Source organism: Azonexus sp. GW821-FHT04F04 (assembly GCF_059420025.1).
Map to the genome: position 1 here is coordinate 173,015 of NZ_JBWKSX010000006.1, position 57,671 is coordinate 230,685.

Below are 57,671 nucleotides of genomic sequence, written 5' to 3' on the forward strand. Positions count from 1 at the left end.
TTCAGAATGACCAGTACATGATCGTCATGAACGCACAGGTCCATTGCCACCACCTTCTGGCCGAACCAGTAACGATATATGCGCCCACGCCCTTGGGAACAGTAATTTTCAAGCATATGTCGGTAAAAACGCCCCTGGTGGTTATCCGAGGTAATGGCCGTACCATCGGCACCCTTCCAGCCAGAGCCTTCAAGCAAGCCGTAGTCTTCGATAGACTTGGCGACCAACTCTGGCTCAGTGATGCACTCGATCCTGGTTTCAATTCCGTCAGCCTGTAACTTATTACGTTGCTTGCGCGTGTTCTGCTTGAGATTCTTGCCGCGTGCCTCCCAATAGGCGTCAAAGTCGCCTTCAATATCAACCCACGCGGTCGCAATATAATCTTGGGTGCGAAATCGCTCGGTGTCTTCGGGCCGTTGCTGCAAGCGCGGATCCACTTGGCTCGCACCAAGTGCCAGCGTAACGCCGGGCAACTTTTGCATCAGGCGATAGCTTGCCGCCACCAAATCAAGGTTGCCATCTGCAATCCACGCGCCAAGAGGTAACTGCGATGGCTGGAAGGTCTGCCAAATCGCCTTGCGCCCCCGCTCCATGATGGCGGCAGCGCGCAGTTGGCCGCTCTCTTGGAGCAAGCAAAGACACTCGCCGCCGGTGCCAAAAACTTCAAGCAGAGGGAGAAGGAAGGCCGATTCAAGAAAGGGCGTTCCGGGCCGTGAGCGTGCCAGCGCATCCCACTGACGTGATTTTTCAGCGAATTCCTTGATGGGAAGTATGGTCCAATCCATGATTTTTTCTCTTTGGGCATTGAGGGTATGAGCATGATCGTTAGTGACCAGGTTCTGGGAAGACATCATTGCTCGAATTGATTTTTGTGTATGCAACAGCGCTGCACCAAACCTCTGTCCGCTCGACTTGGCAACTCGGCCTGCCACTTCCTTGATCATCAGAGCACAGCCGACAATCGTTCGGGGGTTAAAGGCGATGATGCCCCAGCGTTCGCGACGGTGACTCATCCAGATTTTCTTGTATTCGTCGTCGCCAATCAGGAAATCAACCTCCTGAACTCGGTCTTCCTCAATGACATGGCGCATGAGGTAGCTGGTTAAAACAGTTCCAGGAGATAGCGAAGCATAGGCATGGTGATAGGCCACCTTATAAATGCTGGCCTTACCCCGCCCAACGATCCATAGCTGCGCAGCAATTGGCAGCCCCTGCAGGCGTGCGATGCCAAGTCGGAGCATGCCGTTGGTCGCCAGCATGCGGACAAGAGACGGGACGAAGTCCGGATATGGCTCAGGTTTCTTCCAACTTGCCGAATACACCTCTTGAAAAACAGCGATTGCCGACTCAACATGCTCTGGGCCTGTCACGATTTCGAGCGTTCCACCCTCGGACAAGAATTCCCTATTACGCCGCTTGATGCTGCTACGCAGGTTAGCGCTCCGCTTACGCAGATAATCGTCCCAACCGCCTTCGACTTTCAAAAACCAGTTGCCGAAACAGAAGAAAGGCAACGGGATCCAGCCAGTTGCGCGCAGTTCGTTGAACAGCGAAGCATAATCTGGCGAATCCGGATCCATCGGTGCAAAGCGCATCAGATGGGTGCCACGACATTCCCGCGTTGCTTCCGACAATAGACTCCGAAGAGCCAGAAGATGGCCACCGTTGTTAACGAGTGGTGCGTAGAGCGATGTGTAGTAGTTGCTCAGTGACTCCAGTGCGCGGACCCCTCTCTGGAGCGTCCTCCGCAACGGCAGGATTACTGTCGGTCGAGCATAATCGGCGACAAAATAGTAGCGAATGTTTGGATCCTCTGGATATACCTGCTTCTGGAGCAGGCCAAACCATTCGATCGAGTCCTCAATGCTGTTCCGCGGGGCAAACTCATTAAGCTGGAAATTGCCCTCAATAAATTCTTCAATTCCCTCAAAAGCTCTAACCTCAACCTCTTTTGTCGAATCATCGACATTAGCGTGCGCGCGATTCGTACCGACGAGCCAACGTTTCAGCGCCTTGATTAGTTGATAAACAACGCTCATGCCCTCGTTCCTGAACAACTGGATATGCTGAAGGGTGCATTTATCTGGTGCCAACTCGGCGTTATTACCAGTCGAATCGCTCTGAGGCTCGATACTTTTCGTTGTAACGAACGAAGAAATAACTGTCGCTGTCTTGATGCAGGGAAAGACCGGAGCGTAGCGCGGGTCGACTGCATGGAACTCAATACTCCAGGAAAACCAGGGAAGAGCCTCCAGCAACTCCTCAAGCAAAGCAACATCAGCAATCAGGATAGGCATGATCTGAGACTGCTCCGGCAGGAATGTCGCCCAGCGCCCCAATCCACATGGCTGCAGGATCAGCGCTCCGACGACGACACCCTGCTCACGGAACAGGCAAAGGCGCTCACTACCACTAGAGAGGCGTTGGAGCAGAGGTCCGATGACACTACTGTCGAAATAAGGGGGACCTCCATAAAACTCACCGTTGAGACGATCCCAGTCCGCTGCATAGTGCGCAAAGAGAGCCTTGGCTGGGTAAAACTCCCAACTCACCGGCACACTCCAACCACCGACTTACGCAGCACCATGCTCAGTGCGGCAACGAGCCAATTCATTTCATCGTCACTCAATGACTGGTGGCAAGGAAGATGTAGCAAGTGCAGGCGATAGTCTTGTGCCACGGAACAGGTTGAAATCGCCATTTCGTCCCAGCGCCAGACTGGCACGGCGAGTTGCTTCAACCAGTAGAAACAGGGCATTGGATGCTCTATGTAAAGCGGAAACATGTAGGGAACGACGTGCTCAGGCAGTTCTGGATAGAGAGCCCGACAACTGGGCAAACCGGCAACTGCCTCTAGCCAACGCCGATAGTTTGCCTGGCGCCGCTCGATGGTGACGCAGAGCGACGAATGATTGATCAACCAACGTGAACTACGCAACGCAGCCGTGCAGGCCGAATCAGACAGATACTGCGACGAGTGCGCGGAACGCAGGCGACGCTCGTCTTTGCCTGTTTGGGGGGCTTGATCGGCGAGAGCGCTTAGCTGACCTTCGAGGTTGGCAATGTCGCCGAAAACAAGCCGCGGCTGACGTGCGCCATCTAGGCATTGCTTCATTCCTCGTAACTCAGCGAGCCAACCCGCTGGCTGTGTTTCAGCCACGGGATGAGAAGTTGAGTTCCGCGTGTACAACCAGCCGCCATCTGCGCTGGGGAAGAATTTGTAAGGACTGGATGCAATGAACTCCCCATACTGTCCTGCTCCCTTAGCCTGATAACGATCAAAAAACAGCGTATGCGAGCAATCCTCCACAAAGGCTATTCCGCGCACATCACACCATTGTTTCAGTCGCGAAAAATCTTGGACAAAACCAAAAAAGTGAGTCGCCAGCAGTGCCTTGATCGACTTCACCGAACAACTGACCAGTGCGTCTAGCTCCACCAGATTGGGCGCTAGGTCCGCAGTTAGCGGATAGAGCAGGACTTCTGCCCCCAATGCCAGCGCCGGGTCGAGCATGGTGACGCAATGATAGGACGGAGCCAGCAAGGCACCATCGCAACCAACGCCGGCGCGCCGATAAGCTTCACCGAGCGCATAACGGCCGCGGCTATAGTGCGAGCCCACTCCCGTCAGCGGGGAAATGCTCTGCTGCAAACTTGCATCGTCAGCCTTGCTCAAATCAAGACCGCGTGGCAGCACCGGCACCCGTGGCCGTGGAAAACGACATTGAGATGGATCGAAAACCTGATATTCAAGAGGCATGACCGGCATTTCGATAGTTAGGGTGCTACCGACTTCTCAAGCCAGTCAAGCGTCGCCATCTCAACTGTCCTTCGCATCACCCCGGATGAGAAAGTGTGATCTGCCTCAGGAATATCCACACGCGTAATTCGCGATTTTGCCAATGCCCGGATTGCTTGTGCATCGGTTTGGCAAGCTTCGAGAAACTCCTTGGCTGTGTAGTCGTCGCCGCTGAGAATAAGAAGTGATGATTCTGGATACTCATCGAGCGCCTGCATCATCCGCTTCTGGAAGGGTTGCGTTACATCTGCAGAATTGGCACTGGGTTTCAACGTATGTCTTGCTCGCAGCCAACTCGAGGAAAACCCCAGCAATGCGCGCCCGATACCCAGTTTTCCACTTAGCAACTTGCGCCAGAATTCGCCCTGCAGCAACCGTTGAGCATAGTAGTGCTTGATGTGAGTCCGCGCCAATGTTGATTCCGAGCGAGCCCAAGGATTTAGCAGAACTAAACCATTTATTCGGGTATCCCGCGTTCGCAACCAATAGAGAAGGTTCGCCGTAGCAGCATCGCACAAGCCCCAAAGTACGATGCGTTCAAGCTTCGGACAATGTTGGAAAAAAGCTTCAATGGCTCGTTCGATATCGTCGTTGACTGTTTCAAAACCACGCAGATCACCCGAGCCATCCCCCATTCCGCGATAGTCAAAACGCATAGTCGAATAACCCGCTTCGGCCAAGGCACGGGAAAGCAATAGAAACTGGCGATGACTGCCAACTCGGTACTGAGGGCCGCCAACCACTACGAGAACTCCGGTCGCCTTGGCTAACTCGGGCACGGCAACAATACCAATTACCTGATCGCCAGCAACCTCGAAAGTGAAAGTACGTTCGGCATAGCTCACTAGAATGCCTCCAACGCTGCCATTGTCGCCACAATCAATTCAGGTGCGTCCTCGATTTCAGTCGTTTGCCAAAAGGCAGGGCCTTGGATTGTTTCAGCCTGAACGCGGTAACCGCAAGATTGCCATTGCTCAATCCGCTTTTGTGATGCTGGAGCAAGCGTTGCGTTTTCTCTTGTCGAGAGTTCGAACCAAGCGACTGCTGGCTTTTTAGCTTCAGATATTTGCAAAATATCCGGTTGCGCAGTGATTGGAGAATTCGACAGGGATGGTGGGAGTAGTTCAGACGCTTCAATCCCTCCGGCCAACTCCGGCACAACCTCATAACCAACAATCTCAACAGACTGCCCTGAGGCAAGTCTTTGCTTCAATTGAGCGGTGACGCCTTTGGCCTGGCCGCTTGCCAACTCGCCAGCCATTTTTAGACGCATGAATTGCTGCCAGTGCAAATTGCCAGAAACAACAGGCTGCCAAAGAATAAAATTAGTCGGCTCAGGTAGATTGACTGCGACAGTCCCTGCCAATAGACAGCCCGCACGTAACCCCCATAGGGTCAGCGCGGCATCGGTTTGCGTTCGCAGCCAGCGGTATGCGAGAAGCACGTCATCCTGCCAAGCCTGCCAACTGGCATCCGAAAAGTCACCACTGCTGTCACCGCAACCCAACAAATCGATCTGCAGCACAGAAAACCCCGCAGCTGCCATCGCTCTCGCCTGTATAGCAGCCATACGACGAGATTTATTCATCTCCTCTGCAAATGGATGCAGATAAATGATTGCCCCTCGTGTCAATCCATTCGCTGGGTGATATAGGCAAAAACGCTGCCCGCCTTCGCCGGGTATAAAGAAGGGCAGCATCAAGCGTAGTAGCCTTAATTCGCCAACTTACCTTCGACAAAATCAATCAAGGAGCCAAGTGTGGCAAAAGTGCTTCCCTCGATTTCGTCATCATCAACAGCAAAACCCAACCGTTCTTCCATACCGGTGATCAGAGCAACAACAGCAATCGAATCTAGCTCTGGAATAGCCCCCAGCAGCGGCGTATTCCGTGAAAAGTCAGATGATCGACCATTCAGACAAAGAATTTCATCCAGAAGGGATAGGATTTCTTTTTCAGTATTCAAGTCTTGCTCCAGAATCGTCATATTCAAGACGCCGCATTATAGACACAGAATGGGAATTCGACTGTGAGATACTCCTCATTGATTCACACCAATTTATGCCAAAGTCCCATCCCATGTACGACTCCACTCTATTACCAGACCTAGTTTCCCACGCGGCTGATCTGACCCCTACCGCTCCCGCATTAACCTATGGCAAGACCACGCTAAGTTACGGGGAATTGCAAAGCGCAATCACCTGCTTGGTCAGTGGTTTGGTGAACTTAGGTCTTCAGCGTGGCGAGCGCGTCGGCATCTATCTCGAAAAACGCTTCGAAACTGTCATCTCCAGCTTTGCCCCTCCCGCAGCTGGCGGAGTTTTCGTGCCAATGAATCCTCTGCTCAAGCCAGAGCAAGTGGGATACATCCTCCGCGATTGCAATGTCCGCGTTTTGGTTACTTCCCAGGAACGGTTGGCTCAATTGCAAGAGTCGCTTGCCGCCTGTCACGATCTGCGACACGTCATCGTGCTTGACTCTGCGGAGTCACTTCCCCAAATCAAGGGACTGAATACGGTTCGCTGGAGCGATGTGCTCGCTAGCCATCCAGCAAGCGGCCACCGTTTAATCGACACTGATGTCTTAGGTATCTTGTACACGTCGGGCAGCACAGGAAAACCCAAAGGGGTTGTTCTCTCTCATCGCAACATGGTGGCAGGCGCGAAAAGCGTTGCCAGCTATCTGGAAAATCGTGCTGACGACACGTTACTGGCAGCCCTCCCCCTCTCCTTCGATGCTGGCTTTAGCCAGCTAACCACTGCATTCTATGCTGGCGCGCGGGTGGTACTTCTCAATTACCTCTTGCCGCGTGATGTACTCAAGGCAATCGAGCGCGAAAAGGTCACCGGACTTACAGCTGTGCCTCCGCTGTATATTCAGCTGGCTCAACTCGATTGGCCTGAATCGATCACCGATCACCTGCGGTACTTTGCCAACACCGGGGGGCGTATGCCGCGCGAAATCCTGGATGCCTTGCGGCGAAGCCTTCCCAAGGCAAAACCGTTTCTGATGTATGGGCTGACTGAGGCGTTCCGCTCCACATATTTGCCGCCAAGTGAAGTCGACAAACGACCAGACTCCATCGGCAAGGCAATCCCCAATGCCGAAATTCTGGTTTTGCGTGAAGATGGCACTCAATGTGGGCCAAACGAACCGGGGGAACTGGTGCATCGTGGCGCCCTGGTCGGCATGGGTTACTGGAACGATATAGAAAAGACTGCCGAACGCTACAAACCGCTGCCCGTCCATGCTCCCGGCCGCGAGTCTGGCCTTGTGTTGCCAGAAATCGCCGTATTTTCCGGCGACACAGTACGTATGGACGACGAGGGATTCCTGTACTTTGTCGGCCGTCGTGACGAGATGATGAAAACCTCTGGTTACCGCGTCAGCCCAACCGAGGTGGAGGAAATTCTCTACGCGACAAAGATGGTTGGAGAATGCGTTGCCTTTGGCGTAGATAACGATCGACTCGGCCAAGCCATTCAGGTTATTGCCACCGCCCCGGCCAATGGCGAACTTGATGTTATGGCTCTTCTCGCCGAATGCCGAGTTCGCATGCCAGCCTACATGGTGCCTAGCGGCATTGAGGTTATCAAGGGCCCCCTGCCCCGCAACCCGAATGGGAAAATTGACCGAAAAACGCTGTCGACCATGTGGATCGAGCAAAACAACCTCTAAGCTAGCCGATAAGAATGACTATGCCAACCGCTCCGGTCCATACGACCATGAACCAGTTTTCTACTGCCGGTAATCAATTACTGGTAGGCGGATTACCCCTAAGACATCTGGCCGAACGCGTTGGGCAGACACCCTTCTATGCCTATGATCGCAACCTGTTGCGATCCCGAATGGCTGAATTGCGCTTGGCATTACCGGAAAACATAAAACTGCATTTTGCGATGAAAGCAAACCCAATGCCGGCGGTTGTTGGATTTATGGCCGATATGGTTGATGGTATCGATGTCGCCTCAGCCGGGGAACTAAAAGTCGCGCTCGATGCCGGCGCCGATCCGCATGAAATCAGTTTTGCAGGCCCAGGAAAAAGAAACACCGAACTGCGCCAAGCAGTTGCCGCGGGCGTTCTGATCAACATCGAATCGTTTCGTGAAGTGGACCTGCTGGCGAATATTTCGCTAGAGCTAGAGCTTCCGGCCAGGGTCGCCGTGCGCGTCAATCCAGACTTTGAACTCAAAGGCTCCGGCATGAAGATGGGAGGAGGCCCCAAGCAGTTCGGCGTCGATGCGGAACTGGTGCCGGAGTTGCTTGCCAAAATTGGCGACCACAAACTGGCTTTCGAGGGCTTTCACCTGTTTGCCGGATCTCAAAATCTAAAGGCCGAATCCATTTGCGAGGCACAGCAGAAATCCTACGATCTGGCGCTTGCGCTCTCCCGTTACGCTCCTTCACCAATCAGCTTCCTGAATCTCGGCGGAGGATTTGGCATTCCCTACTTCCCGGGTGAAATACGACTTGACTTAAAAAGCATTGGTCGGAATTTAGAGCAACTCGCAAATCGCGCCAAGGCAGACTTTCCCGCAGCATCGTTGGTCATTGAACTTGGCCGTTACCTCGTCGGCGAGGCTGGAATATATGTTTCCCGGGTAATAGACCGCAAGGTCTCACGCGGGCAAACTTTTCTTGTTGTCGATGGCGGCCTGAACCATCATTTATCCGCATCAGGAAACTTCGGGCAAGTCATTCGAAAAAACTATCCAGTCGCCATTGGTACTCGTATGAATGCCATTCAAACCGAAATAGCTTCCGTTGTCGGTCCGCTATGCACACCATTGGACATTCTGGCAGATCGCATGACGTTGGCGATTGCAGAGCCGGGGGATTTAGTGGTGGTTTTCCAGTCCGGGGCTTACGGAGCCAGTGCCAGCCCACAGCGCTTTTTGGGGCATTCTGATGTTATTGAAGTACTAGTGTAGCGCCAACCAGCGCTCTTCCCCGTCAAACGACCAGATCTGTTGAGCGGTGGACATATCGTGCAGATTACTCCCGCCCTTCGCTCCTTAAATTCGATACAATGTTTGGATGCATTTGGTCTAAATCCGCTCAAATACTAGGGATCATTGCTCCTTACACTGTTCGATCACAACCAAGAACATTAGCAACAGTCCATTTTTATACTCTCTAACACTTTTGGAACAAATCTCGTGTATTTCGGTTTTTTGCATTAACGGTGCCCATCCCAGATGAAACTTGTTGCAATGATTCGTAGTCTCTGTGAAATAGTGCACAAGCAAAATATGCCAGTGTCCATATCATTATTTTTGTGCAATGGAAGATTCCGTTGTATTCCAAGCGGGCACGAACTATTTGGCTGGACAGGAATATTTCTGGGGGACGCAGGGGCATCATGATCAGGCTGTTCAATCACTGGTTTACTTGGCGCAGTATCGCCGGAGTTTTGTTCGACTTTTCGTTCCTGATTGTCAGCCTCGTTATTACGCTGATGTGGATCAACAGTGGGCTTCCGGTCAACCCAGTACAAATTGTGGTTTATGCCATCCTCTTCGGACTTGTGATGCTTGCCATCAATGCTCTGCTGGGCCTCTATCAACGCGCCTCGATTCGCCCAATTACCGAAACCAGGGCCCGCGCGGTACTTTCCATTTACCTCTCTATCCCAATCGCCTACGCTCTATATGCACTGCTTCCGATTGCTGCGGTGAATCGTGACTTAATCCACCTTTCCGCGATGTCCGCTGTTTTCGGCATGCTGGTAACCCGCGTGGGTGCGGCTCATGCACCGGCTACGAAAATGCTACGCAGGCGCATTTTAGTATTCGGTACGGGGCAGCAAGCACTGGCCGTCAAGCGCGCGCTGGATCGCTCCGATCCAGCTGCCGAAATCATTGGCTTCTTGCCTGGCAGCAATGAAGATCAGCCTCTGGTTTCTTCAAGTATGATTCTCAGCCGAGACAGATCGTTGACCGATACGGCCTGCTATCTCAAAGCTGATGAAATCGTAGTTGCCCTTAGCGAACGACGGGGCGGATCTATGCCTATGCGCGAATTGCTTGACTGCAAGTTGCAAGGAGTCAAAGTCCTTGATCTCGCGAGCCATTTTGAACAGACTTTAGGGCAAATTCGTCTCGACTCCCTCTATGCGGGGTGGCTCATTTTTGGTGATGGGTTTTGCCAAGGCACTTTCCGCACCGTCGTCAAACGTTTGTTCGACATAGTCTGTGCCATCATACTGATCATTTTGGCATTACCCATTATGCTATTGGCTGCCATCCTGATCGTCATGGAGGATGGGTTTCCGCTGCTTTACCGGCAAGAACGGGTTGGAGTTAACGGACGCCTTTTCAACGTCATCAAGTTCCGCAGCATGCGACGTGATGCGGAAAAGGATGGGAAGCCGATTTGGGCACAAGCCAAGGATAACCGGGCTACCCGCGTCGGCCAGATCATCCGCAAACTTCGCATCGATGAACTCCCACAGCTATTCAGCGTCTTGAAAGGCGACATGAGTTTGGTCGGTCCTCGCCCGGAGCGCCCATTTTTTGTCGATCAGCTAACCAAGGAAATTCCTTTCTACGCTGTTCGGCACAGCGTCAAACCCGGCGTAACAGGCTGGGCACAAGTGCGATATCACTATGGCGCGACAGTTGAAGATTCTGCAGAAAAGCTCCAGTACGATTTATATTACGTCAAGAACCACTCGCTGTTTCTAGATATGGTGGTGCTCTTCGAAACGGTAGGCGTCGTACTGACCGGCAAGGGCGCCCACTAATCTTTCATCACGCTCATCTGTGATCTGAAAAGTCCGAGTTGTATGGAAATCACAAGCGCAGCCCTGTTTACCTCGAGCTTTGGACTTGCCGTTTTCGGCTATCTGGCGCTTTGGATCTACCTAATCTCATTTGGCAAGAATTGGCGATCCAGTATCCACACGAGACGGATGGTTTGGGTTGCCATTTTGTCGGCCTTGTGGGCCTCTGCCGGACTGTTCTATTCCTTTAGTGGACATGCGCTGGCACTTGTTACCGCTTTACTGGCTGATGTCGCCAAATACGGTGCCTGGTACGTTTTCCTGGTGACACTGCTTGCCCCAGGCAGCCACCCTGATACCAAACCTATTCTCCCATCCTGGCTACCTGCCACCTGCTGGGTTTTGGTCATAACCGGTATCGGTCTCCAATTTTCAGTAGTGCTTCGCTTGATATCGACCGAAGAATGGCTACGTGCGGTGATTTTTCACGGTCTGGCAGAAGCCGTAATCGGACTGGTTCTTGTCGAGCAACTGTTTCGCACCGTCTCCGAGGATTCGCGCTGGAATGTCAAGCCGCTATGCCTTGCCCTGCTCTTCCAGTTTTCATTTGACGTCTATCTGTTTTCCGACGCGATGATGTTCAGCCGCATCGATGGAGATGCACTGATTGTCAGAGGTTTTGTGCACGCTATCACTATCCCTTTGCTTATGTTGGCGACCGATCGAGCCAGGGACTGGACATCAAAGATTCACCTTTCACAGAAGGCAGCCTTCCATTCGGCCACACTCCTTCTTGCTGGACTCTACCTGCTTTTTACAGCAGCCGTCGGCTATTACGTCCGCTATTTCGGAGGAGAATGGGGACGCGCATTCCAGTTGGCCCTGATTTTTGCCGGACTGCTTCTTTTGGGCGTACTGCTGGTTTCCGGATCGATGCGCGCCAGAATGAAAGTTCTGGTTGGCAAACATTTTTTCCGCTACCGCTACGACTATCGTGAAGAGTGGCTACGGTTTACGCACGCGCTTACCGTACAGGACTCACCGCAGACCATGGGACAACAGGTTATTCGCGGTCTGGCCAACATGGTTGAAAGCCCTGCCGGCACGTTATGGCTTCGAGAAACAAGCCATCTGACTTTCAGACAAAGTGCTCGCTGGAATCTCCCGGAGTGCCTCGCCGAAGAGCGGCAAGACTCATCTCTCTGCCGATTCCTCCTCGCCAGCGGCTGGGTCATTAATCTCGAAGAATATCGATGCTACCCGGCTCGCTACGGCGATCTTGATATTCCAGAATGGCTTTCCGACCAGATGAACGCCTGGCTGATAATCCCTTTGATGACCGGTAGCGATATGCAGGGCTTCGTCATTTTGTCCAGTTCTCGCACACCAATTAATGTTAATTGGGAAGTCAACGATCTGTTACGCGCCGCAGGCTGCCAGGCTGCAAGCTTTCTGACCCGCATGCAGGCAACCGAGGCTTTGCTTGAGGTCCGCAAGTTTGACGCATTTAACAAGATGTCCGCCTTTGTTGTTCATGACCTGAAAAACATTGTGACGCAACTTTCACTGATGCTTAAAAACGCAGAACGCCACAGCGACAATCCAGAATTCCAAAAGGATATGCTGATGACAGTAAATCATGCCGTCGAGCGCATGCGTCAATTGATGATGCAGTTGCGTGAAGGTGCTACTCCCCCTGGAGGCATCTGCGGTGTTAATCTTGCTGATGTCATTCAGCGTATTCAAAAGGACAAAATGAGTCAGGGAAGATCGATCGAAGTTCACGTTCAGGATCGATTAATAGCACGTGGACACGAAGAACGCCTGGAAAGGGTCATTGGCCATCTTGTCCAAAACGCCATTGATGCATCACTCCCCGGCGATCGCGTCTGGACATCGCTCGAACGCCGCAACGACAAGGCTGCAATTCTGGTAGGCGATAACGGACATGGCATGACGCAGGAATTTATCCGGGACAGACTATTCAAGCCATTCCAAAGCACCAAAGATGCCGGAATGGGAATTGGCGCCTACGAAAGCGCCCAATACGTTCGTGAATTGGGTGGCGACATGCAAGTTGACAGCGAACCTGGCAAGGGTACGCGGATTACCGTGACACTTCCGCTATTCGTCATTCGTACCGAATCCGATCTGCGCGCGCAGGAAGCCGCATGAGTACAGAAAAACCCCGCGCCCTGCTGATTGTCGAAGACGATCTCGCACTGCAAAAGCAACTTCGGTGGTCCTTTGACCAATTTGAGACGTTGACCGCTGCTGACCGTGAAAGCGCCCTTGCGCAAATACACCGTCACTGCCCAGCAGTTGTAACGATGGATCTTGGCCTTCCTCCCGATGCTGACTCAGTTTCCGAGGGATTCAGATTGTTGGAGCAAATCCTGGCATCGGCCCCCGACACAAAGGTAATCGTTCTCACAGGTCAGAATGACAGAGCCAACGCACTACGGGCGATTGCCCTCGGCGCTTATGATTTTTTTGCCAAGCCGTTCGAGCCGGAAATGCTTGCGCTGACGATTGATCGAGCTTTTCGACTCCATGACCTGCAGCAGGAAAATCGTCGACTTCTGGCATCCCAACATCCGCCAGCACTTGCTGGCCTGCTGACGCGTGATGCAGGCATGCAAAAAATATGTCGGACCATAGAAAAAGTTGCCAGCAGCAGCGCGACAGTACTTCTCTTGGGAGAGAGCGGAACAGGCAAGGAATTGCTGGCACGTGGCCTGCACGAATCATCGCCCCGCTGTAACGAGCGCTTCGTGGCCATCAATTGCGCAGCCATTCCGGAGAACCTGCTGGAAAGTGAATTGTTTGGCTATGAGAAGGGTGCGTTTACCGGTGCCGTAAAAACGACCCCCGGGAAAATCGAAACTGCCAACGGTGGCACGTTAATGCTTGATGAAATCGGCGATCTGCCCCTTCCTCTGCAGGCGAAATTACTGCGCTTTCTTCAGGAACGCGTCATTGAGCGCCTAGGGGGACGTTCGGAAATTCCTGTGGATGTTCGTATCGTCTGTGCCACACATCAGGACTTAAAAACAAATATCAGCAATGGCAGCTTTCGCGAGGACTTGTATTATCGACTTGCCGAAATTGTGGTCCAGATCCCTCCATTGCGTGAACGTAGGGGGGACCCTGCATTGATGGCCCACGCTTTTGTGCACCGATTCGCAAACGAGCAGAAGCGTGGCAGTATGACCCTTTGCGAAGAAGCTATTCGAGCAATAGAGGCAAATCGATGGCCCGGCAATGTCCGGGAACTGGAAAACTGCATCAAGCGCGCAGTAATCATGGCCGACGGTTCCCGTATTACCCGTGAAGATATTGGTTTGGAGAACGAAGCCTCAAGCGAGATCGAATTCATCGATCTACGTAAAGTACGTGACGAGGCTGAACGGCAAGCTATTGTTACCGCATTGGGACGTGCCAATGGCAATCTTTTGCGTACATCCGAAATATTAGGTATCAGCCGGCCGACGTTGTACGACCTGATGCATCGCCTTGGCCTGAAGTAACCCCTCTCCTGTGAAGAAGACAATCATGAAAATGTCGCGTTCGCTTGTACCGACCGTAATCTCTACGGCCCTTCTGACGATGATGCTGGGCGCCTGTGGTGGCGACTCGCCAGAAAGCCTCATCTTGTCCAGCAAGGACTATCTAGCCAAAAACGATGCCAAGGCCGCCGTTATCCAGTTGAAAAATGCGCTGCAGAAAAACCCCAACCTTGCCGAAGCCCGCTTCCTGCTCGGTTCGGCGCTACTTGAAAGCGGTGACGTTGCGGGCGCAGAGGTTGAACTGCGCAAGGCGCTGGAACTCAAACACTCTCCGGATGCCACTATCCCTCTGCTGGCTCGCGCCATGTTGGCAGGCGGCAAGGCAAAAAAATTGGCCGATGAGTTTGGCCAGACCAGATTAACTAACGGGGAACCTTTAGCATCCCTAAACACGACCCTAAGCGCGGCGTATGCATCTCTAGGCAAGCGCGACGTTGCCAGAGCGCTTCTTGCCGAAGCCCTTTCCTCAAGCCCAAATTATGTTCCTGCGCGATTAGCTGACATTTTGGAAACTGCCGCAAACAATGACCTCGCTGGGGCTCGCTCAAAGCTTGATGCACTATTGAACCAAAATCCGAACAATCCCGAAGCGCTTCTGATCAAGGGCAACCTTCTCGACTTTGATGGTGACACGGCTGGAGCTCTGGCCCACTATCAGAAAGCCATAGACGCAAAACCCAGCTTTCTGAATGCTCATTCAGCAGCCATTGGAACTCTCCTCAAGGCAGGCAAGATCGATGAAGCGGCCAAGAAACTCGATGTCTTGAAGAAAATTTCCCCCAAACACCCGCAAGTCTACTTACTTGATGCTCAAATCAACTATCAACGTAAAGACTACAAAACTGCTCGTGAGTCCGTCCAGCAACTGCTGAAGATATCTCCCAACAACCCGGGCAACCTCCAGATTGCTGGTGCCATAGAATACCAATTGGGCTCCTACATACAGGCAGAAGCCTATCTGGCCAAGGCTCTGCAGTTAGCACCGGGGCTCCCGCTGGCCAGGCGCATTCTGGTAGCCAGTCACTTGCGTACAGGCCAATCGGGCAAGGCACTGGAAGCCCTTCAACCTGTGCTGGGTCGCATTGATCAAGACTCCGCTCTACTCGCTCTTGCCGGCGAAGCCTATTTGCAACAGGGAGACCCCAATAGGGCTGCCGAATACTTTGCCAAAGCCAGCAAATTGGAACCGGAGAATGCTGCAAACAAGACATCCCTCGCCTTGGCACATATGGCCCAAGGCAGCTCCGAAATCGCATTTCAGGAGCTGGAACAAATATCTGTTTCTGACAAAGGCATATCTGCCGATCTGGCGTTGATCGCCGCCCTCCTACGCAGTAATCAACTGGACAAAGCCTTAAAGGCTCTTGATGGCCTAGAGAAGAAACAGCCGAATAATCCGGCAACATATAACCTGCGTGCCCGCACTATGCTGGCCAAGAAGGACACGGCGGGAGCCCGCCAAAGCTTCGAAAAAGCCCTTTCGATCGACCCAATGTTTTTCCCTGCTGTAGCCAGTCTGGCCACGCTGGATTTGCTCGACAAGAAGCCGGAAGATGCTCGCAGGCGCTTTGAGGCAGTGATCAGTGCCGACCCCAAGAATATGCAGGCACTACTCGCTTTGGCTGAACTCAAGGCAGCCAACGGCGGCATGCCAGACGAAGTCTCCTCGCTGATCAGCAAAGCAATCAGCGCAGCCCCCAGCGAACCGGCTCCCCGACTCGCGCTAATTCAATACTATCTCAAGCTCAAGGAAAACAAGAAGGCGTTGACCGCTGCCAATGAAGCTACTAGCGCCATCCTGGACAAACCGGAACTGCTTGATGCACTGGGTCGTACCCAACAACTTGCTGGTGATTTCAATCAGGCACAGACCACCTACGGAAAACTTGCTTCCCTTCAACCAGCCTCACCATTGCCATTGCTACGCATGGCAGAAATCCAGTTCGCAAATAAAAACAAGGAAGAAGGCATCAAGAACCTCAAGAAAGCCCTTGAAATCAAGCCAGATATCGTGGAAGCACAGCGCTCACTGATCTTGCTAGCCATGGAAGGCAAGAATACGAAAAGCGCAATCGACATCGCCCGGATGGTACAAAAGCAGCGACCAAAGGAACCCGTCGGCTATGTGCTGGAAGGCGACATTCACGCATTTGGCAAAGCTTGGCCCGAGGCGATCACTGTTTTTCGAAGTGGTCTGAAAGTGGTTGCAGCCCCGGAACTCGCCATCAAGCTTCACGGCTCCTTGCTTGCTTCTGGAAACACAGCAGAGGCAGATAAGACAGCTGGCGCGTGGCTAAAAGACCATCCAAAAGATGTCGCCTTCCGGATGTATTTGGGTGACCGTGCTTCAGCACAAACGAATTTTGCCCAAGCCGTGAATCATTACCAGGCAGCATTGGAACTCCAGCCAGATAATGCACTGATACTTAACAATATCGCTTGGGCATCAGGCCGAGTGAAGTCTCCAAAAGCGCTCGAATATGCAGAAAAGGCCAATCAGCTTGCCCCCAATCAACCTGCATTCATGGACACTCTGGCCATGTTGCTCGCCGACAAGGGAGAAACAGCCAAAGCTGTTGAGCTACTCCGCAAAGCGCTAGCATCAGCACCTCAGGCTAGTGCGATTCAGCTAAATCTGGCCAAAGTCCTGATTGCATCAGGCAAGAAGGATGAAGCGCGCAAGGAGCTGGATGCGCTGGCAACAATGGGCGAAAAATTCCCGAACCAGACCGAAGTCAGCCAGTTGCTCAAATCCCTTTGATATTGATTTTCGGAATTTTTTTAGATAGATACAGGATTCATCATGACAACAATTGCTGTAGTAGGTCTGGGATATGTCGGGTTGCCGCTGGCAGTGGAATTCGGTAAGAAATTCCGGACGATCGGCTTTGACCTCTCACAAGCAAAAATTGACAGCTACAAACACTACATCGACCCAACGGGCGAAGTTAGCACCGAAGACCTCAAGTCGGCGACTCAGCTAACAGTCTCCACCGATGCAAGCACCCTGCGCGAGGCAGATTTCGTCATCGTAGCTGTACCTACGCCGGTAGACGATGCACATCAGCCAGATTTCAGCCCGCTCGTCGGCTCTTCAACGACAGTTGGCCGCAACCTTAAACAGGGTGCCATCGTGGTGTATGAATCGACAGTCTACCCTGGAGCAACCGAAGAGGTCTGCATCCCGATTCTCGAAAGAGAGTCCGGCAAGACCTGGAAAACTGATTTCTTCGTCGGCTATTCGCCCGAACGTATCAATCCGGGTGACAAGGAGCGCACTGTCACCAAGATCGTCAAGGTGGTGTCTGGAGACACGCCAGCCACGCTTGATAAGGTCAAAGAGATCTACGGTAGCGTAATCACAGCGGGGGTCTACGCAGCGTCCAATATCAAGGTTGCTGAAGCAGCCAAAGTCATCGAAAATACCCAGCGAGACCTCAACATTGCACTGATGAACGAACTGGCGATCATTTTCGACAAGATCGGCATCGACACGCTTGAAGTGCTCCAAGCAGCCGGCACCAAGTGGAATTTTCTACCGTTCCGTCCTGGCCTGGTTGGTGGCCATTGCATAGGCGTAGACCCCTACTATCTGACGCACAAGGCCCAGAAGCTTGGTTATCATCCGGAAGTCATCCTGGCCGGGCGGCGCATCAATGATGGCATGGGCAAGTTCGTCGCCGAGCAGACTATCAAGATGCTTGTCGGTGCCGGCCACCCGATCAAGGATCAGCCGATCATCGTGCTAGGCCTGACCTTCAAGGAAGACTGTCCCGACCTTCGCAATTCCCGAGTTATCGATGTAATTCGAGAACTTCAATCCTACGGTGCCACGGTAGTAGTACATGACCCGGTTGCTGATACTGCTGAGGCCCATCATGAATATGGCGTTGACCTTGTCAATTGGGAAAGTCTGCCCAAGGCTTCCGCTATTGTTGTTGCGGTCAATCACAAACAGTACAAGGCCCTTACAACCAGTCAATTCACAGCTAAACTGAAACCGAATGGCGTGATTACCGACGTCAAGAGTATGTTGGACTACAACGCTTTCGTGGGTACCGGTGTAACGGTCTGGCGTTTGTAAGGGGAAGTTGATGAAGCACTCAAGGATTACTACTGCTGCACCTTTCCCTTGGGCGCTTTGCGCACTGATTGTTGCCAGCATGTTTTACAAGCCAGCTATCGCCGACACCAAAGCAATCAAAGAACAGGCGATGGCGTTGCGCAATGAAGCGAAATTATTTGAACATGGTGATGGCACCCCGCGAAACCCTGCAAAGGCAGTCGAGCTTTATTGTGAGGCAGCACGACTCGGCGACGTTGAGGCGCAGTACAACCTTGGTTGGATGTACGCTATGGGTCGTGGCATAGAACGTGACGATGCAACAGCGGCTCTCTTCTTCACGATGGCGGCCCAACAAGGCGATATGCTCGCTGAGCGTATGCTTCGCCAGGTCGGCACACCGATCACCAAAGCTCCAGCCTGCCTCTCGGATCCAGAGCTGAACGACACCGACGGTGATGACATCGTCGCCAAGGCAACACCGGAACATCGCAAGGTGATGGATCTTGTTCAGAAGTTAGCTCCCGAATACGGTGTTTATCCGCGCTTGGCCATGGCCATCATTCGCGCTGAGTCGAATTTCAACCCAGAAGCCATCTCGCCCAAGAATGCCCAGGGCCTGATGCAATTGATTCCCGAAACCGCAGAACGCTTCAACGTCAAAAAGCCCTTTGATCCCGAGCAAAATATTCGCGGAGGACTCGCCTATCTGCGATGGCTGCTGGCCTATTTCGAGGGCAATATCCCATTGGTAGCCGCAGCCTATAATGCAGGTGAGGGCGCAGTAAACCGCTACGCTGGTGTTCCACCCTACGCAGAGACCAAAGGCTACGTGAAGCGCATCCGCGAGATATTCAAACGCGAGGATCATCCATTTGATCCTGGCGTGACGAGCCCCTCACCAGAATTACCCAAAATTATCTCACGCAGGTTGATGTGAGGTGGTTGGCCGGAATTTGCCGATGTTTATTGGCCGGTCAGGCTATTCTTGGGACAATCGCATCTGCAGCCGATCTTACCGACACCATTGAGCGGATCAAACCGTCAATCGTCGTCGTGGGTACCTACAAAAATACTAGCAGTCCCCAGTTTGTCATGCGTGGTACCGGATTCGTGGTTGGCTACGGAAATCTGGTAGCTACCAACGCACATGTGCTAACAGAAATCAATGACCCAGACGCGCCCGCCTTGGTAATCCGGGCGCGGACCGCGAATGGTGAGCCGCAGATTCGGCGAGCTTTGCTGGCTAGTCTGGACAAAGAGCACGATCTCGCTGTTTTACGCATAGAAGGATCTGCCTTGCCGGCAATGAAACTCGGAAACTCTGATCAGGTGCGCGAGGGGCAGTCCATTGCTTTTACTGGCTTTCCACTTGGAGGTGCCCTAGGCTTTTCTCCTGTTACCAACCGCGGCATTGTGTCGTCAGTAACCCCAATTGCACTGCCCGGTGGAAATGCCCAGCAGATCAACGAAAAGCTGATCCGCAAGATCAGAAGCGGAACGTTCAACATCTTGCAGCTTGATGCTACAGCCTATCCAGGCAATAGTGGTAGCCCAGTCTACGATACCGAGACAGGCGAAACTCTCGGTGTCATTAACATGGTATTCATAAAAGGCACGCGCGAGGCGGCGTTGAATCAGCCATCGGGAATCAGCTATGCAATCCCGGTGAACTACCTCCTGGAGTTGCTAAAACAATAAGGTATCCGTAGCCCAATCAGACCTACAACCGTCCCTCCTGTTTTGCACACCAAAGGCTGGCTTTCTGAGAAGTATTTCCTCACCGCTATTGCATATGCACTTTAGACTTCAAACAATACAGTCGTTTATTCCTACGTAACTTATGTGTCGGAAAATTTTACACGCCCACTGACGAGAGGCTGTTCTATCCTGTAAATATTCGTAGAATACCGCGCCAATACTGGGTCCATAGCCAAAACATAAAAGCCGGCTTGAATTTTGCTTTTTAGTTATGCATATAAACCTATGACCCAGAACACCTAGGTCATCAGCAAAAGTAATATGGAGCAAAAAATGCTGCAAGATAAAAATACCGGGTCACACGAGCCCAATATGCAAAACGATTCAGACAGCGCCTCCAGCGTAGAGGCCGTTAGGTCACGTCGGAAATTCGTTGTTAGTGCAACAGCAGCCCCCGTCCTCATGACGGTTGCGGGAAGGTCCGCATTGGCGTGCCAAACGGTCCCCAAAGGGCTTTCATTTGCCGCTTGGTGCTCGGTAAACCCAAAAGGGAAGAGCACTCAGAGCACATGCGTTTCCCATACCGTTTCTGGTCACACACCATGCAAACCGCCATACGCTTGGACCCCAAAGAAAACGGGAACGTGCTTTGAAGTGGCTTGGCCGGACCATCCGGAATGCAAGCCCTTTACATCTTGCAAGCAACGCTATACCGATAGAAGAGGCAAAACCGCCTATCGGGATAAATCATGGGCAGGACCTAGCGGAACCTACCAAGACATGTGCCATCACTTCACCGAAACTTCGCTCACAGATGCCGGTTGGAATACAGGAACAAAGCTCTCTTGGCTTGATGGCAGTCGCTCGATTGCCAAGATTTTGATTGACGAATCACGGGTTCCTGGAAGCACTGGTAATAAAGCCGAGTTTTGTGCGGCTTGGCTCAATGCTCACAAATACCCCGGAACCTATGCACTCAAGCCAGAACATGTCCGAGAGTTGTGCGCCACTGGGAAAATCGGAACAGGTGGTTATGTTTTAACCCCTGAGGAATGCAAAGCGTTCTTGGAACAGACCCGCGCCTAAATTGAGCCAAGAGCAGTTGGCCCCCAGGCTTTCGGGACGAGCAGACTGCTTAGCCGTCACGTTTGACAGCGAGGCCGAGACAGTTCTCCTTCTGCCAAACTCAGGAGAGGTATTGCTTTGTGCCACTCAAGCCTGGGAGGAGGTAGTCGACTCCGGTATTTTTTCAAATAGCTCAGCAGAAGGGTTGGAGTTATCTGCTGATGCCGAAAATCTGCTGGCTACGCTTGATCGCTTAGGTATTGATCTCGGGTAATTCTTTTCGAGACCGCGTTTTCTGGTCACAATGCACTCATGCCATCTAATTTACTGAGTGCATTCACACTCGATTCGATCACCGACGCTCTATCTCAAGAAGGCTTGGTGCTAGACGTCACTTCATATCGCTGCCGAATCCGTTCAGATCTCGCAGCAGCCTTAGCTAAACCGCTCCTATTGCTTTACCAGGACTACCCCGCCTACCTCGAGCATTCGGGGTTCATTGACTTTGACATCGAACTCAATAGCAAGCGTACAGGGTGGCTTGAGAAAAATGTCGAGTTTAGTTGGGACGGACAGACCCCTTTTCCGGCCCTGCCCTTGAATCAGGTTCATCCCCTCTTTGAGTGGGGATTGAATTGGTGCATATCGACACTCGCCGGTGAAGATATCGTCATTCACGCGGCCGTTCTGGAGCGAAACGGAGGAGCTCTAGTGCTCCCGGGCGACCCAGGCTCCGGAAAAAGCACGCTAAGCGCTGAACTCTGTCTTTCCGGATGGCGCCTGCTCTCAGATGAACTAACGATCATTTCACCAATAACTGGCCAGGTCCGGCCCATGCCTCGCCCAATCAGCCTCAAGGACGCATCAATTGGCATTATTCAATCGCGTTTTCCGGATGCGACGATCACTACACCAATTGGCGACACACGCAAGGGTGACATCGCTTACGTGCGCCCGCCAGTAGCGGCTATCCACCGGTGGTCGGATGAAGTTCCCATTCGACACGTCATTTTTCCGCGATATTCTGCCGCGTCCCCTCTCGACTCTTTCGTACTTACGAAGGCCAGAATGCTTTCAAAACTTCTGGACAATACATTCAATATCGGAGTTTTCGGAACATCCGGTTTTGCCGCACTTGCTGAAGCTGTCGTCGACTCGATAGGTTACGAGGTCAAATATGGCGACTTGTCGGAAGTCGCAGGATGGATAGATACGACATGCCGGTAAGCCGCTTGCCAACCATATTGGGAAACCCAACTGGGATTAGCCGCATCAGTGGAGAGCAATGGAACGCAATCCTTCTACATTCAAGAAAAACTCAAAGTTTGGGACAACTGGCCTCGCGACTAGACTCAGCGGGTTTTCTCAACGAGGTTCCGCCAGCAGTACTCAGGCACCTTAATCTGGCGAGAACGACAGCCCAACGTCGTGCTGATGCAGCCCGTTGGGAAATTGATGTCATTCGCCGAGCGATACACCCTGGCACGCCGGTCATACTTCTTAAAGGCTGCGCCTATCTGGTGGCCAATGACCCGAATGCAGACGGACGTCTTTTTTCTGACATTGACATTCTTGTGCCTCGCGCATCTCTGGGAAAAGCAGAGGCTGCCCTGACTGCTGCAGGCTGGATGCCCAGTACCGTCGATGCCTACGACCAACACTACTATCGCGATTGGTCACACGAGGTTCCACCCATGGAGCATGTCCGTAGACATACCGTTGTAGACCTTCACCACGCGATTAATCCCCCCATATCGCGCTATAGCATCCCCACTGAGTCACTACTGGAGCACCTGGAAGAGATTGCCCCTGGAATACACATTCTGGGCTCAGCAGATCGCGTAATTCACTGTGCGATCCACTTGCTTCAGGAAGGGGAAGCAAGCAAGGTTTTCAGAGATCTCTATGACCTCTTCCTTCTTATTGAAACCAACTACCCCAAGGGGACCAAACGAGATGAATTGTATGCTCGCGCCGAATCGCTTGGACTTCGTCGACTAGTTTCCGCGGCTATCAACGCAGCTGAAGTAGTTTTCCAAACGGAGACTACTTCTTCCCCCTCCACGTGGCTTGCGAAGATACTCATTGCGGTAGCATCCGGGAGCTCACCACAAACGGGGAACTCTTACTCTATTCAAATCAGCCGTTTTGCCCTGCTCGCTCAATCGCACTGGATGAAAATGCCGCTGGGCATACTAATTCCGCATCTGTTAAGAAAAACACTTCTGGCGTTCATTCCGAATCGTGACCCCAGTTAGGTAAAAGAAAGAACTTGGGCACATGCCAACGAAACGGAGTGATTTCCGCTCACCGAATTCCTTGTCGACCAGGTAGTGCACCTGCTCACGTCGTGATGGTGCACTCACCACATTTTTCGCAAGACCGAAAAATTGACCAAGGACTTGGTATTTATCATTTTCACATTCCTTTTTCGAATGTTACTGCTCAATAAAGTCGATTGAGCTGCAAAAGAACCCAACGTAACGTAATTCCTCAGTCCGGCAACTCCTACCCTCCGGGATATCAGCCGAATTTTGGGGAATATCATGATCATCCAGTGTGAACATCTCCGCGTTACATTGAAGCGTGGTTCGACGTTTGAATTCGCCGGCGCTTGCGGAAATAAACTGATCTGTGTGACCGGCACGATCTGGGTCACTCAGCATCACCTAAGTAACGACTGGGTGCTGCAGTCCGGTGAGTTTCTGACCATCGAAAACCCCGGCAAAGTTGTCATATCAGCATGCAGCAATGACAGCGCCACATTTTCCGCGCGGCAACGCTTGAATGAGCACGGAAAGAGTTGCATCAATCAAGTCCGAAACCCCGGAAGCAGCTTCCCGTCGAGAAACACAAGGGCGGACGCATGAGCACTCATTTTGATGAGCCGCAAAAATTTCTTGTCTCTGCTGTCGACGGGTACCCCCTAGATGCGTCTGCATGGATTAGCCAATCAGAGACATTTTTCACCAAGCGACCCGTGGTAATTATCAACCCGGCGACATCTGTTCATAGTCGCTATTACAACCATTTTGCTAACTATCTGTACGCTAACGGATTCGATGTCGTTACCTATGACTACCGTGGCATCGGAAATTCGCGCCCCAACACCTTGCGCGGGTTCGACGCGAGCTGGATTGACTGGGGGACTCAAGACTTTGAAGGCATTCTGCGATTTGTTGCCACGAAATTTTGCGGACAACCCATACATGTAGTCGCGCATAGCGTGGGTGGCTTTCTTGTTGGTCTCGCCGAATCGAATCACCTAGTCAGCCGTGTATTTACCATGGGGGCTCAGTTTGCATACTGGAAGGACTATGCGCGCCCTAGACGCCTGGCGATGTTTTGGCGCTGGCATGTCGTTATGCCGATATTGGCTGCAATCTTTGGGTATTTCCCCGGCAGCCGCCTAGGCTGGCTCGAAGATACCCCTCTGGGTGTTGTTCGTGATTGGACGGCACGTCATCCTCGCTTTGAGGACGCCTATCAAAATGGACGTCGAGCCATGCCATTGGAACGTCGACAACAGCTTGTCGAACGCTTTTCACAAATGAAAGGCGAGACGCTCGCACTTTCAATTACGGATGATGACTTCGGCACCATTCCAGCCATTCATCGTCTTTTAGATTATTTCATCAATAGTCCTGCCACCCATTTGCGTGTTGCCCCGAGCATGCTTGGGCTCAAGCAAATTGGGCATTTTGCATTCTTCAACAACCGCTTCAAGGAGTCGCTATGGCGCATCCCCCTGTGTTGGTTGCGTGATGGTCAAATACCCAAAGACGCACCCGGTCAATTGATCACAACAGATGATGCAACACGAGCTCTCTGATTAATAGCTGACATTCCCTCAGGTAATGCCAGGCGACCGCGAATTCGTTTGAACGGGAACCGGGATGCCTTTCTAATCGACCTCAGTCGCATACGCCCCGAAAAAAACAGGTACCACCAGAGAACATGAGCAACAAAACCGAATCGTCATATATGGCAAATGGCTGGCACCGTCAGCCGTGGGTATTCGTCGTTGCAGGTGGCTTGATCATGGGGCTGGCCCTCGGCATTCGCCACGCGACCGGAATTTTTCAGGTTCCAATAACAATGGACAACGCCTGGACGCGCGAAGTCTTCGGCTTTTCCATCGCAATACAGAACCTGATCTGGGGTTTGGCTCAGCCATTTACCGGCATGTTGGCAGATCGCTTTGGCTCAATGCGCGTCATTATCGCCGGCCTTGTTTTTTACGCTGTTGGCCTCGCCCTTATGAGTATTGCTATCACCCCATTGGCCTTCACACTCACTGCAGGCTTGTGCATAGGTATTGCACTTTCCGGTACGTCGTTTGGCGTGATTTATGGCGCACTCAGTCGCATGGTGACGCCTGACCGGCAAAGTTGGGCACTCGGCTTGGCCGGCGCGGTTGGCGGGTTCGGCCAATTTGCCATGGTGCCACTAGCCCAGGGGCTGATCAATTCATTGTCATGGTCAGGGGCTTTAGTAGCGTTGGCAGTAGTTTGCGCAATGGTTCTACCGTTGGCCTTGCCGTTCCGCGAAAGTGCGTCGCCCGCACCAGTTCTTGGCGCTGATCAGACAATGCGCGAAGCACTGACTGAAGCATTCCAGCATCGTGGATTCTGGCTACTGAATCTGGGCTTTTTGGCCTGTGGCTTCCAATTAGCCTTCATTGCCTCACATTTACCGGCCTACCTGTTGGACAAAGGAATGTCGGGCAACGTAGCCGTAGCTGGATTAGCGATCATTGCCCTAAGCAACGTGGCGGGTACATATTGCTGTGGTGTGCTCGGTGGTCTATTTCGGCGCAAATTCCTGCTCTCCGGAATTTATCTGGTGCGCTCCCTGGTAATGGCTCTATTCGTCCTGATGCCTTTGACCATCTGGAGCCTATATCTCTTTTGTGCCGCGATGGGCTTCATCTGGTTGGGTACAGTTCCGCTGACAAACGGTCTCGTCTCGCAGGTTTTTGGCGTGAAATACATCACTACGCTATTTGGCTTTGTATTTTTTGGCCACCAAGTGGGTGCGTTTCTTGGCGTTTGGCTGGGCGGGTATATGTTTGATGTGACCAAATCGTACGATTTGATCTGGTTCATTGGAATCGCCCTGGGTGTCATTGCCGCTGCCCTGCATTTCCCAATTAATGACAATGAACTGCCACGGCTCAACATTGGCTATCAACCATCATGAGTTCATCGATAGCGATCCGTGCTGCAGGACTCTCAACAGGATTGACCGCTTGTTACCTAGTTTTCCTGACATATCTCAACCCGGACAACGTCTGGATTTGGTCAACCCTGTGGTCAATTTGTAGATAGGTCGGACATGATCAAAATTTCATTCTGCCTTCGGCGCCGTGCTGAGCTCACACATGAAGAGTTTTTGGACTATTGGAAAAATGAGCACGGGTCATTAGTTCAGCAACACAAAGCTGTCCTTCGTATTGCGCGCTACATCCAGTTTCATGGCGACTTCGGTCCGATGACATCGAAATTGATAGCCTTCCGCGGCACCCCCGAACCTTACGATGGTATTGCAGAAATTTGGTACGAAAGTCGTATTGCGCTGGAGACGCTGGGGCAAGACCCTGCAGCACGGACAGCCAGCCGACTTCTTTGGGAAGACGAAAAGCGCTTCGTCGACCTTGAAAGCTCTCCCATCTTTGCTGGTGATGAGATAGAGATGGTGCGCACGCTATGAGTAATTCTGTGGCCACGCCCCAGTCCAACCCTGATTTCAGCGATGAAAAGGTTGAAATGCAATTTGTCTTGATTGTCCACGAGGTTGAGTCTTATTCAGCATGGAAGATCGTTTTTGACCGTGCCTCTGGTATCCGAAAGGCTGCAGGGGAAATCAGTTACCAATTACTTCGTTATGACAATGAACAAAACACTATTGTCCATTTTTCACAATGGAGCTCATTGAAAAATGCGAGAAACTTCTTCGAGTCCCGTGCGCTGCAAGCCATTCGGCGCGAGGCAGGTGTTATAGCCCCCAATTTCATCTACTTGAATGAAATAGAGCAAGACCCTATAGCGTTATCCCTGAGGAGCATCCTATGCACAAAGGTAGCTGTCTATGCGGAGCAGTTAAATACGAAATTGATGGCGAACTTGGACCCATCGTGTATTGCCACTGCTCGCGCTGCCGAAAGGCCAATGGTTCTGCATTTTCGGCAGTATCGCCGGTCGCCTCTTCTGATTTTCACATAGTGAAAGGTCAGGAACATTTACGCAGCTACCGAAGTGCATCTGGTGTTCATCGCATTTTTTGTGGAATTTGCGGCTCACCAATCATTGGCAAACGCGAAAACCTGTCGGAAACAGTTCGAGTACGAATAGGCACTTTGGATACGCCGAGCTATGCCAAGGTTTCCGCACACATCTTTGTGAATTCAAAAGCAGAGTGGGACAACATTCATGATGATGCCCCTCAGTATCAAGAGCGGCCCTAGGGTAAAGCTCTTCGCACAGCAATTGCTGCACAAATTACCGGGTTTTCCGAAAACCCAAAACCTGTAATGTCTATGAAAAAGGCTAGGCCATGAATCCAAGTGCAAACGAACAAGGAAAAAATTTCAGCGTGGCGGACATTGGCGGCATTGACGCCTGGAAGAGCTACACAGCAAAGATCAAGGCGCTACCGAGCGTTGAAGTTCCAGGAAAACTATTTCTAAATCCGATCCTCGGTTTGACCGGAATGGAGGTGTCGGTGAATTGCTTACCTGCTGGGGCAGCCGTGCCCTTCTACCATAAGCATCATCTGCATGAAGAGCTGTATCTTTTCTTGAAAGGAAGCGGAGAGTTTCAAGTTGATGAACAAATCTTCCAAATTCGTGAGGGCACAGCTCTTCGCGTATCTCCGGACGGCGAGCGGACTTGGCGCAACAACTCTAAGGAAGACCTCTTTTATATTGTGATTCAAGCCACGGAGTTCTCAATTGCTGCAGATGGCACTGAGGACGGTTACTCCGTTCAACGCAAAGTCGTTTGGCCAGTTTGATGAGTGGTCGAACGGATACTGCTGGACAGGACCCGAAAACACCAAAGAAAGATTATTTCTTTAGAACGAAACCATGAAGTCGCAAATAGAAAAGTCTGAAGAATTTCAAAAACTGCACCGTCAAGGTAACTGCTTCGTCATCCCCAACCTGACATTCCCATGGCGCATCTCAAAGTTAAAAATTCTCATTTGAGAATTGGAATGTGATGTCGTCCAATGAATGCCATGTCGTCAAACCTTGAAGGATTGATATAGATGGCCAGACAAAGCATGAATGACAAGGACTCCCTTGAGGACTTTCTCTCACGGGAAATCTCGTTCAACGAGATATCAAAGATGGTCTATGTCATGGGGAATGGCCCTGCTGTCATCGTGATGCCTGAAATGCCAGGCATCAGTCCCCAAATTGCGCGCTTCTGTCGCTGGGTCAGAGATGCAGGATTTACTGCCTATTTGCCATCACTATTTGGCATCGACGGCGATGTACCGACAGCTGAAGAGGGGTTGGCTGTCTTTAAAAGAGCTTGTGTCAGCGCGGAATTCAGAGCGTTGGCGGCTAACCAAACCAGCCCGGTCACCGTCTGGCTGCGCGCCCTGGCAAAGTTTGCCCATGAGGAGTGTGGAGGACCTGGTATTGGTGCAATTGGAATGTGTTTTACCGGTAACTTTGCGCTAACCATGATGCTTGAGCCGGCAATGCTCGCACCGGTCCTTTCGCAGCCCTCCCTTCCCATGAACGAACCGGACGGGCTTGAAATATCCCCTGAAGATCTGACGGCAGTGAAAAGTCGTCTTGACCGCGAGGATCTCACGGTCTTGGCGTATCGCTTTCAGGGTGACCGATATTGCACTGCGCAGCGATTCGCAGCCTACTCAAATGCCTTGGGCGACCGGATCATTACCAAAGTCCTCCCTGACAACGCTGCGAACCCATCCCCGCCACCATTTTTTGAGAAGGTTGTTGGCTGCCCGCATAGCGTCGTTACTGCCCATCTCATTGATGAAGCCGGTCAGCCTACAACGCAAGCGCGGGATGAAATTCTGGCCTTTTTTGCTCAAAGGCTTCTGCCTTGAGCGTTCGTTGTTGCGAGGTGAAAAATGGCATGCCATGATCAATTCGCACCTATTGTTTCTTAGCCTCTGGGCGCCTATTCGTTAATGACTGCGTTGAGGTTTTGTTGAACGGTCTTTGGTCGATTCCAATCAGGAAATTGCATGTCTATTCCATTGTCCCGCCTCCCTTCTCTTGATCTTGTTCGTGGGTTTGTTGCGGTCGGGCGTCGAATGAGCATAACGCTTGCCGCCGAAGACCTCTGCCTTACTCAGTCAGCGGTCAGTAGGCAAATCCATGGGCTAGAGGAAATTCTTGGGGTAAAGCTATTGATTCGAGGGCATCGGTCAATTGCATTCACAGCAGAAGGTGAACGGCTATTTCGTAGCGCGGATGGCGCTGTGCAACAACTACAGGATGTCTTTGCCAGCCTGATCATTCCAAGGGGACGCAGACCTGTCACGGTTACCACAAGCACAGGCGTAGCGAGCTTGTGGCTGCTGCCGCAACTTGGCGTGTTCCAAACGCAATGGCCCAGTATTGATGTACGGCTAGCCGCCTCCAATCGGATACTTGATATCAAAGCAGATGGGGTGGATATCGCCCTTCGATATTGCTCCCCCGCTAACGCTCCAGCTGGTGCTATCCGACTTTTCGGAGAAAAAATTGCCCCCGTAGCTCATCCATCACTTGGGCTGAAAGAGCTCTCAACTGCCGAAACCCTTTCAAAGCTGGTGCTTCTGGAATTCGATGATCCGAAGCGCCCCTGGCTGCAGTGGAGTGAATGGCTTGGGACTGCAGGACTTGAGAAAGCAAAACCCAAGGGAATCCTTCGCTTTAACCAATACGACCTGGTGATCCACGCTGCACTTGCCGGTCAAGGTGTGGCGCTAGGCCGACAAAATCTCATCGAGCCGTTGTTGGCCGAAGGACGACTTATCGCGCTGGCCACGTCGCAGAAGCACTCGGGAGAGGACTATGCTTATTGGCTAGTGCTTGCAGATCAGCAGTCCAGGGAAGAAGTCAGGATCGTCGCTGACTGGATTCAACAAATTGCAAGCGAACTCTCTGATTAGCTTCAGTGGCACCAGATACACATTCCTGTAGCGCATATCTGACCAAATTTAAGTCGTTTGAAGCGATGTAGCCTCGCGGTGCAAACTCCATTCAAGTAGTTATTCACGCTCATCCCAAACAAGGTGTCCTCATGGCTGAGCGCGAAAACTTTCTGACCCTATTGGGGTTACAACTGAATCGGAGAAATTATGTCAGCCGTAGCTTCATCGAGTGCGCCACCTCTCCTCAAGGTACCGTTTGGTATCTCGTCGACGCCTGATTACCCTCCCGTCAGTCAAAGCACTCGGTACTCGCCGTGGACCCGGCAGTTACCATCGGTCGTCGCTGATATGGGATATTTGAAGGAAAGCGACGGTCATCCTTTTACCTATATGTACGATCCGCCAGCGGGTACTGAAAGGCAAAACTGCGAATTTGAGCTGGTTCGGATGCCGATTCGGGATGCCCGTCAAATGGCATACCAGCCGAGCGTCGACGTTGAGGGGTTTGAGCTCTGGGATGCGCCCACTACGGTCTCTGATTTCCGAAGCGAGCAAGAGATCATTGCGAAATACTATGCAGAAACGACCGAGCTCGTCAGGAATGCAACCGGCGCAACATCAGTAATCGTTTTTGATCATCAGATTCGCAAGCGCGAAGCAGGACGCCCGCCGCTCTCATTTGGCAGAGCTGGGGACGGAAGTAATCCTGGGGCAGTCGGCCGAGTGCATGTCGACTATTCAGAAGAGACCGGCCAAAGACGTCTCAACCTGGTCCTGAAGGATGCGGTGCTTTGCAATTCCGTTGAAAGATTCGCAATCGTCAATGTCTGGCGCTCAATCAAAGGACCGGTTCTGGATACACCCTTGGCCGTTTGCGATGCGCGATCGGTAGGCGCTAGCGATCTGGAAGCTTGCGAAATCAGGTATCAAGAACGCAGTGGCAAGATCTATCTGGTGCGCCACTCGAACCGGCATCACTGGTACTACTACTCAGCAATGGATCGCAATGAGGCCCTGATTTTCAAACAGTACGACTCATTGATTAATAGCGTGTCTCGATTTACGCCACACGCGGCATTCGATCATCCTGAGGCAACCGAATCAACACCGCTGCGCGAGAGCATTGAAGTACGTTGCCTCGCAATTTTCAATTGATGGACCCAAGTTGTTGTTAGCCCCCTCAGATACCGGAGAGATGAATGAATCATTCCACCAACAATAATGACCGTAAGACAATCGAGTTTTGGTTCGATTTGGGTAGCAATTACAGCTACCTGACAGCAATGCGCATCGAAGATCTTGCCGGCAGCCTCGGGGTCGATGTCTTATGGAAGCCATTTCTGCTAGGTCCCATTTTTCAGTCTTTTGGCTGGGAGTCTTCGCCGTTCGTCCTGCAAAAGCAAAAAGGTGAATACACATGGAAGGACATGGAACGTCAGGCGCACAAACATGGCATCGCGTGGAAAAAGCCCAGCACTTTCCCTCGCCGAGCCATTCTTCCAACTCGGGTCGCTATTCTCGGTCGGAATGAGAAATGGATTGGAGACTTTGTTCGGGCAACGATGGCGCGCAACTTCGTTGAGGACAAGGATCTCGATACAGAAGACGCAGTGCGGGAAGTGCTTGCCGCTATCAACGTGAACGCTGATCTGGTTATTGCACAAGCACAGTCAGATGAGAACAAGCAGCGACTACGTCATGCAACCGAGACTGCAGCCGACCTTGGAATTTTTGGGGCACCCATGTTCTTCGTCGGAGGCGAGATGTTCTGGGGGAATGATCGCCTCGAGGACGCTTTAGCTTACGCAAACTCCCAATCGCAATGAACGTAATCTCACCCCGAGGTCAGGCCTGGCTGGACTCTGGATATTCGATTTGGCGGATGCCCTGCGCTTTTACCCCTTCGATAGCGCCTTTTTTCTTTCGTGAATCCGAGGATGATTTGGTGTTTCGTGTCGAAATTGATGCACACCATTGCAATGGTGCCGGCACTGCTCACGGGGGCTTTTTGGCAACCATTGCGGATGTGGTCCTCGGCTGCAACATCAACCATCGAATTCCGAAAGAATGGCGAATCGCTACCTCAAACCTCTCTGTTCAATTTCTTGCACCTGCAATTCCAGGGCAATGGGTTGAAGGAAAGATTGATCGGGTAAAAGTCGGGAAACGGCTTTGTCATGCTTCCGGCACCCTTGATATTGAAGGAGTGCCAATTGTTGCGATGCATGCGATCTTTGCGGTTGTAGGCGGTGCAAGATAGAACGAATGTCGTCCCATATTCTCACGCTCAGATTGCAGCAGACTTTAACCGCAGAGCAGATTCGAACTCAGCGCCCAGTTGAGACTAGATTGGCCGATTTGTTGTCTATTGGCAAAGAGTACGCATTAGCCGGTAAAGGAAGCGCCTGCGTAGCGGCCTTTCGCGGCAAATCCTTGCCATCCTTCGGTTGGCCTTGATCATCCGATTTCGGGTTTCTTGATTTACGTTCTCCCCGGGGCTAACATCTTCTCGCGCAGCCAGATTCGGCGCGCGTAACTTATCGAGGTTTGGATGTTGGAGATTGCAGTAATCCGATAACCCGATCCCTGCACCAGCGGGGCATCCAGGTTATCGCGATCACAAACGTTTGGCAGGCCACCAGCAGGTGGTTTGCTGTTTCTGTTCGTTTAGATTACTGCAATGGATTTCCAACATGACCACATCCAAGCCGAAGCAAGCGCTTGTTCACGCGCTTGCCTCTAGTAACCACACTTCCGATGCATGCGATGACTCAGAGCACACTGCCTCTGTCGCGGAAGGCCCCCAGGGGGCTTGCACACCGCCCGATCAGTCTTGTTACCTTGGCGCGCTCATCGCCAGGGTAACTGCGGTTGATCGCGACCAGTACCTCATCAGGCACGCGGAGAGTGAAGTACCCGCGAAGCTGACGGGCCGGGCCATCTACGCCAGCGAATCACCCGCAGATATGCCCTGCGTCGGCGACTGGGTCCACGTGAAATATCACAACTCGGACGCGCACGCACGCATCCTTGATGTGCTGCCGCGGCAGTCGTTTTTGAGACGGAAAAGGCCAGGCGACGATGTCGAATTCCAGATGATCGCCGCCAACATCGATATGGCCTTCATCGTTCAGTCCTGTCACTTTGATTTCAATGTGCGCAGACTCGAGCGCTATCTCGTGATGACCAGCGAAGAGCATATTGAGCCTGTCGTACTACTAACCAAGACCGATCTCGTCAGCCCGGCAGCATTGGAGCAATTGGTTTCGCAGATTCGCCATTCGGGCATCGGCGCCAAAATCATCGCGTTGAGCAATATCAGCGGAAAGGGCATTGAGCAGCTCCGCGAGCTGATCCAGCCCGGCAATACCTACTGTCTGCTTGGATCATCCGGTGTTGGCAAGACGACGCTTGTCAATCGTCTGGTTGGCAACTCCGACCTGGAAACAGGTGCCGTCAGCCTCTCGGGAGAAGGCAGGCATACAACCACACGGCGTCAACTCATTGTACTTGAGCACGGCGGGCTGCTAATCGACATGCCCGGCATGCGCGAATTGGGAATGCTTGGCATCAGTGAAGGAATCGACAACAGTTTTGCCGATATCCAGACACATTCGACGAACTGTCGCTTCGCCGACTGCACGCATACCAGCGAGCCGGGTTGCGCCATTCAGAGCGCCATCACGCAGGGCGAACTGGACCCGGGGCATTTTCAGAGCTACCTGAAGCTCAAGAATGAATCAGCCTTTCACGACATGTCACTTCTTGAAAAGCGCAAGAAAGACCGGGCGTTTGGAAAGCTTGTGCGCTCCGTCACCAAAGCCAAGGGGAAGCGGAAGGACTATTAGGGCACTGGCCTAACCCACAAGTCGACTTGATGTTTCTCGGCAATCCGGAAGCATGAGAACGGTGTATCAACACAAAGTACGGATCGCCCTTAAAACCATGTAGTCAGTGCCAAGAAAAATCACGATGCCAGTGATCATTATGGCCAAGCTCTCAGATCAACGCCTACTGACCTGAACGGCTCTCCCTGGCGGCATAGTCCACCACAAATTCACCACAATCCAAGAGTTACAAGGGATTACGGGGAATGACAGCTACCACATTTTTACCACACCCGTTGCAATGCATGGCAGAATTAAGCCAATACCAAGCCGGATTTACCAGCTTTAGGCCATTGAATTTTAAGAGATAGGTGGTGTGCCCGGAGGGACTCGAACCCCCGACCTGCTGCTTAGAAGGCAGCTGCTCTATCCAGTTGAGCTACGGGCACTTGAGGGTGAATCTAGAAAAATTGGTCGGGGCGGTGGGATTCGAACTCACGACCCTCTGCTCCCAAAGCAGATGCGCTACCAGGCTGCGCTACGCCCCGACACGAGAGACGGCATTCTATCACCAGCCGGAAAACCGCACCAGATCAAGAGCCTATCTTTTCGAAAGAAAGAATCCTTGCCCATAGGCTGTCTTCATGATATTTAATCGCTTTTTTCGTCACTAGGCGCACAAGAACATGGCAGAAGAACTGCTCCACAAACACTTCGCTCCCTACCAGCCAAAAGCTGGCGAGGATTACATGAGCGCGAAACAATTGTCGCATTTCCGCAAGATTCTCGAGACGCTCAAAAAGGAGTTGGGCGAGGATATCGACCGCACGGTTCATACCATGCAGGACGAAGCTACCGTGTTTGCTGACCCGAATGATCGCGCCAGCCAGGAAACCGACATGGCGATCGAATTGCGCAACCGTGACCGCGAGCGCAAGCTGATCAAGAAGATCGACGAGACGCTCGCCAGCATCGAAAGCGGCGATTATGGCTTCTGCAACAAGTGCGGTGTCGAGATCGGCATCAAGCGCCTGGAGGCCCGTCCCACGGCCACGCTGTGCATCGATTGCAAGACCCTGGACGAGCTCAAGGAAAAACAGATGGCGAAGTAATTCGCTTTTTGGCGTTGCTACGGTCAACCGGAAAAAATGCCAAAAAACAAAGGGCGCCGCAAGGCGCCCTTTGTACGTTCAGCCTGGGCTGATGCTTATTGCTGCGGCTCTTGGGCGACGGCTTCGGAGGCAATCGGCTGGGCAGCCGCAGTGCCTTCTTCAGAAGCAGCAGCCTTCATCGACAGCTTGACGCGACCACGGTCGTCGGTCTCGAGAACCTTGACGCGAACGATCTGGCCTTCCTTGACGTAGTCTTCGACCTTGTTGACACGTTCCTGAGCGATCTGGGAGATGTGCAGCAGACCATCCTTGCCCGGCAGCACGGAAACAATTGCACCGAAATCAAGAATCTTGAGCACGGTACCTTCGTAGATCTTGCCGATCTCGACTTCGGCTGTGATCGCATCGATACGGGCACGCGCAGCGGCAGCGGCTTCACCACTGCTCGAAGCGATGGTGATCGTGCCGTCGTCCTGAATGTCGATCGTGGTGCCAGTCTCTTCGGTCAGGGCGCGGATAACAGCACCGCCCTTACCGATGACGTCACGAATCTTTTCCGGATTGATCTTGAACGTATAGAGACGCGGTGCGTAGGCCGACATTTCTTCACGCGGGCCGGCAGCGGCTTCCTGCATCAGGTTCAGGATGTGGATGCGAGCATCCTTGGCCTGAGCCAGTGCAACCTGCATGATTTCCTTGGTGATCCCCTGGATCTTGATATCCATCTGCAGCGCGGTGATACCGGTCGTTGAACCAGCTACCTTGAAGTCCATGTCACCAAGGTGATCCTCGTCACCCAGAATGTCGGTCAGCACAGCGAAACGGTTGCCGTCCTTGATCAGACCCATGGCGATACCGGCAACGTGCGCCTTGAGCGGCACGCCGGCGTCCAGCAGGGCCAGACAGCCACCGCAAACGGAAGCCATCGAGGACGAGCCGTTGGATTCAGTAATTTCCGACACCAGACGCATCGAGTAGGAGAAGTCTTCCGGCTTCGGCAGCACGGCGAGCAACGCACGCTTGGCCAGGCGACCGTGACCGATTTCGCGGCGCTTCGGCGTACCGACGCGACCACATTCGCCGGTGGCGTACGGAGGCATGTTGTAATGCAGCATGAAGCGGTCACGGTACTCACCAGCCAGCGCGTCAATGATCTGCTCGTCGCGGTTGGTACCCAGCGTGGCCACAGCCAGCGCTTGGGTTTCGCCACGGGTAAACAGGGCCGAGCCATGGGTGCGCGGCAGCACGCCGGAACGCATGGTGATCGGACGCACGGTGCGCGTGTCGCGACCGTCGATACGCGGCGCACCGCTCAGGATGCGACCGCGAACGATGGAGGCTTCGATTTCGTGGAACAGGTTGCCGACGGTGTTTTCGTCCGGAGCACCTTCGCCCTGGCACAGGGCGGCAATGGCTTCAGCACGAATGACCTTGACGGCCTGGCTACGGGTTTGCTTGACGGTGATGTTGTAGGCTTCTTCGAGCTTGGCAGCAACCAGAGCGGACAGGCTGGCAACCAGCGCTTCGTCCTTCGGTGCAGCCTCCCATTCCCATTCCGGCTTGCCGGCTTCTTCGACCAGTTCGTTGATGGCGTTGATCGCCTTCTGCATTTCGGTGTGACCAAAAACGACAGCGCCGAGCATGACTTCTTCGGACAGTTGGTCGGCTTCGGACTCAACCATTAGCACGGCAGCTTCGGTACCGGCGACGACGAGGTCGAGCTGGCTACCCTTGAGCTGGCTGAGGGTCGGGCAGAGGACGTACTGGCCGTCGATGTAACCCACGCGGGCGGCACCGATCGGACCGTTGAACGGCACGCCGGAGATGGCCAGAGCGGCAGAAGCGCCGATCAGGGCCGGGATATCGGAATCAATTTCCGGGTTCAGCGACATCACGGTGGCGATGACCTGGACTTCGTTGTAGAAGCCATCCGGGAACAGCGGGCGGATCGGGCGATCGATCAGGCGGCAGGTCAGCGTTTCCTTTTCGGAAGGACGGCCTTCGCGCTTGAAGAAACCACCGGGGATACGGCCGGCAGCGTAGGTCTTTTCCTGGTAATCGACGGTCAGCGGAAAGAAATCCTGGCCCGGCTTGGCATTCTTGGCAGCCACAACGGTAACCAGAACCACGGTTTCTTCCATGGAAACGAGGACGGCACCGCCAGCCTGGCGGGCAACTTCACCGGTTTCGATGGTGACTTGATGGGCACCATAGGCGAATGTTTTTTTCACGATGTTAAACATATTTTCCTTTCACTCTCAACACAATAAACAACGATTTATCAACAACTTACAATAGACAACAACAAACAGTACTGCAAAAAACAAAAAAAGCGGCCGGGATAAACCGGGCCGCTCTTTCGTAGCGTCGATCTGACTTACTTGCGCAGACCGAGCTTGGTAATCAGGGTGCGGTAAGAATCGATGTTCTTGCCCTTGAGGTAGTCCAGCAGCTTGCGACGCTGATTGACCATGCGCAGCAGCCCACGACGGGAGTGGTGATCCTTCTTGTGCTCTTTGAAGTGCGGGGTCAGATCGTTGATGCGGGCGGTCAGCAAGGCGACCTGGACTTCCGGAGAACCGGTATCGCCCTTGGCGCGCTGGAATTCGGCGACGACGCCGGCTTTGACTTCAGTAGTGAATGCCATTTCAAACTCTCTTTCATGAAAACGACGCCGCCCCGGTTTGATAGAGCCAGCGCCAGTGGATAAAATTTTCCGTTGGCGACGGAAAGCGTTGGATTATATCAGTTAATCAGCGAGTTGAACCAGCCGTTTTGGCCACAAACGATCCCCCGAGCCAGGTTCGCCGATACCGATCAGCTTGCCGTTCTCATAGACGCGAATCTTGCCGCTCAGGCCGGCCGGCAAGTCAACGGGATTGCCGTGACTGAAACGCTGGGCAGCTTCGCCTTCGACAGTCAGGATGGGCAAGGTGTGCAACAGTGCATCGACCGGTTTAAGGTGCTCTATGCGCCCTGCTTCATCGAGCCCCTCAAGCTCAACCAGGGTTACGGCTCCCTCCAGATCGAGATCACCAACCCGGGTTCGCCGCAACGCTGTCAGATGGGCGCCACAACCGAGCGCAGCCCCGATGTCAGCCGCCAGCACGCGGATGTAGGTGCCCTTGCTGCACGCCACGCGTAGCGTCAGCGCGTCGCCAGCAAAGTCGAGCAGATCAATGGCGTAAATCGTCACCGCCCTCGCCTCGCGCTCGACCTCGATACCCTGGCGAGCCAGCTCATAGAGCGGGCGACCATCACGCTTTAGCGCCGAATGCATCGGTGGAATCTGCTGAATATCGCCGGTGAATTGCGGCAACAATTTCAAAATTGCCGCTTTTTCCGTGTTGACCGTGGAAGTCCCCGTCACCTTGCCTTCAGCATCCCCGGAATCGGTAGTGACGCCCAGCTTGAGAACGGCTTCATAGGTTTTATCGGCATCGAGCAAGTCGGCCGAAAATTTGGTCGCCTCGCCAAAACACAGCGGCAACAAACCAGTAGCCAAAGGATCAAGCGTGCCCGTATGGCCGCCCTTGGCCGCCGAGAACAACCGACGCGCCTTTTGCAGCGCGTCGTTCGAGGTGAATCCGATGGGTTTGTCGAGCAACAGCACACCATCGACCTGTTTCCAGGTCTTCTTCACTTGCATGGTGTGCTTAGTCTTCCGGCGTCTGATCGCTCAGCGCGTTGGCCTGATTGATCAGCAAGGTCATACTGGCGCCGTGCTCAATGGAGTTGTCGTAAACGAAATGCAACTCCGGCAGGGTATGAATATGAATGCGACGACCAAGTTCGCGCCGGAGGAAACCGGACGCCCGCTTCAAGCCACGCTCAATCTCTTCCAGATGCTCGGAATTGAGTGTCGCGTAAAACACCTTGGCATGGGCGTAATCCGGCGTCAGTTCGACAGCCGTCAGGCTGATCATGCCGACGCGCGGATCCTTCAATTCAGTCCGAATCAGATCGGCAAGGTCGCGGCGCACTTGCTCCGCGACCCGGTCACTACGCTGAAATCCTTTTTTCTTCATTACAGCGAGCGTGCCACTTCCTGAATTTCGTAAGCTTCCAGCTGGTCGCCAACCTGGATGTCGTTATTGCCGCGCAGCGACAGACCGCATTCGAAGTTGGAGCGAACTTCCTTGACGTCGTCCTTGAAACGCTTGAGCGAGTCGAGTTCGCCATCCCACTGAACAACGTTGTTGCGCAGCAGACGGACGCGTGAATTGCGCTTGACGAAGCCCTCCAGCACATAACAGCCGGCAATGGCACCGACCTTGGAAACATTGAAGACCTGACGAATTTCGACCATACCAGTAACCTGTTCGCGTTTCTCCGGCGACAACATGCCGGAAAGAGCCGCCTTGACCTCATCAACCGCGTCGTAAATCACGTTGTAGTAACGGATATCGACACCGAAGGTTTCGGCCAGCTTGCGCGAACCGGCATCGGCCCGGATGTTGAAGCCGATGATGACTGCACCGGAAGCCTGGGCCAGATTGACGTCGGATTCGCTGATCGCGCCAACGGCACCGTGAATGATCTGAACGCGGACCTCCTCGTTCGACAGCTTGGCCAGTGTCTGCACCAGCGCTTCCTGCGATCCTTGTACGTCGGCCTTGACGATCAGCGGCAGGGTCTTGATCTCGCCCTCTTCCATCTGCTGGAACATGTTCTCGAGCTTGGCGGCCTGTTGCTTGGCCAGCTTGACGTCGCGGAACTTGCCCTGACGGAACAAGGCGATTTCACGTGCCTTCTTTTCGTCGGTGAGCACGATGGCTTCTTCGCCAGCAGCCGGCACATCGGACAGGCCGAGGATTTCGACCGGGATGGACGGGCCAGCTTCGTTGATCGGCTTACCGTTCTCGTCGAGCATGGCACGAACGCGACCGAAGACCTGACCGGCCAGCACGACATCGCCGCGCTTCAAGGTACCGGACTGAACCAGCATAGTCGCGACTGCACCACGGCCCTTGTCGAGACGCGCTTCAATGATCAACCCCTTGGCCGGCGCATCTTTCTGCGCAGTCAGTTCAAGGACTTCAGCCTGCAACAGGACCTGCTCGAGCAACTCGTCGATACCAGTACCCTTTTTGGCCGAAACCGGGCAGAACGGTGAATCGCCACCGTACTCCTCAGGAATGACACCTTCGGCAACCAGCTCCTGCTTGACGCGGTCCGGATTGGAATCGGGCTTGTCGATCTTGTTGACTGCAACCACCAACGGCACACCAGCTGCCTTGGCATGGTGGATCGCTTCCTTGGTCTGCGGCATCACGCCGTCGTCGGCCGCCACAACCAGAATAACAATATCGGTCGCCTTGGCACCACGAGCGCGCATCGCCGTAAAGGCTTCGTGGCCCGGAGTATCGAGGAAGGTGATCATGCCACGGTCGGTTTCGACGTGGTAGGCACCAATGTGCTGGGTAATACCGCCGGCTTCGCCAGCAGCAACCTTGGCACGACGAATATAGTCGAGCAACGAGGTCTTGCCGTGGTCTACGTGACCCATTACGGTGACCACCGGAGCACGCGGCTCAAGCGGCACATCCTTGTGAGCGGCAGACTCTTCAAGGAAAGCATCCGGATCGTCCAGCTTGGCGGCGAACGCCTTGTGGCCCATTTCCTCGACGACAATCATCGCCGTTTCCTGGTCCAGCACCTGGTTGATGGTAACCATCGAACCCATCTTCATCATGACCTTGATGATCTCGATGGCCTTGATGGCCATCTTGTGCGCCAGGTCGGTGACAGAAATGGTTTCGGGAATATGCACTTCACGAATGACCTGCTCGGTCGGCGCCTGGAAGCTGCCCTGACCATCATCACCCTTGTGCGACTTCTTGTGGCCGTGACGGTTGTCCTTCCAGCCGGTACCGCCATCGGAGCCACGCGTCTTCAGGCCGCCCTTTTTCTTGCCATCATCGGCCACGCGACCCTTGTCGCCTTTCTTGCCCGCCGCATCCGGCTTCTTGTGCAAAGTGCCCTTGTCGGCAGCCGGAGCGGCGCCTTCGCCCGCCTTGGCTGCAGCAGCTGATTGCTGCTTGGCTTGCTCGGCAACCTTGGCAGCCGCAGCCGCAATTTCCGCCTGCTGACGCATACGAACCAATTCGGCTTCACGCGCCTGCTTCTCACGCAGCTCACGTTCCTGAATTTCGCGCAACGTCGTATAACGACGGTTTTCCTGCTCCCGAGCTTTGAGTTCCTTCTCGCCGATAATCGCCGCACGATCCAGAATAACCGGAGCCGGCTTCTCGACAACGGGCTCGGCAACGGGCTCGACCACCGGCTCGACCGGCGCTTCAACTTTCACCTCAACCGGTGCTTCGACAAACGGCTCAGGGATGACCTCAACCACCGGCTCAGGAATAACTTCCGGTTCCGGAGCAAGCTCGACCACAGGTGCCTCGGGCTCCAGCTCAAGCGCTTCGAGTTCAGCCTCCGGCACATGCTCGCCGACTTCGCGTTTCATCAGCACACGCTTCTTGCGCACCTCGACCTGAACGGTACGGGCGCGACCATGTGAGTCTGTCGCCTTGATTTCGGAAGTCTGCTTGCGCGTCAGCGTGATTTTGGTCTTCGACTCGTCACCGTGCGCACGGCGCAGGTAATCGAGGAGCTTGGCCTTGTCTTGATCGTTCAGCGCATCGTTGGCACCCTGCTTGCCCACCCCTGCCTTGCTCAATTGTTCGAGCAGGGCCGTGACTGGCATTTTGAGTTCAACGGCGAATTGTGAAACTGTTGTTGCGGACATACTTTGCTACCTCCCGCTCACTCGAACCAGTGAGCCCGTGCCTTCAGAATGAGTTCCTTGGCACGCTCGTCATCAATGCCGGTCATCTCTGTCAATTCATCCACCGCCAGTTCCGCGAGATCATCGCGAGTCTTGACGTCGTGACCTGCCAGTTTCGCGGCCAATTCCTTGCTCATTCCCTCGAGACCCATCAGGTCCTCGGAAACATTTTCCAACTTTTCTTCGGTCGCGATCGCTTCCGTCAGCAAAACATTGCGGGCACGGTTGCGGAGTTCATTGACGATCCCCTCATCCAGCCCTTCAATTTCCAGCATTTCGGCCAGCGGAACGTAAGCCACTTCTTCCAGCGAAGAAAAACCTTCTTCGATCAGCAGATCGGCCAGCTCTTCGTCGATGTCCAGCTTTTCCATGAACGTGACGCGGGTCACGGCATATTCAGCCTCGGACTTCTTGGCTGACTCGTCCTGGGTCATCAGATTGATGGTCCAGCCGGTCAATTCGGACGCCAAGCGAACATTCTGACCATTGCGACCGATGGCGATAGCCAGGTTGTCTTCATCGACCACCACGTCCATGGCGTGCTTTTCTTCATCGACAACGATGGACGAAACTTCAGCCGGCGACAAGGCGCCGATCACGAACTGGGCCGGATCAGCCGACCACAGCACGATGTCGATATTCTCGCCACCGATTTCATTACGCACAGCGGTAACGCGGGAACCACGCAGGCCGACGCAAGTACCGATCGGATCGACACGCGGATCATTCGACTTGACGGCGATCTTGGCGCGCAGACCGGGGTCACGGGCACAGGCCTTCAGTTCCATGAGGCCATCAGCAATCTCCGGCACTTCCATGTCGAACAGCTTGATGATGAATTCAGGCGCAGTGCGCGACAGAATGATCTGCGGGCCGCGAGCATTGCGGTCGATGCGCAGCAAATAGGCACGAATGCGGTCGCCGATGCGCAGATTTTCCTTGGGGATCATCTGGTCGCGCGGCAGCAAGGCTTCGATCTTGCCGGCTTCGACAATGGCATTGCCACGTTCCATGCGCTTGATGGTGCCGGAAACGACGTGCTCCTTGCGATCAAGGAAGTCAGACAGGATCTGCTCACGCTCGGCATCGCGAATCTTTTGCAGGATGACCTGCTTGGCCGCCTGGGCGCCGATGCGGCCAAAATCGATCGGCTCAAGGCTTTCTTCCAGCGTATCGCCGGCTTCGATATCCGAGTCGTCCTTCTGGGCTTCCGACAGCGGAATCTGCAGGTACTCGTTGACGTATTCGTTGTCCGGCACAACCTGCCAGCGACGGAAGGACTCGTAGCTACCCGTATTACGGTCGATCGAGACGCGAACATCGGCCTCGTCATGGATACGCTTCTTGGTGGCCGAAGCAAGGGCCAGCTCAAGGGCGCCAAAAACGATTTCCTTGGCGACATTCTTTTCGCGGGCGAGTGCGTCAACCAGCAGCAATATTTCACGGCTCATGGGCTAAAACCTCCTAGTCCTTCAGTCGAAACGAGGCACCAGACGTGCCTTCTCGATATTATTGAATTCCAGTTCCACATCATCTTTTGCAAGACGCAGACCAACCTTGCCATCTTTGCAGCCCAGCAGTTCGCCCTGGAAATTCCGGCGGCCACCGTGTGGTATACGTAGTTTGATCTGGATTTCCTGACCAGCGAAACGTTCGAAGTCTTCGGCTTTCTTGACAACGCGATCGAGGCCCGGCGAAGAAATCTCAAGACGGTCGAAATCGAAGTTTTCCACCTCGAAAATGCGCGTCAATTGATTGGAGACCTTGGCGCAATCTTCGACATCAATCCCCGTAGCACGACCCGGCGCATCGATGAAGACACGAATCGTCCGCCCACGCGGCGACATCTCGACATCAACGAGTTCATAACCGAGACCGACAACAGTCGTTTCCAACAGCGTGTTTAAATCCATAGCCACAAATAAAAAATGGGCGAAACGCCCACCTCATGAAAAAAAGATGCCCCGCCAAAAACGACGGGAGGAACAAACCCGTGAATTATAACGGATTTATTCCCCATCGACAATCGATTTAGGTGCTCTCAGGGCCCTTTCGGGGGGCTGGCGCGTTGTTTTCAAGGTCGCGCAGCAGCATTTTGATTTCAACCTCTTTGAGCTCTCGCGCCATGCCGCGTTTCAATTGTGGAGGCAGCACGAACGGGCCGTAGCGGACGCGGATCAATCGGCTGACCGTAACCCCGACCGCCTCGAACATTCGACGCACTTCGCGGTTGCGGCCCTCAAAAATCGTCACGCGATACCAATGGTTGGCACCTTCACCACCACCGTCGTGCAATGTCCCGAAATTGGCCCGGCCATCTTCGAGTTCGACACCATGCAGCAATTGCTGTTGCGCTTCGAGGGTCAGCTCGCCAAGGACACGCACCGCGTATTCACGAACCAGTTGTGAACTCGGGTGCATCAGCTTGTTGGCCAGGTCGCCGGAAGTCGTGAAAATCAGCAGGCCGGAGGTATTGAAGTCGAGACGGCCAACGTTGATCCAGCGGCCGCCGCGCATGCGCGGCAGCGCAGCGAAGACAGACGGACGGCCATCCGGGTCGTCGCGCGAGACGATTTCGCCTTCCGGCTTGTGATACATCAGGACACGCGGCGGACGAGTGCTGCCGGTAAAGCGGATATTGATCAGACGGCCGCCGATCTTGACCTTGTCGGTCGGCACGACGGACTGGCCGATGGTTGCAACAACACCATTGACTGTGACCTTGCCAGCCGAAATCCACTCTTCCATTTCGCGACGCGAGCCGACACCGGCCTGGGCCAGAATTTTCTGCAAGCGCTCCGGCTTGGCTTCGACGACCGCCTTGCCATTCCGCGCGATATTGCCGCGACTGGCCCGGCCGGTTGCCGGCAGCGCGGCACGGCGACGCGGCTTGGGCGCCTCGACCACTTCTTCGGCCTCGGGCGCCTCTTCGCGGGCATTGCCGGTGGTACGACCACGCGGGGCGGGATTGCCACGGTCAACCGGAATTTCCGGCCGTTTTTGAAATCCGCCCGGCTTGCTGGCGGAACGGAGAGGTGTGCGTTTATTGGTTTTCATAATTCAGCTCCAGCGTCTGGGCGATTTGTTCAAGCGGCGGCAGTTCACTGACGCTTCTCAGTCCCAGATCATCGAGAAATTGCTTGGTGGTGGCAAACAGGGCCGGCCGACCTGGTGTTTCGCGATGGCCGACAACATCGATCCAGCCGCGCTCTTCGAGTGTTTTGACAACGTTGGTATTGACCGCGACGCCGCGGATTTCCTCGATATCACCGCGCGTCACCGGTTGACGATAGGCGATGATGGCCAGGGTTTCGAGGACGGCCCGCGAGTATTTCGGCGGCCGCTCAGGGTTCAGGCGCTCAAGATAAGGCAAGTATTCGGGCCGCGTCCGGAAGCGCCAGCCAGAGGCGAGCTGAATCAGTTCGACCGGACGTTCGGCCCATTCCTCGCGCAACTCGTCGAGCAACTTGCGCAGGGTATCGGTCGACAAATCCTCGTCGAACATCTTTTTCATATCGCTTGGCGACATCGGCTCGCGCGCGGCGAGCAGCGCTGCCTCAAGCACTCTCTTGACCTGACTCGGTTCCACCTTGATGCACTCGGACGTAAATGGGTTGAAAGGCTTCGGTCTGGGTGATTTCGATCAGTTTTTCGCGGCCCAGTTCAAGCATGGCAATGAAATGGACGACCAGACCCGGCACACCCATATCGGGATCGAACAGGGTCTCGAACTGGACAAAGCCACCTTTGGCCTGCAATGCGCGCAGGATGATGCCCATGTGCTCGCGCACCGACAATTCTTCGCGCCCGATCTGGTGATGCTTTTTCAGCCCGGCCTGGCGGACGACTACCATCCAGGCTTCCTTGAGGTCATCGACCGAGACTTCCGGCTGGCGGACCAGCAGCGATTTCTCGACCAAGGTCTCGACCCAGAAAAATTCGCGCTCGGCCTGCGGCATGGCGTTCAGATTCTGCCCGGCGAGCTTCATCTGCTCGTATTCCATGAGCCGGCGAACCAGCTCGGCGCGCGGATCTTCGGCCTCGTCGCCCTCGCCCAGCTTCGGCCGCGGCAACAGCATGCGCGACTTGATCTCGATGAGCATCGCCGCCATCACGAGATAATCGGCAGCCAGCTCGAGATTACTCGCCCGCATCGCCTCGACGTAATCGAGATACTGCCGGGTCAGCGGCGCCATCGGGATATCGAGGATATCGATGTTGGCGCGGCGAATCATGTAAAGCAGGAGGTCAAGCGGCCCCTCGAAGGCGTCGAGCATGATGGCCAGCGCATCCGGCGGGATGTACAGGTCAAGCGGCATCTGCTCGAGCGGTTGCCCGTAAACGCGGGCAACCGGCTCGACTTCGCCAACCGGAAGCACTTCGAGGACCTCGCTCATGCGCTCAGGAGGCCGCCGCGCGGCCCTTGCCCTTGTAGTGCAGATGCAGGTTGCGGACGTAGATGACCAAACTGAGTGCCTGGCCAAAGATGAAAACGGGGTCCTTGCGGTGGATGGCGTAAATGGTCAGCACGATGCCGCCGGCCAGGCTGAAATACCAGAACGAGACCGGTATGACGACCATCTTGGCTTTTTCACTGCTCCACCACTGGATGACGAAGCGCATCATGAACAGCGCCTGGCCACCGAAGCCGATGCCGATCCAGATTAGCGTTTCCCAGTCCATATCAAACATCAGTGGTATTCCAGCCCCATGGCTTCGCGCACGTCACGCATGGTTTCGCGGGCGTATTCACGAGCCTTCTCGCAACCGTCGGCGATGATGTTCTTGACCAGGGTCGGATCATCCAGATAGACCTGTGCCCGTTCGCGCATCGGCGCCTGTTCCTTGAGGATGGCGTCAATTACCGGCTGCTTGCACTCGATGCAACCAATACCGGCGGTACGGCAGCCTTGCTGCACCCATTCCTTGCAAGCATCGTTCGAATAGACCAGATGCAGTTGCCAGACCGGGCATTTGGCCGGCTCGCCCGGATCGGTACGGCGGACGCGGGCCGGATCGGTTGGCATGCTGCGCACCTTCTTGGTTACCGATTCCTCGGATTCGCGCATGGTGATCGTGTTGTTGTACGACTTGGACATCTTCTGGCCATCCAGCCCCGGCATCTTGGAGGCTTCAGTCAGCAGGTAGCCCGGCTCGACCAGAATCATCTTGCCGGTACCTTCAAGGTAGCCGAACAAGCGCTCGCGGTCGGCCATCGACAGATGCTGGACTTCGTCGAGCACTGCCTTGGCCTGCTCGATGGCATCGCGGTCACCGTTCTGCTGGAAGCGGGTGCGCATCTCTTCGTAGAGGCGCGCCTTCTTGCTACCCAGCTTCTTGACGGCTTCGCGCGCCTTGTCCTCGAAACCCGGTTCGCGGCCATACATGTGGTTGAAACGACGAGCCAGCTCGCGCGTGAATTCAACGTGCGGAATCTGGTCCTCGCCGACCGGCACCTTGTCGGCGCGGTAGATCAGGATATCGGCGCTCATCAGCAGCGGATAACCGAGAAAGCCATAGGTCGTCAGATCCTTGCCGGCCAGCTTTTCCTGCTGGTCTTTGTAGGTCGGCACACGCTCCAGCCAGCTCAGTGGCGTCATCATCGACATCAGCAGATGCAACTCGGCGTGCTCGGGCACCCGCGACTGGACGAACAGCGTCGCCTGATTGGGATCGACGCCGGCCGCCAGCCAGTCCACCACCATATCCATCGAAGCCTTCTCGATCCCCTGCGGATTGTCGTACTGCGTCGTCAACGCATGCCAGTCGGCCACGAAAAACAGGCAGGGATACTCGTGCTGGAGCTCGATCCAGTTTTTGAGAACGCCATGGTAGTGGCCTAGATGCAGCGACCCGGTCGGGCGCATGCCGGAGAGAACACGTTCTGCGTACATATTATTTATTTAGTAGAGACCAAAAATGACAGTGATAAGCCAAGCTGACGTATCGACCAGCGGATTCATGATTGCGCCGAGGATACCGGTGAACAACAGCACCAGCAAAATCGGAAAACCCCAGCGTTCGAGCTGGGCGAATTTCCAGGCCATCGAATGCGGCAGCAAGCTGACGGCAATTCGTCCGCCATCGAGCGGTGGCAAGGGAAGCAGGTTGAGCACCATCAACACGCAGTTGATCTGGATGCCCATCTCGGCCATCCGTGCCAGCGGCGTACTGAAAAACTGCGGCAACAACCAGGACAACTTGAAGGCCAGCGCCCAAAGGCAAGCCATCAACAGATTGGCGCCCGGACCAGCAGCAGCGACCCAGAACATGTCTTTTTTGGGCTCGCGCAGACGGCTGAAATCGACCGGTACCGGCTTGGCGTAGCCAAACAGGAAATTGCCGCCGGAAAACAGCAGGATGCTGAGCGGAATCAGGATGGTGCCGACCGGATCGATATGGCGCAATGGATTCAGGCTGATCCGCCCGGCCTGCCAGGCGGTCGGATCGCCGAAATGGCGCGCTGCGTAGCCGTGCGCGGCTTCATGCAAGGTGATAGCAAAAACCAGAGGCAGGGCGAGAATTGCGATGGTCTGGATGATGGCGTTGATATCGAGCATCTCAGCCCAATCCAAACAGCTCAAGCGGACCGCGACCAGCCCGGATCAGCTCCGGCGAAGCTCCGGTCAGATCGATAACCGTCGTCGGCTCGGTACCACAAGGCCCGCAGTCGAGGATCAGTTCCAGCTGGTCATCGAGGCGATCCTGGATTTCCCATCCTTCAGTTAGCGGAAATTCGTCACCCGGCAATTGCAGGGTCGTCGTCAGCAACGGCTCGTTCAGTTCTTCGAGCAAGGCCAGCGCCACCGGATGGTCCGGCACGCGCAGGCCGATGGTCTTGCGCTTCGGATGCATGACCCGGCGCGGCAATTCCTTGGAGCCTTCGAGAATGAACGTGTAGCTACCCGGCGTCGCCGCCTTGAGCAGGCGATACTGGGCGTTGTCGACCCGGGCAAAATGGGCGATTTCGGAAAGATCACGGACCATCAGCGTCAGATGATGGCGCTCGTCCATCTGGCGGATCAGGCGGATACGATCAAGCGCTTCCTTGTCGCCAAGATGGCAGCCAAGGGCATAGCACGAGTCGGTCGGCAGAGCGACGATGGCGCCCTTGCGAATAAAATCGGCGGCCTGAGCGAGCAGACGCTGCTGCGGTGATTCCGGGTGGATATTGACGACGCGGGCCATGCTCAGACCACCAGACGCCAAACCGGCTTCAGGTCTTCCGGCAATTGCGGAAGCTTGCCAAGATCGACATAGCTTTCTTCCGGCCCGTGAAAATCGGAACCACGCGAGGCGTGAAATGCGTAGTGACGGGCCAGACGGGCGAAATGCATGACATGGTCGGTCGAATGGCTGCCGCAGGTCACTTCGATGCCTTGCCCACCGACATCCTTGAAATCATCAAGGAAACGGCGCATGTCGGCGCCCGACATCTTGTAGCGCGCCGGATGCGCGACAACCGCCACGCCACCGGCACCAGTGATCCAGCCAACCGCTTCTTCGAGTGTTGCCCAGCGATGATCGACATACCCCGGTTTACCCGACGCGAGGTAATGCTGGAATACGCCCGGCACATCGCGGGCGATGCCGATCGAGACCATATAGCGGGCAAAATGGGCGCGCGAGATCAGGCTCGGATTGGTCACGAAGCACAAGGCGCCTTCATAGACGCCGGGGATGCCGATGGCGGCAAGCGCGTCGCCCATCCGCTTGGCGCGCTCGATACGCCCGACGCGCAACTCGTCGAGACCCCCGCTCAATGCCGGGTTGGCCGGATCAAAGCCAAGACCGACGACATGAATCGGCACACCGCGCCACTCGATCGAGATTTCGACGCCATTGACGAAACCCATGCCGGCCTCTTCAGCCGCTGCCCTGGCTTCGGCCAGACCGCCAAGGTCATCATGATCAGTCAGTGCCCAGAGATCAACTCCGTTCCCCGCCGCACGCCCCGCCACCACCCGAGGCGGCAGAAAGCCGTCGGAAACGATGGAGTGGCTATGAAAATCGAAATTGGCTGGCGTCACAGGTAAGCAGTTGAAGGCAAACGAAGATTCTAGCACGAACGAGGCCATGCCCTGAGCCCCTTGTGCGGTGCAGCAGGTTGATCAGACCGCAGCATCCCGTTATAGTGCCACCCGTTCCGTGGGAGAGCGCAGATCCGTCTGCCGCCGAAGGCGCAAATCCACCCGAAAACGCTCAGGCAAAAGGACCGCGGAACAAGGCGCAAGCCAAAAAACTCTGGAGAGCGATGGCGGCTATTACCGACATCCACCGATGGGGCAAATCTCTCAGGTATCGAGGACAGAGGGGTGAAACGAAAGACCATTCTTTCGTTTCACCCTTTTTCCGTTTCTAGAACCGACGTTAACAAACGCTCGCAAAGGATTGATATGCTGAAGAAAACGGTTTTGAATGCCGCTCACCGCGCAATGAATGCCCGGATGGTGGATTTTGGTGGTTGGGACATGCCGGTCAACTACGGTTCGCAGATCGAGGAGCACAACGCGGTCCGCAACAACTGCGGCATGTTCGACGTTTCGCACATGTGCCCGGTTGATGTTGTTGGCGCCGATTGCCGCGCTTTTCTCTCCCGCCTCGTCGCCAACGACGTGGCCAAGCTCAAGGTGTCCGGCAAGGCACTCTACGCCGCCATGCTCAACGAAGCCGGCGGCGTCATTGACGACCTGATCATCTATTTCCTGACCGACACGCGCTTCCGCATCGTGGTCAATGCCGGCACGGCCGAAAAGGATCTGGCCTGGATGCAGGCCAAGGTCGCCGAGTGGAAACTCGACGTGACCATCACCCAGCGCCGCGATGGCGCCAACAACCTCGGCATCATTGCCGTGCAGGGTCCGAATGCCCGCACCAAGGTTTGGGAAGTGCTGCCGCAGACCAAGGCAGCTACAGAAGGCCTGAAGGCTTTCTTTGCCGCTGAAGTCGATCAGTATTTCATCGCCAGCACTGGCTACACCGGCGAAGACGGCTACGAAATCATGCTGCCGGCCGGCGAAGCCGAAGCGCTGTGGAACAAGCTCAACGCCGCCGGCGTCGCCCCGTGCGGCCTCGGCGCCCGCGACACGCTGCGCCTCGAGGCCGGGATGAATCTCTACGGCCAGGACATGGATGAGACTGTTTCGCCACTCGACGCCGGTCTGGCCTGGACAGTTTCTCTGAATACCGAGCGCGATTTCGTCGGCAAGGCTGCGTTGCTCGCCAATGGCCAGCAGAAACAGTTCCTCGGCCTGATCCTGCTCGACAAGGGCGTGCTGCGCGGCCATCAGAAGGTCATGACCAAGCAAGGCGATGGTGAAATCACCTCCGGCAGTTTCTCGCCAACGCTCCAGCAATCCATCGCCCTCGCCCGCCTGCCGCTCGGTGTGCAGATCGGCGACGAAGTCGAAGTTGATATCCGTGGCAAGGCGCTCAAGGCCAAGGTCACCAAACCCGTATTCGCCCGCAACGGCAAAGCAGTCATCTAATTCAACCCCATTCAGGAGAAAACCATGTCCAACGTCCTCGCCAACCTCAAGTACGCCGCCTCCCACGAATGGATGCTGCTCAACGCTGACGGCTCCGTCACCGTCGGCATTACCGACCACGCCCAGGAAGCTCTCGGCGACCTGGTTTTCGTCGAACTGCCGGAAGTCGGCACCCATTACGATGCCGAGAAGGAAATCGCCGTCGTTGAATCGGTCAAGGCTGCGGCTGACGTTTACGCCCCGATCTCCGGTACCGTCACCGAAGTCAATCAGGCTGCGGCCGATGCACCGGAGTCGGTCAATCAGGATGCCTACGCTGCCTGGTTGTTCAAGATGACCCCGGACAACGCCGCCGACCTCGACAAGATGCTCGACGCTGCAGCCTACCAGGCCGTCGCCGACGCCGCCTAAGAACGGCAGTTTGTTCCCGGACTAGCGGGAACCGAGAAAAAGCAAAGCACGGGATCCCCGCCTGCGCGGGGACGCCGTATTCAAGTATTTCCATGCAAGGATTCCCATGCCGTTGAATCTTCCCCTTTCCGCCCTTGAGCAGCACGACGAGTTCATTGGCCGTCACATCGGCCCGTGCTCGACCGAAATGGCCGCCATGCTGGCCGCCATCGGCGCCGATAGCCTCGAGCAGCTGATCGACCAGACCGTCCCCGCCGCCATCCGCCTGCCGGCCGATCTGCCGCTGCCTGCTCCACGTCGCGAACACGAAGCGCTGGCCGACCTCAAGGCCATCGCCAGCAAGAACGTCGTCAACAAGTCCTGCATCGGCATGGGCTATTACGACACGCTGACGCCCAAGGTCATCGTCCGCAATGTTCTGGAAAACCCGGGCTGGTACACCGCCTACACGCCCTATCAGGCTGAAATCGCCCAGGGCCGCCTGGAAGCGCTGATGAACTTCCAGCAGATGGTCGTCGACCTGACCGGCCTGGAAATCGCCAATGCCTCGCTGCTCGACGAAGCCACCGCCGCCGCTGAAGCGATGACCATGGCGCGTCGTGTTTCCAAGTCGAAATCCAACCGCTTCCTGGTCGATGCCAACTGCTTCCCGCAGACCATCGATGTCGTGAAGACCCGCGCCGGCTATTTCGGCTTCGAACTGGTCATTGCCACGGTCAACCCGGAAAATGGCGCAAAAATCGAAAGTGAAGATTTCTTCGGCGCCCTGCTCCAGTACCCGGGCGACAACGGCGAAGTGCGCGACCTGACCGCCACCATCGCCGCGCTGAAAGCCAAGGGTACGACTGTTGCCGTCGCCTCCGACCTGATGGCGCTGGTCCTGCTCAAGTCGCCCGGCGCCATGGGCGCCGACATCGCCCTCGGCTCCAGCCAGCGCTTCGGCATCCCGATGGGCTTCGGCGGCCCGCACGCCGCTTTCTTCGCCACCCGCGAAGCCTTCGTCCGCTCGATGCCGGGCCGCATCATCGGCCTGTCCAAGGATGCCCGCGGCAAGACGGCCTACCGCATGGCGCTGCAGACCCGCGAACAGCACATCCGTCGCGAGAAAGCCAACTCCAACATCTGTACGTCGCAAGTCCTGTTGGCCAACATGGCCGGCATGTACGCCGTCTATCACGGCGCTGAAGGCCTGCGCACCATCGCCGGCCGTATCCACCGTCTGACCGCCATCCTGGCCGAAGGCCTCAAGCGCGCCGGCGTCAGTCTCCTGACCAAGCAGTTCTACGACACCGTCCATCTCGACCTCGGCGCCCGCGCTGAAACCGTCTACCTCGACGCTCTGGCAGCCGGTTACAACCTGCGCCGCGTCTCGGCCGGCGTCCTCGGTATTTCGCTCGACGAAACGACGACGCGCAGCGATGTCGCCACGCTGTTCAAGCTGATCACCCAGGTCACGCTCGACATGGATGTCATCGACGCCCAGGTCGCCGCCGCCGACTCCGCCCTGCCCGATGCACTGATCCGCAGCGACGCCGTCCTCCAGCATCCGGTGTTCAACACGCACCACACCGAACACGAGATGCTGCGCTACCTCAAGTCGCTGCAGAACAAGGACCTGGCGCTCGACCACTCGATGATCTCGCTTGGCTCGTGCACCATGAAGCTCAACGCGACCAGCGAGATGATCCCGGTCACCTGGCCGGAATTCGGCGGTCTGCACCCCTTCGCCCCGCGCGATCAGGCCGCAGGTTATCTGGAAATGATCGCCAGCCTGACTGACTGGCTGAAGACCGTCACCGGCTTCGACGCCATCTGCATGCAGCCGAACTCCGGGGCGCAGGGCGAATACGCCGGCCTGGTCGCCATTGCGCGCTACCACGCCAGCCGTGGCGACAGCCATCGCGATATCTGCCTGATCCCGAAATCGGCGCATGGCACCAACCCGGCGACGGCCCAGATGGCCAACATGCAGGTCGTCGTCGTCGATTGCGATGAGAACGGCAACGTCGATGTCGCCGACCTCAAGGCCAAGGCCGAAGCCCACAAGGACGACCTGGCCTGCCTGATGATCACCTACCCGTCGACCCACGGCGTGTTCGAGGAAGCGGTCCGCGAGATCTGCGCCATCGTCCATGCCAACGGCGGCCAGGTGTACATGGACGGCGCCAACCTCAACGCCCAGGTCGGCCTGACTTCGCCCGGCTTCATCGGCGCCGACGTCAGCCACATGAACCTGCACAAGACCTTCGCCATCCCGCACGGCGGCGGCGGACCGGGCATGGGCCCGATCGGCCTCAAGGCTCATCTGGCACCGTTCATGGCCGACCACGCCGTCCAACCGACGGGCGACGCCAACCGCGTCAATGCCGGCCAGGGCGCGGTCTCTGCCGCCCCGTTCGGCTCGGCCTCGATCCTGACCATTTCGTGGATGTATCTCGCCATGCTCGGCGGCGAAGGCGTCAAAAAGGCCACGCAAGTCGCCATCCTCAACGCCAACTATGTTGCCCAGCAGTTGAAGGCGCATTACCCGGTGCTCTACGTCGGCAAGAACGGCCGCGTGGCGCACGAGTGCATCTTCGACATCCGCCCGCTCAAGGCAGCGACCGGGATCAGCGAAACCGACATCGCCAAGCGCCTGATGGACTACGGCTTCCACGCACCGACGGTATCCTTCCCGGTGGCCGGCACGATCATGGTCGAGCCGACCGAATCCGAATCGAAGGCCGAACTGGACCGCTTCATCGCAGCCCTGGTCAGCATTCGCGAGGAAATCCGCCAGATCGAGAATGGCGTCTGGTCGGCTGACAACAACCCGCTCAAGAATGCCCCGCATTCGCAGGCGGACGTCATCGACGGTGAATGGACGCATCCGTACAGCCGCGAACAGGCTGTCTTCCCGCTGCCCTGGGTGGCTGCCAACAAGTTCTGGCCGAGCGTCAATCGCATCGACGATGTGTACGGCGACCGCAACCTGAACTGCGCCTGCCCGCCGATGTCTGCCTACGAAGACTGATGGCAGTCGATCTCTCTGCCATCGCCAAGTGGCCCAACGTCCCCGCCTGTTACGACTGGTTGTCGCTCGACCGGCGGGGCGACTGGCGATTGCAGGGAGAGCGCGTGATGCACAGCGGCCTGATCCAGTTCATCAACCGGCAGTACGGTTGTGACGAATCAGGCTGCTGGTTCCTGCAGAACGGCCCGCAACGGGTGTTCGTCGAACTGGCCTACACACCCTGGGTATTCCGCCGCGACGGCGAGTCCTTCGTCAGCCATACCGGCGAGCCAGCCGGGGAAATCAAGGCGATTTACCTCGACGAGGAAGGCAGCATCCTGCTCGAAACGAGTCTGGGCATTGGGCTGCTCAATGATCGCGATCTGACGCAATTTCTGGCTGAATGCCATGACGGCAACGGCCAACCGGCGAGCGATGAAGCCATTCTCAGCTTCATGGAAACCGGTTCCGGCGATATCCGCTGGCAGAACCTGCCGCTACAGTCGATTGCCACGGTCGACACGAAAAAACGCTTTAATTTCAATCCGCATCCGCAACCCTGAGCGGGCCGCCTACTCGATGCAGTGAGCGTTCCGCCAAGCGGCGATTTCCGGTAGCGATACGTCCGCATCGTCGAGCAGCGCCGCATTGGCCTGCAGCAGCAATTTGCGTTGACGGGCGTTGAGCTTGCTCGGGAAGACCGGTTCCAGGTCGACCACCAGATCGCCCGCATAACTCTTGCCACGCCCCGGATAACCCTTGCCGGCCAGCCGCAACTGTCGCCGCTCAGCCGTGCCGGCCTCCAGCGAATAACAGATCACACCAGCCAACGAGGGCAAATCGATATCACCACCGGCCATCATGGCCAGCGCACTGACCGGCATCCGGAAATGCAGGTCGCGACCACGCAACTGGTAAAGCGGATGCGAGTAGATGATCACCGTCAGGTAAAGATCGCCAGCCAGGATCTCCCCATCACCCGGCTCACCCTGCCCGGCCAAGCGCAATTCATCCCCCGGCAACATGCCATGCGGCACACGAATTTCCAGACTGACGTCAGCCAGCTCGCGGCCGCTGCCGCCACAATCCTTGCAAATACGCTCGGTAAACAGCCCGCGCCCGCCACACTCCTCGCAACGCACAAGATTGCGCTTGGCGTCATGCACCCGGCCGCTACCATGGCAGGCGGTGCAAAAGCGCGTTCTGGACATACCGTGTTCGCCCGTACCCTCGCAGGTCGGGCAGGCCTTGCCCCGCGAGTAATGGATAGTCTTGCGGCAACCCGAAGCAGCCTCCTCCAGACTGACCTCAAGGTTGAGCCGAATATCGGCCGCCCTCGCCGCGCTCTCATCCGGCTCGGCCTGTGGCGCTTCAGCCTCTTCATCGTCCTCGGCATCGACCGCTAGCAACTGCTCATAAGCCGCATTGATCTGCTTGAAACGCTCCGTCGCCTGCGGATGATCGCTCCGGTCCGGGTGCCAGCGCATGGCCAGCCGCCGATAGGCGCGCTTCAGCTCGGCCGGTGCGGCTCCGGGCGAAACACCGAGAATTTCATGGGGATCGGAATTCATTGACTGCATTCACCAGGCGAGTCCCACAGCAACGCAGCACTACCGATGCGCAGGGGGGTCGAAAACCGGTGTCTGATTGCCATTCATGGGATACGGAAGGGCGCAATTATAAAAGACCTCGCCACCATTCCGCCGACCGGACAAAAATACCGCCAGAGAGCGCCATCAGAAACGGAACAAAGCCTCAATAACGGCCGGTATTGACCAAGCGATACGGTGCCATATCGTCTGCTGCTAGACGCACGCCGTCCGTATAAAGGGTCGGCATCGAGGTATCGAGGCTCAGATCCTTCCGGTACGAGCGAAGAATTCCCTGAACATAGCCCTGAGTCTCCGGATACGGCGGAATCTTGTTGCCAAAGCGACTCACCGCCCCTTCGCCCGCGTTGTAAGCCGCCAGCGCCAGCGACACATTGTCAAAACGATCGAGCAAATGCCGAAGATAGGTCGTGCCGGCTTGCAGATTGCGCTCCGGCACATTGAGATCGTTGACCCCGAAGCGCCGGCCGGTCGCTGGCATCACCTGCATCAGGCCGATTGCCCCTTTCGGCGACAGCGCATCGGGACGATACGCAGACTCGGCGCGAATGACGGCATGGACCAGCGCCGGATCGAGCCCCTTGGCATTGGCGTGGCGATCAATCATCGCCGACAGCGCCGAGCCTTTTCTCTGAGGCGCCAGCGTTTCGGTCGCCGCACCCGTATTCAGCCGATAGTCCGCCCGCTGAATTTTCAGACGAAACGGGCTTGGTACCACCGGCCGCTTGTCCAGCCGAAGCTGTACGCGCGGGCTATCGCGACGCGCAACAGCCTCCGCCGAATGGCCGAGCACGGGGGCCAGCAGGCCGAGCGCAACCAAAGCCGGCAGACATCTTTGCCCGGAAGCCGAAAATGTCATCGGCCCCGCCTCAGTAGGCGCTCGCGTCCTTGAAAACCAGCAGGACGGTTCGGAAAATGATGTAAAGATCGAGATGCAAGGACCAGTTGCGCAGGTACTCGAGATCGTAGTCGATACGCGCCTGCATCTTGTCCAGCGTCTCGGTTTCGCCACGGTAGCCATTGACCTGAGCCCAGCCGGTGATGCCCGGCTTGACCTTGTGGCGAACCATGTAGCCCTTGATCAGCTTGCGATACATCTCGTTGTGAGCGACGGCATGCGGCCGCGGGCCGACAATGCTCATGCGCCCCTGCAGCACATTCACGAACTGCGGCAACTCGTCGAGCGAAGTCCGGCGAAGAACCCCTCCGATACGCGTTATCCGGGCATCGCCCTTGCGCGCCTGGGGAACATTCGGCCCATCTTCGCAAACGGTCATCGAGCGGAACTTATAGACCATGATTTCCTCGCCATCGAGGCCATAGCGCCGCTGCTTGAAAATGATCGGGCCGGGGGAACTCAGCTTGACCAAACCGGCTACTACGAGCAGGACCGGCGAA

The 57,671-nt window shown here is 55.1% G+C and carries 52 protein-coding genes, 2 tRNA genes and 2 riboswitches (2 of these 56 running past the window's edge); of the genes, 29 read left to right on the plus strand and 25 right to left on the minus strand.

Features of this window, described 5'->3' with window-relative positions:
- The 5 genes in view from AC07TV_RS13560 to AC07TV_RS13580 are tightly spaced (at most 17 nt apart) and all read right to left on the minus strand, a layout consistent with a single transcriptional unit that may run on beyond the window.
- A protein-coding gene (locus tag AC07TV_RS13560; protein WP_494648895.1) for a GNAT family N-acetyltransferase crosses the window boundary here: on the minus strand, positions 1-2,552 show its 5' portion. Its footprint begins 262 nt before the window's first position; the window shows 2,552 of its 2,814 coding nt (coding positions 1-2,552); it begins with the start codon at positions 2,550-2,552; its stop codon lies beyond the left edge, outside the window.
- Entirely contained in the window at positions 2,549-3,760 is a 1,212-nt protein-coding gene (locus tag AC07TV_RS13565) for a DegT/DnrJ/EryC1/StrS family aminotransferase (protein ID WP_494648896.1), read from the minus strand. Before AC07TV_RS13565 ends, AC07TV_RS13560 begins: the two co-directional genes overlap by 4 nt.
- 17 nt (positions 3,761-3,777) lie before the next feature.
- Complete coding sequence (locus AC07TV_RS13570; protein WP_494648897.1) at positions 3,778-4,644, minus strand: hydrolase 1, exosortase A system-associated; 867 nt, start codon at positions 4,642-4,644, stop codon at positions 3,778-3,780.
- Complete coding sequence (locus AC07TV_RS13575; protein ID WP_494648980.1) at positions 4,644-5,498, minus strand: hydrolase 2, exosortase A system-associated; 855 nt, start codon at positions 5,496-5,498, stop codon at positions 4,644-4,646. Before AC07TV_RS13575 ends, AC07TV_RS13570 begins: the two co-directional genes overlap by 1 nt.
- Before the next feature lie 14 nt (positions 5,499-5,512).
- Positions 5,513-5,785, minus strand: a complete 273-nt coding sequence (locus AC07TV_RS13580; RefSeq protein WP_494648898.1) for a phosphopantetheine-binding protein — start codon at positions 5,783-5,785, stop codon at positions 5,513-5,515.
- 92 nt (positions 5,786-5,877) lie between these two features.
- Between AC07TV_RS13580 and AC07TV_RS13585 the strand changes: the two genes are divergently transcribed.
- The 24 genes from AC07TV_RS13585 to rsgA all read left to right on the plus strand — a co-directional run bounded on the left by AC07TV_RS13585 (position 5,878) and on the right by rsgA (position 33,891).
- Positions 5,878-7,476, plus strand: coding sequence for an acyl-CoA ligase (AMP-forming), exosortase A system-associated (locus tag AC07TV_RS13585; RefSeq protein ID WP_494648899.1), 1,599 nt, complete (start codon positions 5,878-5,880; stop codon positions 7,474-7,476).
- A gap of 14 nt (positions 7,477-7,490) precedes the next feature.
- Positions 7,491-8,729, plus strand: coding sequence for a pyridoxal-dependent decarboxylase, exosortase A system-associated (locus AC07TV_RS13590; protein WP_494648900.1), 1,239 nt, complete (start codon positions 7,491-7,493; stop codon positions 8,727-8,729).
- Between the two features lie 431 nt (positions 8,730-9,160).
- Positions 9,161-10,543: a TIGR03013 family XrtA/PEP-CTERM system glycosyltransferase gene (locus AC07TV_RS13595; RefSeq protein ID WP_494648901.1), complete on the plus strand. Its 1,383-nt coding sequence runs from the start codon at positions 9,161-9,163 to the stop codon at positions 10,541-10,543.
- Between the two features lie 42 nt (positions 10,544-10,585).
- A complete protein-coding gene (gene prsK, locus AC07TV_RS13600; RefSeq protein ID WP_494648902.1) occupies positions 10,586-12,697 on the plus strand; it encodes an XrtA/PEP-CTERM system histidine kinase PrsK in 2,112 nt (703 codons plus the stop codon).
- A complete protein-coding gene (gene prsR, locus AC07TV_RS13605; protein ID WP_494648903.1) occupies positions 12,694-14,052 on the plus strand; it encodes a PEP-CTERM-box response regulator transcription factor in 1,359 nt (452 codons plus the stop codon). The genes prsK and prsR overlap by 4 nt, the downstream gene beginning before the upstream one ends.
- Before the next feature lie 25 nt (positions 14,053-14,077).
- Positions 14,078-16,852 carry an XrtA/PEP-CTERM system TPR-repeat protein PrsT gene (prsT, locus tag AC07TV_RS13610; protein WP_494648905.1) on the plus strand — a complete coding sequence of 925 codons (2,775 nt, stop codon included), beginning with the start codon at positions 14,078-14,080 and terminating at the stop codon, positions 16,850-16,852.
- Between the two features lie 42 nt (positions 16,853-16,894).
- Positions 16,895-18,175: a nucleotide sugar dehydrogenase gene (locus AC07TV_RS13615; RefSeq protein WP_494648906.1), complete on the plus strand. Its 1,281-nt coding sequence runs from the start codon at positions 16,895-16,897 to the stop codon at positions 18,173-18,175.
- Positions 18,176-18,185: 10 nt separating this feature from the next.
- Positions 18,186-19,094 carry a lytic transglycosylase domain-containing protein gene (locus AC07TV_RS13620; RefSeq protein ID WP_494648907.1) on the plus strand — a complete coding sequence of 303 codons (909 nt, stop codon included), beginning with the start codon at positions 18,186-18,188 and terminating at the stop codon, positions 19,092-19,094.
- A 29-nt stretch (positions 19,095-19,123) separates the two neighbouring features.
- The gene (locus AC07TV_RS13625) at positions 19,124-19,855 is read left to right on the plus strand and encodes a S1 family peptidase (RefSeq protein WP_494648908.1); all 732 of its coding nucleotides are present in this window, start codon (positions 19,124-19,126) and stop codon (positions 19,853-19,855) included.
- A 780-nt stretch (positions 19,856-20,635) separates the two neighbouring features.
- A complete protein-coding gene (locus AC07TV_RS13630) occupies positions 20,636-20,941 on the plus strand; it encodes a hypothetical protein (RefSeq protein ID WP_494648909.1) in 306 nt (101 codons plus the stop codon).
- Positions 20,942-21,232: 291 nt separating this feature from the next.
- Positions 21,233-22,147 (plus strand): HprK-related kinase A, encoded by a 915-nt coding sequence (locus AC07TV_RS13635; RefSeq protein WP_494648910.1) that lies wholly within the window; start codon positions 21,233-21,235, stop codon positions 22,145-22,147.
- Positions 22,123-23,178, plus strand: a complete 1,056-nt coding sequence (locus tag AC07TV_RS13640; protein ID WP_494648911.1) for a nucleotidyltransferase domain-containing protein — start codon at positions 22,123-22,125, stop codon at positions 23,176-23,178. Before AC07TV_RS13635 ends, AC07TV_RS13640 begins: the two co-directional genes overlap by 25 nt.
- 288 nt (positions 23,179-23,466) lie before the next feature.
- Entirely contained in the window at positions 23,467-23,790 is a 324-nt protein-coding gene (locus AC07TV_RS13645; protein ID WP_494648912.1) for a DUF2917 domain-containing protein, read from the plus strand.
- Entirely contained in the window at positions 23,787-24,752 is a 966-nt protein-coding gene (locus AC07TV_RS13650; protein WP_494648913.1) for an alpha/beta hydrolase family protein, read from the plus strand. The genes AC07TV_RS13645 and AC07TV_RS13650 overlap by 4 nt, the downstream gene beginning before the upstream one ends.
- 125 nt (positions 24,753-24,877) lie before the next feature.
- Complete coding sequence (locus tag AC07TV_RS13655; RefSeq protein WP_494648914.1) at positions 24,878-26,122, plus strand: MFS transporter; 1,245 nt, start codon at positions 24,878-24,880, stop codon at positions 26,120-26,122.
- 135 nt (positions 26,123-26,257) lie between these two features.
- A complete protein-coding gene (locus tag AC07TV_RS13660; protein ID WP_494648915.1) occupies positions 26,258-26,632 on the plus strand; it encodes an EthD domain-containing protein in 375 nt (124 codons plus the stop codon).
- 358 nt (positions 26,633-26,990) lie between these two features.
- Positions 26,991-27,386, plus strand: a complete 396-nt coding sequence (locus AC07TV_RS13665) for a GFA family protein (protein ID WP_494648916.1) — start codon at positions 26,991-26,993, stop codon at positions 27,384-27,386.
- Positions 27,387-27,475: 89 nt separating this feature from the next.
- On the plus strand, positions 27,476-27,934 hold the full coding sequence (locus tag AC07TV_RS13670) for a cupin domain-containing protein (RefSeq protein WP_494648917.1): 459 nt from the start codon (positions 27,476-27,478) through the stop codon (positions 27,932-27,934).
- Positions 27,935-28,204: 270 nt separating this feature from the next.
- The gene (locus tag AC07TV_RS13675) at positions 28,205-29,008 is read left to right on the plus strand and encodes a dienelactone hydrolase family protein (RefSeq protein WP_494648918.1); all 804 of its coding nucleotides are present in this window, start codon (positions 28,205-28,207) and stop codon (positions 29,006-29,008) included.
- A 141-nt stretch (positions 29,009-29,149) separates the two neighbouring features.
- Positions 29,150-30,061, plus strand: coding sequence for a LysR substrate-binding domain-containing protein (locus tag AC07TV_RS13680; RefSeq protein ID WP_494648919.1), 912 nt, complete (start codon positions 29,150-29,152; stop codon positions 30,059-30,061).
- A gap of 189 nt (positions 30,062-30,250) precedes the next feature.
- Positions 30,251-31,198 (plus strand): CmcJ/NvfI family oxidoreductase, encoded by a 948-nt coding sequence (locus AC07TV_RS13685; protein ID WP_494648920.1) that lies wholly within the window; start codon positions 30,251-30,253, stop codon positions 31,196-31,198.
- Positions 31,199-31,242: 44 nt separating this feature from the next.
- Complete coding sequence (locus AC07TV_RS13690) at positions 31,243-31,869, plus strand: 2-hydroxychromene-2-carboxylate isomerase (RefSeq protein WP_494648921.1); 627 nt, start codon at positions 31,243-31,245, stop codon at positions 31,867-31,869.
- The gene (locus AC07TV_RS13695; RefSeq protein ID WP_494648922.1) at positions 31,866-32,303 is read left to right on the plus strand and encodes a PaaI family thioesterase; all 438 of its coding nucleotides are present in this window, start codon (positions 31,866-31,868) and stop codon (positions 32,301-32,303) included. Before AC07TV_RS13690 ends, AC07TV_RS13695 begins: the two co-directional genes overlap by 4 nt.
- A 433-nt stretch (positions 32,304-32,736) precedes the next feature.
- On the plus strand, positions 32,737-33,891 hold the full coding sequence (gene rsgA / locus AC07TV_RS13700) for a ribosome small subunit-dependent GTPase A (protein ID WP_494648923.1): 1,155 nt from the start codon (positions 32,737-32,739) through the stop codon (positions 33,889-33,891).
- A gap of 351 nt (positions 33,892-34,242) precedes the next feature.
- Here the strand turns inward: rsgA and AC07TV_RS13705 are convergent.
- A tRNA-Arg gene (locus AC07TV_RS13705) sits at positions 34,243-34,319 on the minus strand.
- Between the two features lie 22 nt (positions 34,320-34,341).
- A tRNA-Pro gene (locus AC07TV_RS13710) sits at positions 34,342-34,418 on the minus strand.
- Positions 34,419-34,556: 138 nt separating this feature from the next.
- On the opposite strand from AC07TV_RS13710, the gene dksA reads away from it, so the two are divergent.
- The gene (gene dksA, locus AC07TV_RS13715) at positions 34,557-34,982 is read left to right on the plus strand and encodes an RNA polymerase-binding protein DksA (protein WP_494648925.1); all 426 of its coding nucleotides are present in this window, start codon (positions 34,557-34,559) and stop codon (positions 34,980-34,982) included.
- Positions 34,983-35,077: 95 nt separating this feature from the next.
- Here dksA and pnp read toward each other — a convergent pair whose 3' ends face one another.
- The 15 genes from pnp to AC07TV_RS13790 all read right to left on the minus strand — a co-directional run bounded on the left by pnp (position 35,078) and on the right by AC07TV_RS13790 (position 49,850).
- Positions 35,078-37,225: a polyribonucleotide nucleotidyltransferase gene (gene pnp, locus AC07TV_RS13720; protein ID WP_494648927.1), complete on the minus strand. Its 2,148-nt coding sequence runs from the start codon at positions 37,223-37,225 to the stop codon at positions 35,078-35,080.
- Positions 37,226-37,359: 134 nt separating this feature from the next.
- Positions 37,360-37,629: a 30S ribosomal protein S15 gene (rpsO, locus tag AC07TV_RS13725; RefSeq protein ID WP_226494947.1), complete on the minus strand. Its 270-nt coding sequence runs from the start codon at positions 37,627-37,629 to the stop codon at positions 37,360-37,362.
- 102 nt (positions 37,630-37,731) lie between these two features.
- A complete protein-coding gene (gene truB, locus AC07TV_RS13730) occupies positions 37,732-38,631 on the minus strand; it encodes a tRNA pseudouridine(55) synthase TruB (RefSeq protein ID WP_494648928.1) in 900 nt (299 codons plus the stop codon).
- A 7-nt stretch (positions 38,632-38,638) separates the two neighbouring features.
- A complete protein-coding gene (gene rbfA / locus AC07TV_RS13735) occupies positions 38,639-39,010 on the minus strand; it encodes a 30S ribosome-binding factor RbfA (RefSeq protein ID WP_494648929.1) in 372 nt (123 codons plus the stop codon).
- Complete coding sequence (gene infB / locus AC07TV_RS13740; protein ID WP_494648931.1) at positions 39,010-41,733, minus strand: translation initiation factor IF-2; 2,724 nt, start codon at positions 41,731-41,733, stop codon at positions 39,010-39,012. The genes rbfA and infB overlap by 1 nt, the downstream gene beginning before the upstream one ends.
- Before the next feature lie 17 nt (positions 41,734-41,750).
- Complete coding sequence (gene nusA, locus AC07TV_RS13745) at positions 41,751-43,223, minus strand: transcription termination factor NusA (protein ID WP_494648932.1); 1,473 nt, start codon at positions 43,221-43,223, stop codon at positions 41,751-41,753.
- Positions 43,224-43,244: 21 nt separating this feature from the next.
- Positions 43,245-43,685 (minus strand): ribosome maturation factor RimP, encoded by a 441-nt coding sequence (rimP, locus tag AC07TV_RS13750; RefSeq protein WP_494648933.1) that lies wholly within the window; start codon positions 43,683-43,685, stop codon positions 43,245-43,247.
- 118 nt (positions 43,686-43,803) lie between these two features.
- Complete coding sequence (rluB, locus tag AC07TV_RS13755; protein WP_494648934.1) at positions 43,804-44,829, minus strand: 23S rRNA pseudouridine(2605) synthase RluB; 1,026 nt, start codon at positions 44,827-44,829, stop codon at positions 43,804-43,806.
- A complete protein-coding gene (scpB, locus tag AC07TV_RS13760) occupies positions 44,816-45,301 on the minus strand; it encodes an SMC-Scp complex subunit ScpB (RefSeq protein ID WP_494648981.1) in 486 nt (161 codons plus the stop codon). The genes rluB and scpB overlap by 14 nt, the downstream gene beginning before the upstream one ends.
- Positions 45,302-45,329: 28 nt before the next feature.
- Positions 45,330-46,169, minus strand: a complete 840-nt coding sequence (locus AC07TV_RS13765) for a segregation and condensation protein A (protein ID WP_494648935.1) — start codon at positions 46,167-46,169, stop codon at positions 45,330-45,332.
- A gap of 4 nt (positions 46,170-46,173) precedes the next feature.
- The gene (locus AC07TV_RS13770; RefSeq protein ID WP_494648936.1) at positions 46,174-46,464 is read right to left on the minus strand and encodes a lipid-A-disaccharide synthase N-terminal domain-containing protein; all 291 of its coding nucleotides are present in this window, start codon (positions 46,462-46,464) and stop codon (positions 46,174-46,176) included.
- On the minus strand, positions 46,464-47,666 hold the full coding sequence (locus AC07TV_RS13775) for a tryptophan--tRNA ligase (protein ID WP_494648937.1): 1,203 nt from the start codon (positions 47,664-47,666) through the stop codon (positions 46,464-46,466). Before AC07TV_RS13775 ends, AC07TV_RS13770 begins: the two co-directional genes overlap by 1 nt.
- Before the next feature lie 9 nt (positions 47,667-47,675).
- Entirely contained in the window at positions 47,676-48,323 is a 648-nt protein-coding gene (locus AC07TV_RS13780; protein ID WP_494648982.1) for a site-2 protease family protein, read from the minus strand.
- A 10-nt stretch (positions 48,324-48,333) separates the two neighbouring features.
- Positions 48,334-48,960: an L-threonylcarbamoyladenylate synthase gene (locus AC07TV_RS13785; protein WP_494648938.1), complete on the minus strand. Its 627-nt coding sequence runs from the start codon at positions 48,958-48,960 to the stop codon at positions 48,334-48,336.
- Between the two features lie 2 nt (positions 48,961-48,962).
- Positions 48,963-49,850 (minus strand): 3',5'-nucleoside bisphosphate phosphatase, encoded by an 888-nt coding sequence (locus AC07TV_RS13790; protein ID WP_494648939.1) that lies wholly within the window; start codon positions 49,848-49,850, stop codon positions 48,963-48,965.
- A gap of 61 nt (positions 49,851-49,911) precedes the next feature.
- Positions 49,912-50,000, plus strand: a riboswitch (glycine riboswitch).
- Positions 50,001-50,006: 6 nt separating this feature from the next.
- A riboswitch (glycine riboswitch) is annotated at positions 50,007-50,093 on the plus strand.
- A gap of 75 nt (positions 50,094-50,168) precedes the next feature.
- Between AC07TV_RS13790 and gcvT the strand changes: the two genes are divergently transcribed.
- The 4 genes from gcvT (at position 50,169) to AC07TV_RS13810 (ending at position 55,226) form a co-directional block, all read left to right on the plus strand.
- The gene (gcvT, locus tag AC07TV_RS13795; protein ID WP_494648940.1) at positions 50,169-51,260 is read left to right on the plus strand and encodes a glycine cleavage system aminomethyltransferase GcvT; all 1,092 of its coding nucleotides are present in this window, start codon (positions 50,169-50,171) and stop codon (positions 51,258-51,260) included.
- Positions 51,261-51,284: 24 nt separating this feature from the next.
- The gene (gcvH, locus tag AC07TV_RS13800; RefSeq protein WP_494648941.1) at positions 51,285-51,671 is read left to right on the plus strand and encodes a glycine cleavage system protein GcvH; all 387 of its coding nucleotides are present in this window, start codon (positions 51,285-51,287) and stop codon (positions 51,669-51,671) included.
- A 106-nt stretch (positions 51,672-51,777) separates the two neighbouring features.
- Positions 51,778-54,684 carry an aminomethyl-transferring glycine dehydrogenase gene (gene gcvP, locus AC07TV_RS13805; protein ID WP_494648942.1) on the plus strand — a complete coding sequence of 969 codons (2,907 nt, stop codon included), beginning with the start codon at positions 51,778-51,780 and terminating at the stop codon, positions 54,682-54,684.
- A complete protein-coding gene (locus AC07TV_RS13810) occupies positions 54,684-55,226 on the plus strand; it encodes a DUF2946 family protein (protein WP_494648943.1) in 543 nt (180 codons plus the stop codon). The genes gcvP and AC07TV_RS13810 overlap by 1 nt, the downstream gene beginning before the upstream one ends.
- Positions 55,227-55,235: 9 nt before the next feature.
- Here AC07TV_RS13810 and AC07TV_RS13815 read toward each other — a convergent pair whose 3' ends face one another.
- The 3 genes from AC07TV_RS13815 to AC07TV_RS13825 all read right to left on the minus strand — a co-directional run.
- Positions 55,236-56,234 carry a DnaJ C-terminal domain-containing protein gene (locus AC07TV_RS13815; protein WP_494648944.1) on the minus strand — a complete coding sequence of 333 codons (999 nt, stop codon included), beginning with the start codon at positions 56,232-56,234 and terminating at the stop codon, positions 55,236-55,238.
- Between the two features lie 184 nt (positions 56,235-56,418).
- Positions 56,419-57,132, minus strand: coding sequence for a lytic transglycosylase domain-containing protein (locus AC07TV_RS13820; protein WP_494648945.1), 714 nt, complete (start codon positions 57,130-57,132; stop codon positions 56,419-56,421).
- A 10-nt stretch (positions 57,133-57,142) separates the two neighbouring features.
- A protein-coding gene (locus AC07TV_RS13825; protein ID WP_494648946.1) for an undecaprenyl-phosphate glucose phosphotransferase crosses the window boundary here: on the minus strand, positions 57,143-57,671 show its final stretch. Its footprint extends 791 nt past the window's final position; only the last 529 of its 1,320 coding nucleotides appear in the window; its start codon lies off the right edge, out of view; it ends in the stop codon at positions 57,143-57,145.

Bases quoted from the DNA above. Each gene is read 5' to 3' on its own strand.
- AC07TV_RS13565 (WP_494648896.1), bottom strand. From the start codon at position 3,760: ATGCCTCTTGAATATCAGGTTTTCGATCCATCTCAATGTCGTTTTCCA.
- AC07TV_RS13575 (WP_494648980.1), bottom strand. From the start codon at position 5,498: ATGCTGCCCTTCTTTATACCCGGCGAAGGCGGGCAGCGTTTTTGCCTA.
- AC07TV_RS13580 (WP_494648898.1), bottom strand. From the start codon at position 5,785: ATGACGATTCTGGAGCAAGACTTGAATACTGAAAAAGAAATCCTATCC.
- AC07TV_RS13585 (WP_494648899.1), top strand. From the start codon at position 5,878: ATGTACGACTCCACTCTATTACCAGACCTAGTTTCCCACGCGGCTGAT.
- AC07TV_RS13590 (WP_494648900.1), top strand. From the start codon at position 7,491: ATGACTATGCCAACCGCTCCGGTCCATACGACCATGAACCAGTTTTCT.
- AC07TV_RS13595 (WP_494648901.1), top strand. From the start codon at position 9,161: ATGATCAGGCTGTTCAATCACTGGTTTACTTGGCGCAGTATCGCCGGA.
- prsK (WP_494648902.1), top strand. From the start codon at position 10,586: ATGGAAATCACAAGCGCAGCCCTGTTTACCTCGAGCTTTGGACTTGCC.
- prsR (WP_494648903.1), top strand. From the start codon at position 12,694: ATGAGTACAGAAAAACCCCGCGCCCTGCTGATTGTCGAAGACGATCTC.
- prsT (WP_494648905.1), top strand. From the start codon at position 14,078: ATGAAAATGTCGCGTTCGCTTGTACCGACCGTAATCTCTACGGCCCTT.
- AC07TV_RS13615 (WP_494648906.1), top strand. From the start codon at position 16,895: ATGACAACAATTGCTGTAGTAGGTCTGGGATATGTCGGGTTGCCGCTG.
- AC07TV_RS13620 (WP_494648907.1), top strand. From the start codon at position 18,186: ATGAAGCACTCAAGGATTACTACTGCTGCACCTTTCCCTTGGGCGCTT.
- AC07TV_RS13630 (WP_494648909.1), top strand. From the start codon at position 20,636: ATGTGCCATCACTTCACCGAAACTTCGCTCACAGATGCCGGTTGGAAT.
- AC07TV_RS13635 (WP_494648910.1), top strand. From the start codon at position 21,233: ATGCCATCTAATTTACTGAGTGCATTCACACTCGATTCGATCACCGAC.
- AC07TV_RS13640 (WP_494648911.1), top strand. From the start codon at position 22,123: ATGGATAGATACGACATGCCGGTAAGCCGCTTGCCAACCATATTGGGA.
- AC07TV_RS13645 (WP_494648912.1), top strand. From the start codon at position 23,467: ATGATCATCCAGTGTGAACATCTCCGCGTTACATTGAAGCGTGGTTCG.
- AC07TV_RS13650 (WP_494648913.1), top strand. From the start codon at position 23,787: ATGAGCACTCATTTTGATGAGCCGCAAAAATTTCTTGTCTCTGCTGTC.
- AC07TV_RS13655 (WP_494648914.1), top strand. From the start codon at position 24,878: ATGAGCAACAAAACCGAATCGTCATATATGGCAAATGGCTGGCACCGT.
- AC07TV_RS13660 (WP_494648915.1), top strand. From the start codon at position 26,258: ATGATCAAAATTTCATTCTGCCTTCGGCGCCGTGCTGAGCTCACACAT.
- AC07TV_RS13665 (WP_494648916.1), top strand. From the start codon at position 26,991: ATGCACAAAGGTAGCTGTCTATGCGGAGCAGTTAAATACGAAATTGAT.
- AC07TV_RS13670 (WP_494648917.1), top strand. From the start codon at position 27,476: ATGAATCCAAGTGCAAACGAACAAGGAAAAAATTTCAGCGTGGCGGAC.
- AC07TV_RS13675 (WP_494648918.1), top strand. From the start codon at position 28,205: ATGAATGACAAGGACTCCCTTGAGGACTTTCTCTCACGGGAAATCTCG.
- AC07TV_RS13680 (WP_494648919.1), top strand. From the start codon at position 29,150: ATGTCTATTCCATTGTCCCGCCTCCCTTCTCTTGATCTTGTTCGTGGG.
- AC07TV_RS13685 (WP_494648920.1), top strand. From the start codon at position 30,251: ATGTCAGCCGTAGCTTCATCGAGTGCGCCACCTCTCCTCAAGGTACCG.
- AC07TV_RS13690 (WP_494648921.1), top strand. From the start codon at position 31,243: ATGAATCATTCCACCAACAATAATGACCGTAAGACAATCGAGTTTTGG.
- AC07TV_RS13695 (WP_494648922.1), top strand. From the start codon at position 31,866: ATGAACGTAATCTCACCCCGAGGTCAGGCCTGGCTGGACTCTGGATAT.
- rsgA (WP_494648923.1), top strand. From the start codon at position 32,737: ATGACCACATCCAAGCCGAAGCAAGCGCTTGTTCACGCGCTTGCCTCT.
- dksA (WP_494648925.1), top strand. From the start codon at position 34,557: ATGGCAGAAGAACTGCTCCACAAACACTTCGCTCCCTACCAGCCAAAA.
- pnp (WP_494648927.1), bottom strand. From the start codon at position 37,225: ATGTTTAACATCGTGAAAAAAACATTCGCCTATGGTGCCCATCAAGTC.
- rpsO (WP_226494947.1), bottom strand. From the start codon at position 37,629: ATGGCATTCACTACTGAAGTCAAAGCCGGCGTCGTCGCCGAATTCCAG.
- truB (WP_494648928.1), bottom strand. From the start codon at position 38,631: ATGCAAGTGAAGAAGACCTGGAAACAGGTCGATGGTGTGCTGTTGCTC.
- rbfA (WP_494648929.1), bottom strand. From the start codon at position 39,010: ATGAAGAAAAAAGGATTTCAGCGTAGTGACCGGGTCGCGGAGCAAGTG.
- infB (WP_494648931.1), bottom strand. From the start codon at position 41,733: ATGTCCGCAACAACAGTTTCACAATTCGCCGTTGAACTCAAAATGCCA.
- nusA (WP_494648932.1), bottom strand. From the start codon at position 43,223: ATGAGCCGTGAAATATTGCTGCTGGTTGACGCACTCGCCCGCGAAAAG.
- rimP (WP_494648933.1), bottom strand. From the start codon at position 43,685: ATGGATTTAAACACGCTGTTGGAAACGACTGTTGTCGGTCTCGGTTAT.
- rluB (WP_494648934.1), bottom strand. From the start codon at position 44,829: ATGAAAACCAATAAACGCACACCTCTCCGTTCCGCCAGCAAGCCGGGC.
- scpB (WP_494648981.1), bottom strand. From the start codon at position 45,301: ATGTCGCCAAGCGATATGAAAAAGATGTTCGACGAGGATTTGTCGACC.
- AC07TV_RS13765 (WP_494648935.1), bottom strand. From the start codon at position 46,169: ATGAGCGAGGTCCTCGAAGTGCTTCCGGTTGGCGAAGTCGAGCCGGTT.
- AC07TV_RS13770 (WP_494648936.1), bottom strand. From the start codon at position 46,464: ATGTTTGATATGGACTGGGAAACGCTAATCTGGATCGGCATCGGCTTC.
- AC07TV_RS13775 (WP_494648937.1), bottom strand. From the start codon at position 47,666: ATGTACGCAGAACGTGTTCTCTCCGGCATGCGCCCGACCGGGTCGCTG.
- AC07TV_RS13785 (WP_494648938.1), bottom strand. From the start codon at position 48,960: ATGGCCCGCGTCGTCAATATCCACCCGGAATCACCGCAGCAGCGTCTG.
- AC07TV_RS13790 (WP_494648939.1), bottom strand. From the start codon at position 49,850: ATGGCCTCGTTCGTGCTAGAATCTTCGTTTGCCTTCAACTGCTTACCT.
- gcvT (WP_494648940.1), top strand. From the start codon at position 50,169: ATGCTGAAGAAAACGGTTTTGAATGCCGCTCACCGCGCAATGAATGCC.
- gcvH (WP_494648941.1), top strand. From the start codon at position 51,285: ATGTCCAACGTCCTCGCCAACCTCAAGTACGCCGCCTCCCACGAATGG.
- gcvP (WP_494648942.1), top strand. From the start codon at position 51,778: ATGCCGTTGAATCTTCCCCTTTCCGCCCTTGAGCAGCACGACGAGTTC.
- AC07TV_RS13810 (WP_494648943.1), top strand. From the start codon at position 54,684: ATGGCAGTCGATCTCTCTGCCATCGCCAAGTGGCCCAACGTCCCCGCC.
- AC07TV_RS13815 (WP_494648944.1), bottom strand. From the start codon at position 56,234: ATGAATTCCGATCCCCATGAAATTCTCGGTGTTTCGCCCGGAGCCGCA.
- AC07TV_RS13820 (WP_494648945.1), bottom strand. From the start codon at position 57,132: ATGACATTTTCGGCTTCCGGGCAAAGATGTCTGCCGGCTTTGGTTGCG.